The organism is Plantactinospora siamensis, assembly GCF_042434095.1.
GTDB lineage: Bacteria > Actinomycetota > Actinomycetes > Mycobacteriales > Micromonosporaceae > KBS50.
In genome coordinates this window covers 57672-114923 of the sequence record NZ_JBHLUE010000034.1, presented here as the reverse complement: position 1 = coordinate 114923, position 57252 = coordinate 57672, and the positions used below count along the sequence as shown (strand labels likewise).

Sequence of the window (57252 nt, the reverse complement as noted above, 5' to 3'; positions counted from 1 at the left end):
GAGCCGGACGCGGACGGATCGGCGGAGCCGGACGGGCTGGCGGAGTCGGACGGGCTGGCCGATCCGGACGGGCTGGCCGAGTCGGACGGGCTGGCCGATCCGGACGGGCTGGCGGATCCGGATGGGCTGGCCGAGTCGGACGGGCTGGCGGAAGCGGACGGCGACGGGCTGGCCGAGTCGGACGGGCAGGGAGTGCCGGTCGGGCGGGGGGAAGACGCGGATGGCGACGGCGAGCCCGCCGGCTCGGTTAACGTCGGCATCGCGGTGGCGCCGAACAGTTGCCGCATGAGCCTGGCGTCCGCCGTGGGGTTGACCGGATCCGTGGCCCGCGAGGTGGCGCTCGGGCTGGCGCATGGGCTGGCCGTACCGTCGCCGTCGGCTACCCGGGCCGCACCGCCGGCGTCGGCCCGGGGCGCCTGGCCGCGCCGCCGGGCAAGCTCGTCCCGGACGAAGCCCGGCAACGGCTGGCCCTCCGGTACGCAGGGATCGAGCATCCACTCGACCCCGTCGAGCATCCGATCGCAGGGCAGGTCGGCGGCGGCGAGCCGGACGTGCTCGGCCAGCACGCCGGGCGGCGTCACGGCCGGTCCGCGGGGCTGGCCGGCCGCGGTCAGCGGCTGTGCCACCACCGCCGTCAGCACCAGGACGCTTGCGGTCAGACCCGCGATCACGGGACCGTTCCGACGCCGTACCGGCGCCGGTGGCGCCTCGCCGGGGTCCCAACTGGCCGGTCGAACCATTGGCCACTCTCCTTTGGAGTTTCGGAGGCAGAACCCGGAACGCGGCTCATCGAGCCCGCCTTCTCCGTTCGGGTCTGCCCGGCCGGCGGGCGAGGCGCACCGTGCCCACGCCCGTGCGGAAGCGTAGGAACGACCGATAAGCCGTCGATGAATCCGCGATGAAGCGGCGGGCCGGGTCCCGGTCAGGTCGTTCGCAGGTCGAGGACGAGCTTGCCGGTGGTGGCGCCCGCCTCGATCCGGCGGTGGGCGTCGGCTATCCGGTCGAAGGGCACCCGCTCCACGCGTACCCGCAAATCTTTGCGGTCTCGCCGACCGTGGTCAGGTTGCGCCACACGATGCCCGAGGCGGCCCAGCCCCCGGGCGACACGGGCACCGGCCGCGGTGACCGGTCGCCGGCGGGGGTCCCGTCGGGGTCGGCGCCGCGGGCGTCGGCAGCGCCGTGGGCCCGACCCCGGCCGTCCCGGCCACCGAGCCGGGTGGGGCGCAGCCGGCCAGGGCCGCGGCCACGGCGAGCAGCGGGATCAACCGGCGGGTCGCGGGCACCGGGCGAGTCTTGCCCGCGTACGCGAAGCCGGGCCGTGCGGCTTTCGATCCGCGGGGGGTCTGGCGTTCGATCTGCGGGGGCGTACGTGTTCGAGCTGCGGCCTGCCGGCGCTGCTCGCGGACCGTACGCCTGGCCGATGATCTATAGGGTGTGTGGATGCCTCGTGCCGGACCGGTCCGCCGTCGTCGGGGCGGCTCGTCGCCGTCCGGCCCGGCCGGACGATGAGCGAGCCCAGCCGGCCGGGTGGGCCGGGAAGCCCGACGGCGGGGCTGCGGAGCCGGCTCGCCCGGCGGTGCGCGCGGATCGTCAACTCCGGCCCGTTCGATGTCGCCATCGTCGCGGTCATCGTGGTCAACGCCATCGTGCTGGGCATCGAGACGTACCCGCATCTGGGCACCGCGCGGCCGGTGCTGGGGTGGGTGGAGATGGTCTTCCGGGCGGTCTTCGTCACCGAGATCGTGATCCGGGTGCTGGCCCACGGCCGGCGGCCGCAGGACTTCTTCCGGCGCGGGTGGAACGTGTTCGACCTTGCCGTGATCGCGGCCATCTTCATCCCCGGGCTGCACGGCGATCCGGCGCTGCTGCGGGTGCTGCGGGTGGCCCGCGTCGTACGGCTGGTCCGGTTCTCGCCGGGGCTGCGTACCATCGTGACCGCGCTGCTACGCAGCCTGCCCGGCGTCGGCGGCTTCCTCGCGCTGGCCATGGTGACCCTGTACGTCTACGGCATGCTGGGCTGGCTGCTGTTCCGGGACGTCTACCCCGAGGCGTACGGCGACATCGGCAAGTCCCTGCTCACCCTGTTCGTGCTGCTGTCCCTGGAGAACCTGCCGGACCTGATCGCCCAGGGCGCCGACCATTCCCCGTGGGCGGTCGTCTACTACGTGAGCTACGTGCTGATCGCGGTGAACCTCCTGCTGAACATCCTGATCGCGGTGATCGTCAACTCGATGGAGGAAGCCCGCCGGCTGGAGCTGACCGAGCGGCTCGCGCCGGACTACGACGAGGACGGGGACGGGATCCCCGATCGGGTCGACCGGATCGCGATCAGCCAACGGCTCGATGACCTGCGTGCCGCGGTCGTCGGACTCGAACGGGAACTGCGGGTCGACCACGACGGCCCGGCCCGGAACCGACGCGAGGTCCCCTAGCGGTCCAGAGTAGACGGACCGCTGGCGACACGGCGCGACCCGAGGTTCACGGGAAGTAGTTCAAGAAATTGAGATTGAACGAAATCCTGCTGGGTAGCAAATACCCCGCACGGGCAATCAAGAGGAAGGAACGACCCATGCGTACAGCACGTCTAGGCGCAAGCCTGGCCGCACTGACCGCCGGGGCAGGACTCATCCTCGGAGGCGCCGGAGTGGCTCAGGCCGCGCCGGTAATCCACCAGGCCCCCTCCGTCGCTTCGGCAGCATCGTCCGTCGCCACCCCGGTGACGGGCACGTTCACGGACGCGAATGGGGGGACCGGCACCTTCGCCGGGACCTTCACGCCAACCCGGTTCGTCAACCAGAACGGCCAACTGGCCGCGGTGGGGAACCTTACCGGGACGCTGAAGGACTCGTCAGGTAACTCGCTCGGCACCGTTTCCCAGCAGACCACCGCTCCGGCGGCGGTCGCCAACGGGACCTGCGACATCCTGAATCTGGATCTTGGGCCCCTGGACCTCAACCTCCTCGGTCTCAAGGTTCACCTGAACGAAGTAGTGCTGAACATCACCGCCCAGGCGGGCCCGGGCAACCTGCTCGGCAACCTGCTGTGCGCCGTCGCCGGCCTGTTGGACGGCACCGGTGCGGGTGGCGGCCTGGACGCCCTGGTCGCCCTGCTCAACCAGATCCTCGCGATCCTGTAAGTATCTGGTTGATCTACCCCGAGCGGGGGTGGCCGGTTGGCCACCCCCGCTCGATCCTTTCCGCCGTGGGGACGCAATCGCCGGTGCGTGTGCTTCTGGCGGCGGCTCGGGCCCATCGGCTGAGCACGGGTTTCGCGGCAGGGCCGGTGCGGGTAGAGGGCACACCGCCTGTCGGCCATCCACTGAGGAGATTTCATGTCGGCCCAAGCGGTTCTCTATATCCTTGCGGTCATCCTGCTCGTGCTCGCCGCGTTGCCGTTTCCCACCCGGGGCTTCTCGCTCGCCCTGCTGGGCGCGGCGTGCGCCCTGCTGGCCTACTCCTGGCCGGTGATCACCGGCTAGCCGAACGAGGCGCCGGCCTCGCCGACGGTGTCACGACTGCCCGGGCGTGTGGAGCTCCACCAGCTGCGTCAGCGCCTGTGCGTCCGCGGTGCTGTGCGCGGCAAGCTCCGAGAAGAAGCGCGCGACGTGCCCGGTCGCGAGATGGGCACGGAATGCCTGGACGTCGTCGTAGATCTCGTAGAGGTGGAAGGTGCCGGGAGCGTCGATCCCGCGAAATGCCCGGAACTCGCGGCAGCCCGGCTCTCGGCGAACGGCGGCGGCGAGGGTCATGACGGCGGCGGCCAGTTGGGTTTCGTGGCCGGGCACGGCGTGCAGCACGGCGATCATGGGTCGCTCACCGGGCGGGAGGTCGTCGCTGACCGCGGGCATGAACTCGCGATGGCCGGTTGGTCCGCTCATGGGATCGGCACCTCGATGCCGGGCAGCACGATGCGGGTGGCGACCTCCGGCGCGACGCGGGCCAGGGCGTCGGTGAAGTGCCGAGGATCCTGGTCGCCCTTGGTGATCATGCGGTCGCCGAGGAAGCCGCTGTGGAAGGCGTAGTGGTGGGGCAGCGCCACGGTCGGTCTGAGCACTGCGGCGAGTTCTGCCGCCTCTTCGGCGTCCATGACGACCTGCATGCCGTTCGCGGGTCGGATGCAGAGCCCGTTGATCGGCAGGATCGCAAGGTCGAGGTGGTCGAATCGTTCGGCGACCTGGTCGAGCTCGGGGATTCGCAGGGTGTCGCCGCCGAAGAACACCCGCCGTCCGTGGGCCTCGATGACGAAGGTGACCTCGTGCACACCGTGCTTGCCGGGGGTCGCGGTCACCGTGAGGTCGCCGACGGTGGCCGACTCCCACGCCTCGATGGTGTGCAGGTCGGTGAACCCCTTGCCGGCGGCGAGGGCGGTGACCGTGCCGGGCCCGAACAGCGGCGTGCCGAGATCGAAGCCGCCGGCGACGAGCGCGTCAAGATCGCAATGGTCGTAATGCTCGTGGCTGATGACGACCGCGTCGACCCTGCCGAGGGTGTCGACGGTCTGCGCGACCGGTTCGCCGTGGTAGTAGGTCGCGGTCTGGGTGAACCAGGGATCGGTCAGTACGCGGACGTTGCCGATGGTGATCAGCTGGCTCGCGTGGGCGATGCGGGTGACGGTCAGCGGTGTGCCGGTCATGGCGCGTCCTTTCCGGTTGCGGTGGTGGCGAAGGGGATCGCTCAGCGGCCGAGGTCGAAGATCGCCCCGAGCAGTTCCTCGGGGGACTCCAGCTGAGGAAGGTGGCCGGCGCGGGGAAGCAGGGTGAAGGTGGACTCGGGAAGGGCGTCGGCGTAGGCCCGGCCGTACTCGGGGCCGACAATGCCGTCGCTTTCTCCCCAGATGACGTGGACCGGGAGATCGAGCGTGCCGAGCCGCGCCAGGAGCGTCGGGTCCGACATCGTGGGGCCGGCGTAGGCGGCCAGCGCGGCGAGGTCGGGGCTCGGACCGGATGCCGACCCCGCGGGCGGCCGCGGGGCCTTCGACGAGTCGTGGAACGACAACCGGAGAAGGTCGGCGGACGTCAGACCCGCAACGCTCGTCATCGGGTGGCCGTCGACCTCGATGCCGATGCCGTCGATGATGACCGCGCCGCTGACTCGAGGGCTTCGTGCCAGGCCGATCTCCGCGGCGACCCAGCCACCGTAGGAATTGCCGACGACGGTGACGTCCGACAGGTCCAGTTGCTCCAGCAACTCGACGTAGGCGGCGGCGAGATCGCGCGTGGACCCCAGCGTGCCGGGGCGGGGGGTGCCGCTGAAGCCGGGATGGGTGGGAAGTAGGACCCGGGAGTGGGTTCGTTCCGCAAGCAAATCGGCGAAGCCGGTCATCGAGCCGGGTCCGGCGCCGCCGTGCAGCAGCAGGAACGGGCGGGTGCGGTCGCGGTCGGCCAGGGTGATCTCCGCGCCGGCCACGGCGCGCGTGCTGATGCGGGTGGGGCGCAGGCTGTCTGCCAGAACGGTGGTCATCGGAACTCCTTCGAGGGGCTGATACAAGGAACCTTATATCAGGTCGCTTATACAAGCAACTTTGTCAGCGGATGGATCGCGGCTACGCTTGCCAGATGCCTTCGGTGCAGGACGTCGGGTTGGCCGTCAAGCGGCTGCAGTGGCGGCATCACCGCGAGGGCAACCGGCGGCTGTCGGCGCAGGCGGGGCTGTCGTTGGTGCAGTGGGACGTACTGCGGCACCTGCACCGCAACCCGGACGCCTCGTTGCACGCCCTCGCCGAAGCCACATTCCAGACCGACCAGTCGATGGGCGAGCTGGCCCGGCGGATGGTCGCGAACGGTCTGCTCGAGCGGGTCGACGGCGCGGGCAGAGCCGTCCGGCATCGCTTGACCGCCGCCGGTGTGGCGGCCTTCGAGGCCGGGTCGGGAATCTTCGACGAGGTGCTCGGCGAGACCGTCGGGACGCTCACCGACCAGGAGCGCGCCACCCTGTTCGCCCTGTTGGAGAAGGCCCGCGGAGGCTGACGGCAGCGACCGCGGCGGGGCGTACGCCCGACCCCGCCGGCTACCCGGTGGCGGCGCGGAGCGGGGCGAGTGCGGCGCTCCAGGCGACCACCTGGTCGAGCAGCGTGCTCAGGGCGCGGGCCTGGTGATCGGCGGGCGCGAACTCGGTGCGGTCGCGGAAGGGTGTCCAGGACGGCGGGTCGAGTCACTGGGCGTCCGCGTAGGCGGCGAACTGGTCCAGCAGGCTGTGCGGGGCGCGTTCGTCGAAGCAGAGCTCCAGGTTGCGGGCGGCCTCCACGGCGGCCTCGGCGCTGCGCGGGAACAGGTCCTTTTCGTACGCGGCGAGCGCGGCCTCGATGTCGCCGGCCGGGTCTCCCATCCGGACACCAGTGGGCAGCGACCGGTCGGGCCGTCCGAGATCGCCGGCGAGGGCACGGTCTTCACCGCCAGCGGACCGCAACCGATGCCGGTCCCACGGGCGCTCGGCAGGCATGAGGTTCGCGAGCAGGTCGAGTCCTTCCCGGCCGCAGCGCGGCGGGCGATAGCGGCGGGCTTTGACGGAGTCGAACTGCATGGCGCCAATGGTTACCTGATCCAGCAGTTCCTCAGCACCAACGCCAACCTGCGTACCGACCGTTACGGCGGCTCGATCCGCAACCGCATCCGCTTTCCGTCGAGGCGGCGACCGCGACCGTGCAGGCCGTCGGCGCCACCCGGACCGGCATCCGCCTGTCGCCGGACGCCGGGATCTGGGGCGTACGCGAGACCGACGCGCTGGAGCTGTATCCGGCGTTGCTGGCCGAACTGGCTCCGCTCGGACTGGCGTACATTCATGTGATCGCCTCAGCGCCCGACGAGGTGCTGGCAGCGATGCGCAGAGCCTGGCCGAGGGCGATGATCGTCAACCCGAACCATCCGGCGAACACCACCCGGTCCGACCGCGCGGCGGCCGAACGCTGGCTGGGGCGGGGCGCGGACCTGATCAGCCTAGGCCGCGCGTTTATCGCCAACCCGGACCTGGTGGAGCGGCTACGCCGGGATGTGGCACTCGCCGGCGAGGACCCGGCGTACCACTACGCCGGCGGCGACACGGGATATCTCACCTACCCTTCGTACGTACCGCTGGCTTGATCCGGCACGTTTGACAATGGGACATGGGGTAACCAAACACTTACCTGAAGGCACCGGCGCCGGCACCGCGCTTCGTGCGGTCCGAGAAGCGAGGACGACATGCCCTACGTCTCCACCAGCGACGGAACCGAGATCTTCTACAAGGACTGGGGGTCCGGCCAGCCCATCGTGTTCAGCCACGGCTGGCCGCTGACCGCCGACGACTGGGACAACCAGCTGCTCTTCTTCCTGGGAAAGGGCTACCGGGTGATCGCCCACGATCGCCGCGGGCACGGTCGGTCGACGCAGGTGCCGGACGGGCACGACCTCGACCACTACGCCGACGACCTGGCCGCGGTCGTCGCGCAGCTCGACCTGCGCGACGCCATCCACGTCGGCCACTCGACCGGCGGTGGCGAGGTGGTGCGCTACCTCGCCCGGCACGGTACGGAGCGGGTGGCCAAGGCCGCGATCATCTCCGCGATCCCGCCGCTGATGGTGCAGACCGACAGCAACCCCGAGGGGCTGCCCAAGAGCGTCTTCGATGATCTCCAGGCGCAGCTGGCCGCGAACCGGTCCGAGTTCTACCGGGCGCTGCCGTCGGGGCCCTTCTACGGCTACAACAAGCCGGACGCGAAGCCGTCGGAGGCGGTCATCCAGAACTGGTGGCGCCAGGGCATGATGGGCGGCGCCAAGGCGCACTACGACGGCATCGTGGCGTTCTCGCAGACCGACCAGACCGAGGACCTCAAGAAGATCACCGTACCGGTGCTGGTCATGCACAGCGAGGACGATCAGATCGTGCCCTACGTCGCCTCCGGCCCGAAGTCGGCCGAGCTGCTGCCCGACGGCACGCTGAAGACGTACCAGGGCTTCCCGCACGGGATGCCCACCACCCACGCCGACACCATCAACGCGGACCTGCTGGAGTTCCTCCGCTCCTGACCCGCGGCCGGCCGCCCCCTCACTCCCCGGAGGGTGGCGGCCGCCCGCCACGGTAGGGGCGGGTGGAGCGGTCTACCCTCAGCCCTGCATCACCTGGGTGTCATCGTGCCCACACCGCCATCGGCGGCCAACCAATTCCCGTCGCCCGTGGCAAGATCCCCGGCGTGCCGCATCCTGACGAGCCGACGCTGGTCGCGTACGTCGCGGAACATTCCTCCGCGACCGCACTAGCCGTGTACGACGCCACGGACCCTGCCGCGGCCTTCGCTGCGCTGCGGGCCGCAGCGGGGGAGATCTCGCAGATCCGCCACCCCGACGAGCCCCACTCTGGCCTGCCGAACTGGTGCGCGGTACTCGACGAGGACGGCGTGCCCGTTCTGCGTTTGGACATGAAGGACGAGATCCGTTACTCGGCCCTGGTTGTCCGGATCGTCCTGGACCGGCTGGCCGCGGGCGGCGTCGATGGTCGGCTCGCGCCCAAGCGACCGCCGGAGTCGCCGTTCCGCTACGACCCGAACGCCGACCGCTACAGCGGGATGGAACCGCTGACGCAGCTTGACGAGCGTGGCCTGCCGCCGGGTTTCCCCGCCGGCTTCCCGGTGCCGGAGCAGGCCACCCTGGTCCTCGCCCAGCGCGGCCGGGACGGGGTCGCCGAGCATGCGGCGTGGCGTCGGTCGACCGGCGCCTTCCCCGGCTACCTGGACCGGTTGCGCGCGTTCGGCTGCACCTTTGGACCGGTGCCTCGGCTGCTCACCGCCCGGGACCATGGCACGGTGCGGTACACGCTGTGGCGCGACGGCGCGGGAGGCAGCGTCACCCTGTACCAGTCCGCCGCCGCGCGGCGGCCCGGCTCGACGCTGTACTGGTACGTGAGCGTCGTCTGGCAGCAGCGGGCCGAGCCGCCGGCCACCGCCGTCGAGCCGGACGAGGCGCCCGACATGCGCCCGATCCCCACCGGCCCGGCCGCCGCCCGGGAGGTGGCCGAGTTCCTGGCGCCCGCACCGCTCGTGGCCGGTTACGAGACGGTGATGGCCCTGGCCACCGCCGCCCGCGCGATCGACGGACTGGTCAGCGCCCCGCCGGACCCGGCGGACCGGCGCCCCCGACCGGCCGTGATCGCGGGCCGGCTCACGCACCTGCTCGGCCGCCTCGACCGGGAGCAGCTGTCCACCGTGCGGCACGTCTGCCTGACGATGGTCACCAACATCCTGGCCACCGGCCGGCGTCCGCGCCCCCGAGGCTTGAGACTGGTCGCCGACGAGAACGGCCACCTGTACGCCGCGGACCTCCGCGACGGTGTGCGGGAGGCGGTGAGCTCCGAGGACCTTCCCGCCTTCGAGGCGGGAACGGCCGTCGCGCAGAGCGCGCCGATGATCATTGAGGGGCTTTCCGGCCTTCGTGACGCACCCGTGCCCCCGCCGGCCGACCGCTATGCCTGGCTGTTCGCCGGGCTGAGCCCGCAGCACCTGGCCGCAACCCGGGACGCCTGCTGGCGGATCCTGACTCCCACCTGACAACCCGCGCGACGGTAACCCCGCGCCGGTCATCGGCCGTACCTGTCGAGCCGCGCACGCCGATCTCGTCGGCGACCTCCAGCGCCCGCCGGTAGCAGACATCCTGGGTCGTCAGGTCCCCGAGGACGGCGGTGACGGCTGGTTTGCCGCCATTGCGCCGTTGCCACCAGTCCGCCGGTCGGCTACTTGTCAGTTCCATCGTTGTATTTAGATACTGAGCAGGTGTTTGCGCCGGGGGATGCGCCCGGCCGATCTCCGCGAGGGCATCCCCGGACGCTTCACGGGCGGGACTCACCCCGACATCCCGCCGAAGCGTGAGGAGGAACCTCGTGAGGATCATCCACGGAACGCTCCGCAGCCGCACTCCCCGCCTGGTGGTGGCCGTCGTCAGCGCGGTCACCCTCGGCCTGTACGCCCTGCCGGCCGGCGCCGCAGCCGCACCCCGGTACGGCGCCGACACCCTCGCCGCCGTCAGCGCCGCGGTGGACCGGTCCGGTGTCGACGGCATCTCCTGGTACACGGCGCCGGACAGCGGCCGCGTCGTGGTCGAGGTCGACAGCACCGTCTCCACGGCAGAGATCGCCACGCTCAAGCGCGCCGTCGGCGCCCACGCCGGGGCCCTGCGGATCACCCGCACCGCCGGTGTGATCAGCCCGCTGCTGTCCGCCGGTGACGCCATCTACGGCGGCAACTACCGCTGCTCGCTCGGGTTCAACGCGGTCAGCGGCAGCACGTACTACTTCCTCACCGCCGGGCACTGCGGCAGCCTGGCCAGCACCTGGTACACCAACTCGGGCCACACCACCCTGATCGGCCCGACCGTCGGCTACAGCTTCCCCGGCGACGACTACGCGCTGGTCCGCTACGACAACACCTCGCTCAGCCACCCCGGCGGCTACACGCTCGCCGACGCGTACGTGGGTGAGTCCGTCACCCGCGACGGCTCGACCACCGGCGTGCACTCCGGGAAGGTCACCGCGCTCAACGTCTCCGTGCGTTACAGCGGTCACCCCGGCGGCAGGGTGAGCGGCCTGATCCAGACGACCGTCTGCGCCGAGGGCGGTGACTCGGGCGGACCGCTCTACGACGGCAGCAAGGCCCTGGGCCTCACCTCCGGAGGCAGCGGCGACTGCTCCTCCGGCGGGACGACCTACTTCCAGCCCGTCCGCGAGGCCGCCAACGCGTACAACGTTTCTCTGCTCTAGGAACAGCGTCGACGTGCCCGGCCGCCGGCGACCGGGCACGTCGAGGCCGAACGATCGTCCTGCGGTTCCTGACCCGATTGCAGGCCGGTGGCATACCGGTGCGGCGACGTCATGCCGGCATGCCGCCCACAAAGGCCCTTCTCGGACACGTCCTCAGAGCTGGGTTTCACCGCCGTCCACGGCCAACTCGATGCCGGTGGTATACGTGGCGTCGAAGGCGAGGAATGCGGCCGCCTTGGCGAACTCTTCGGGTGTGCCGTAGCGCTTCATGGGATTGCTCGCGGTCCGCTCCGCCCTGAACTGGTCGGCGGCCTCTTTGGACAAGTTCATCGTTTCCAAAATCCCCGAGTCGATGGGACCCGGACTGATCGCGTTGACACGAATTCCCCGCGGAAGCAGCTCGCGGGAGAAGGTGCGGGCCATCGAGCGCAGCGCTGCCTTGCCGGCCGCATAGACGCTGGTGTCCGCGATGCCGATGACGTTCGCGATCGAGGTGGTGAGGACGATGCTGGCGTTCGCGCTCAGCAGCGGGGCGAGCTTCTGCACAGTGAAGAACGCGCCCTTGACGTTGATCGCGAACAGCTCGTCGTACACGTCCTCGGTAGTCGTCTCCAAGGGCGTGAGGGGTGAGATGCCGGCGTTGACGAACAAGGACTCGATCGAGCCGAGCTCGCCTTTTACCCGGCCGGCGAGCATGTCCAGGTCGGCCAGTGAGGCCACATCCGCCCGGACGGCCATGGCAGTCTCGCCGAGCCGCTCGCGTGCCGCATCGAGCTTGGCAGGAGAGCGGCCGGTGATCGCCACGTGGGCTCCGCCTTGCACCAGCAGCTCTGCCAGCGCGAGCCCCATGCCGCTGCTGCCGCCCGTGATCACCACATTCTTGTCGCTGTACTTACCCATAAACCGAGGTTGCTCCGTTCCATCATCAGAAACGTGTCGGACTTCCTGGAGGTCGCCGTTCTCGAAGCGAATCAGCCGAGGGTCTCGATCTTCATGTCGCCTGTGGTGACCGTGCGGATGTGATCGCTGGCGAGCAGGCCGTGCGGATTGCCCAGGTCGATGGCACTGACCTCGTCGAGGCGGGCCAGATGGGAAGGAGTGAGGTCGACCTGCAGGGCACCCAGGTTGTCCTCCAACTGCGCGACGGTGCGGGCGCCGATGATGGGTGCCGTCACGTCCGGGGCGTTCAGGGCCCAGGCCAGTGCTACCTGGGCGGGTGTGTGGCCCAACTCCGATGCCACCTCCTTCACCGCATCGGCAATGGCAAGGTTGCGGTCGGTGACCCATCCCAGGGCGACGTTGAGGCTTCTGCGGTTGCTGGCGGTTTCGCCGACAACGGAGCCCGCCGGGTTCTGGTCCTCCCGGCGGTACTTGCCGGTGAGCACCCCGCCGCCCAACGGGGAGAAGGGAACCACGCCGAGTCCCATCTCGCGTGCCATCGGGATCAGGTCACGCTCCGCAGTGCGCTCGATCAGGCTGTACTCGGTCTCCAGTGCGACCAGTGGCGACCAGCCGCGCAGGTCGGCGATCGCCTGCATGCGCGACACCTGCCAGGCCGGGGCGCTGGAGATCGCCACGTACAGCACCTTGCCCTGCCTCACCAGATCGTCCAGGCCCCGCAGGATCTCCTCCACCGGCGTCCTGAAGTCCCAGACGTTCACGTAAAGCAGATCGATGTAGTCGGTGTTCAGCTGCCGCAGGCTGGCTTCCGCCGACGCCAGCATGCTCTTGCGGTGGGCACCCCCGGAATTCGGGTCACCGGGCTGGCGCAGCGTCGAGTACTTCGTCGCCAGCACCATCTTGTCTCGGTTGGTGTGGGCGAATTCGCCGAGAAGTCGCTCGGAGCTGCCGTTGGTGTAGGTGCTGGCGGTGTCGAAGAAGTTGCCGCCGAGCTCGGTGTAGCGGTCGAAGAGCTTGCGCGCCTCGTCGCGCTCGGCGCCCCAGCCCCACTCGGTGCCGAAGGTCGCCGTGCCCAGCGCCAGCGGTGAGACCCGGAGACCGGAGCGGCCCAGCAGCCGATAGGTGTCGAGAGTGAGTGCCATCATGTTCTCCTCAGAGGTGCGGTTCGTGACGTTCGAGAGGTGCGGATTTGGCTGTCGGCTCGCTCGGGTTTCAGGCCCCGAGCCCGTAGCCGCCGGCCACGGTGATGTCCTGGCCGGTGATGTAGCCGGCGGCGTCCGAGGCGAGGAAGGCGACTGCTTCGGCGACGTCTTGGCTGGATCCGAAGCGCTCGAAGGGGATCTTCGAGCGCATGGCGTCCCGGCCGCTCTCGGGCACCCCCAGCTTGTTGAGCAGCGGGGTGTCGGTGGCCCCGGGGCTCACGGGATTGACGCGAATCCTGCGGGGTCCAGTTCGAGCGCGAGCGAGGGCAGCATGGCCAGCAGCGCGCCGCGTGTCGCCGCCCCACGGTGGCGCCAGGGGTCCCGCAGCCGCGGGCGTGCAGCAGCTCGGCCGTCGCTCGGCCGATCCCGGTCGTTCCCCCGGTGATGAGAGCTGCAGGCATGGCGAACCTTTCGTCGCTGAAGCGAGGGGTGAGACGATCCGTAATCGGGGATGTCCCCGGTTGTCTCACCGTACACTGAACCGGGGATATCCCCGAATCCACCCCGAGCCTCATCCGACACTCCCGATCGCGAAGGTCATGAAACCTCCACGCAGCACCCTGCGCGCTGATGCGCAGCGCAACCGCGAGCAGTTGATCGCCACGGCCGCCGAAGCCTTCGCGTCCGGACGCGCGATCTCGCTGGACGCGATCGCCAAACGCGCCGGAGTGGGGAACGCCACCCTGTACCGGCACTTTCCCACCCGCGAGGATCTGGTCGAAGAGGTCTACCGGGACCAGATCCGGCCCTTGCGCGAAGATGCGCGCACCCTTCTGGTTACCAAGCCGCCCGCGCAGGCCCTCCACGCGTGGATGCTCCGATTTGCCGACTGGGCCGCTGAACGACGCGGCATCTGCGAGGCCTTGGTCGCCATGAGTGCTTCCGGCCGATTCGGCACCGGACCGGTCTGCGACGAGGTCCAGCAGGTCCTGGCGATGGTGCTCGAGGCGGGCGCAAGAGCAGGAGAACTGCGCGGCGACATTGACCCGGTCGAGGTAGGCGGGATCCTCGCCGGTTTGCTCTCCGTGGCCGGCGCACCCGAGCAGCGCCACCAGCTGAACCGAATGCTGGGCGTCGTCGTCGACGGACTCAGGCCCCGTCAATCCCAATCCGTCCAGGAGGGGTCAGTTCTATTCCGCCGTTGACAGCACCGGCTCTGACTGTTTCCGAAGCCGGTGGTGGACTGCTCGCTGCGCTGGCCGGCCTGCCTGATCCGCGGGCCCGACGCGGTGTGCGGCACTGGCTGTCGCCGACGTGTTGACCCGCCTCGTAAGGGCCGTCCTGGGCGGGGTCACAGATTCAACGGCCCGAACTCGTCGACGCAGAGCACTTTGATAGCCGCGCGGCTTGGTCGCTCATTCTGGCCGCTGATCGTCGAATGCTGCGCGGAGCCGGGCCACGGTGCTGGTGGAACCTCCGGCGGGCCAGACGACGACCAGGGGCAGCAGGATGCCCTCGGCGAGGTGAAGCTCGACCGTGCGCCCTGGGCGGTGCCAACCTTCAGGCGCGATCGCAATCGCGCCGAGCTCAGGCAGGTCGCTCAGGGCTGTGGCCATGCCCATGGTCAGCGACAGCATGGGCTGCACTGCGGCGCCCACCAGGGCGAGGCGGCCGATGATCAGGTCGGTCAGGGGTGTGCCAGGCGGACTCCAGACGAGCAGCCGTTCGCCATCGAGCTCGGACGGGGGTACGGGGGTCGTCCGCGCCGCGAGGCGGTGTCCGACCGGCACGTACAAGCGGGCCGGGATCATCGCCAGCTGGGCGCTGTCCAGGGCCGGGGAATCCGGAGCGATCCGGACGACGGCCAGGTCGATCTCCCGGGACTGAAATTCCGTCAGGGCCTTTTCTGGGCGCAGTTCGTTGAGCGCCACGGTGAGGCCGGGGGCGCCGTCCCGCACGGCGTTGACCACCGCGTCACGTTCGCCGGGGCCCAGGGCGGGTGAGACGCCGATCCGGACCGTGCCCGCGCGGCCGCTGGCGATCTCCTGGACCCGGTCGACGGCGGTGGCCACGAGCAGCAGGATCTGCCGGGCATCGTGCACCAGAGATTCCCCCGCCGCCGTGAGCCGTACCGCGTGGGTGGACCGTTCCACCAGCTCGGCGCCAAGCTCGTGCTCGATCTGGCGGATCACCTTGGACACCGCCTGCTGGGTCATGAACAGCTTCGCCGCCGCCCGGGTGAAGTTCAGTTCGTCGGCCACCGCCACCAAGATGTGCAACTGCCTCAGCTCAGGCACCGCGGCCCGTGGTTGTGACTTCATCACCGATGGTCGTTTCCGTTCCTTTCCGGCGTCTCACAGACTTAGCGAAGAACGAAAGCAGCATTCCACAAACCGAGAAAGCAGAGCTCACATGGCTGTCTACAGCTTGACGGAAGTCAGGGTCCTCGACGGCGAAGGCGCCCGGAAGTACGCGGAGATCGCCCAATCGTCCGTCGCCGCGCACGGCGGGAAGTTCCTCGTCCTCGCCGCCGAAGCCGAGGTGGCCGAGGGCGACTGGCCGCAGGACCAACTCGCCGTCATCATCGAGTTCGCCGACAAGAAGCAGTTGCACACCTGGTACGACTCGGCCGAATACGCCCCGGCCCGCAAGATCGCCGCCACCGCGCTGGACCGCCGGCTGGTCTTCCTGGACGGGTTTCCCCCGGTCACGGCTGCCGACCCCGAAACGCTGGTGCGCCGCTTCTATGCGGCCATGACCACCGGCGACGTGAGCACCGCGGGCGACTACCTCGCGGACGACTGGCACGACATCCCGCTTCCTCCGGGCACGCCAGCCGGGATCGACGGATACCTCGGCACCGTGGCGTTCCTGCGATCGGCCTTTCCCGACCTGGACGTCAGCGTCGAGGAGGTCGTCGTCTCCGGCGACCGGGTCGCGGTGCGCGTCCTGGCCACCGGGACACACCGGGGCGAGATCCTCGGTATCGTTCCGACCGGCCGCACCGTGGCGTTCCGCGCGTTCGACTTCCACCAGGTCAAGGATGGCAAGCTCGCCAGCACGTGGCACCTGGAGGACTTCTTCGCCCTCCAGCTCCAGCTCGGAGCGCAGTGATGGCCGACGACCACGCCGGTCACGTCCTGGACGCCATCGCCGCGGCCTTGGGCCGGCTCCCCCGCTCGCCGATCATGCACTATCCGTCGGAGCGGGGACTGGCATACGAGGACGTCACCTTTCCGTCCGCGGACGGGGTCCCGCTCGAGGGGTGGTTCATCCCGGCACCCGGCTCGGACCGGCTCGTCATCGTCAACCACCCGATGTACTTCACCCGGTCCGGACTGCCCTCGCACCTGGAACCCTGGAAGTCGATCTGGGGTCCAAGCGGCAACGACATCGAGGTCGACTTCACCCCCGACCTGGCGATCCTGCACCGGGCCGGCTACAACGTCCTGACCTACGACCTGCGCAGTCACGGGCTGAGCGGCACCGGCAACGGTGGCATCGCCTCCTCCGGCATCTTCGAGGCCCGTGACGTGCTCGGCTCCCTGAACTACGTCGCAGGCCGGGCGGACACCCGGAACATGACGGTGGGATTGTTCAGCCGGTGCCTGGGCTTCAACGCGACGCTGTACGCGATGACGCTCGCTCCCGAGGCCTTCGCGAACGTCCGTTGCCTCGCCGGACCTCAACCGGTCACCGAGGAGATCATCCTGGGGCGGGTGCTCGCCGTGGCGGGCGTAACCGCGGACCCCGTCGAGCTCGATCGGCGCGTCCGACTGGCCACCGGCATCGGCTTCGCCGCCCGTGACACCCGGTCCTGGGCCAAGCAGTGCACCGTCCCGACGTACGTCTATCAGGTTCGCGACGACGTGCTCACCGTGCCCGAGGACGTGCAGACGATCTTCGACAACATCCCGGCCACCGACAAGCGTCTGAGCTGGATCGAGGACTCGACGGCCCGCTGGGACGGCTACCTCGAATTCCAACGCCGGCCCGGGCCGGTGCTGGACTGGTTCGCCGACCACCTCTCGACCTAGTGCGTCGTCCAAGAACGTTTGCCGAGTAGGTGACCCGCCAGGCGACGTTCGTTGTCGGTGAGAAGGTCAGGCGCACTCTCCACGGTGACGTTCCCCGTCGAGAGTGAGGTGGGCTGGCGGCGTCGGCATCCGCTGACGTTCCTCCCACGGCAGTCCCGCCGAGCGTCGGTGTCGGCTCCGCCTGAGCACTGACCACGTGGTATCGGCCACCTCACACCATCGCCATCGAGTTGACGAATCACCTCGGCCACACGACACTGGTGGATGTGACAACTCACGATGTGGCGGAGCGGACCGGTGACGTTCCGCGCTCCGCCCGTCATGACAGCCGAGCAGGGCTCGCGGGCGCCTCCGCGACTCGGCCAGCGGCAAGCAGAGCGACCTCTCCCGCAATGCGCACCCGGGCCGCAGCCAGACGAGCCTGACCGGCCGAACGAGCAGAAGAAAGAACAGGACCATGACATTCGAGCTGGGCATCCTCACTTTCGGCGAGGTAAGTCCCGACCTGTCCACTGGGCAGACGCCATCGCCGGCCGAGCGGATGAAGCAGACCCTGGAACAGGCCCGCCTCGCCGACGAGGTCGGGCTGGACGTCTTCGCGGCCGGCGAGCACCACCGCAGCGACTTCGTCTCATCCGAGCCACACATGGTGCTGGCGGCCGCGGCGGCGATGACGAAGAACATCAGGTTGACCAGCGGGGTCACGGTGTTGAGCTCGGAGGATCCGGTACGGGTGTTCGAGCATTTCGCGACCCTCGACCTGATCTCGGGCGGCCGTGCGGAGATCATCGCTGGCCGCGGCTCCTATACCGAGTCGTTCCCGCTGTTCGGCTATGACGTGGCCGACTACGCCGACCTGTTCAGGGAGAAGCTGGATCTGCTGCTGGCGATCCGAGCTGGTAATCCCGTCACCTGGCGCGGCACCGTACGCCCGCCGCTGGTCGACGCGGACATCGCGCCCCGTCCGGTCGGCGACCTGCCGATCTGGGTCGGTGTGGGCGGCACGCCCGCCTCCGCGGTGCGGACCGGTCAGCTCGGGCTGCCGATCGCACTGGCTCTCCTGCTGGGGCCGATCACCCAGTTCGAGCGTCCGGTCGACCTGTACCGGCGGGCCGCCGCGCAGGCAGGCCACGACGCCGACCAGCTGAGGGTCAGCGTCAACGCGCACGGTTTCGTCGGCGCGACCAGCCAGGGCGCCCGCGACACGATGTACCCGTACTTCCGTGTCGGGATGCGGGAGAACAACCACCAGCGCGGCGCCGGGTTCGACATTCCGCGCCCCGCCTTCGACGCACAGTCCACCGCCAGGGCCGGCCTGCTGGTCGGCAGCCCCCAGGAGGTCATCGACAAGCTGATGGCCTACCACGAGCTGTACGGCATCTCCCGGGCCATCATCCAGACCGGCTTCGGTGGCCTGCCCCAGAAGGAGCACCTGCAGACGATCGAGTTGCTCGGCACTCAGGTGGCACCCGTCGTACGTCGCGAGATCCTGGGACGTTCCCAGAGCGCGGCATGAGTGAGACGCTGCGGGTCGTGGTCGTCAACGGCAGCCCCACGATCGCCTCCAAGACCATGGGCCTGGCCGGCTTGGTCACCGCCACCCTGGCCACCATGATCCCGATCGAGATCCGCACCGTCGACGTTTACCGGCTGGGGCCTGGATTCACCGGTGCGACCACGCGCGACGAGGTCTCGGCGGAGGTCGAGGGCAAGATCCTTGCGGCGGAGACCGCGGACGTGCTGGTCGCCGCCACACCGGTGTTCCGCGCTTCCTATTCGGGCATGTTCAAGCACTTCTTCGACCTTGTCGAGCAGTACGCCTTGGCCAACAAGCCGGTCATCCTGGTGGCCACCGGTGGGAGTGACCGGCATGCGTTGGTGATCGAACACCAGTTGCGCCCGCTGTTCGGATTCTTTCAGGCATTGACCGTACCGGTCGGCTTCTACGCCAACGCCGGCGAGTTCGACGGCACCCTCGTGCTCAACGCCGAGGTGTACAGCCGCATCCAGGTCGGCCTGAACGATGTCATCGACATCTTCAGGGCGATCGCCGACCGGAAGTCCCCGGAAGATCGTCCAACCGGTGCGGCAGACCACGCGCCTGCAGTGCGAGCCGACCGAGAATGACCGTCCGTTCAGCCAGCCCAGCAGCCAGTGGCGGACAACCCCATCCGCATCCCGCCTGTCCCATCCCACCGACAGCTGCGCCGATGACGCAGCGGAGCCTCAACACGAGGATCGAGGGTGCGGCCGCCGCGACAATCTCCGTCCGAAGCGGTGGATGGGCTCCACCCCGTTCGACGAGGATTACCCGGCCGGCGCTCACCGCACCGAATTTGCGCAGACTGTCCGCGTGATCAGCAGGTTCGATGCCGCCGCACGCAGGTTCGAGATCAGGTCAGGCGGATGCCTGGTCTGCTCGTAGGCCGTCGAGGATCGTCGCGGCGGTGTCGGCGAACCGGTCGAGTTCGTCGGGCGTGAGACGGTCGACGAAGAGGCGTCGGACCTCACGGGTGTGACCGGGTACGGCTTCCTCGAGAGCGGCGAGACCCTTCTCGGTGATGACGGCGTGTATGCCACGGGAGCCGCACCGCTCGCGCAGGACGAGGCCCCTGCTGCTCATCCGGGTGAGTTGGTGGTTCAGGCGGCTCTTCTCCCACCCGGCGATTCGGCAAAGCTCGAAGAGCCGCAGTCGCCCGTCGGGCGCTTCGGACAGCACCGCGAGCACAGTGTAGTCGGCGTTCGACAGGCCACTGACGGCTTGGAGTTGCTGTTCGATGCGCGTCCGCAGCAGCTCCAGCATCTCGAAGGACACCCGCCATGCCCGGAGCTCCCGTGCCGTCAGACCCTGCTGCGTCATGGGGCCATAGTACTTGCAGTTGACAGATCACCTCGGCGCACCCATCGAGCACCCAAACATCCACAGGGGACGACACAAGCAAGGGGCTTGACCGCCATACTGGCAGGTCAGACGCCTGATGACCTTGTGTGCCTGAAGCGACTCGAACCCCTAACCTTCATCCGTACGGCGTCACAGGTCTCGCAGCCGAGAGGCGTCGACGCGGCCCGCTCATCGGGCGGAGGCGCCGGTCGCCAGGGCTGCGGTGCAGACGACCCCCGCGAGGAGCGTGCCGGCGAACATCCAGGAATCAGCGGGTACGGCGGCGGCGGGTCGAAGATACCGTTGAGGAATTTTGATGAGTTCGTAGGCGAGCCAGCGCGCCGGTGGCGATCCCGCCGGCCACGCCCGCGACGACGAGGGCGTGGGCCTCGGTCCACAGGAACCCGGCCCGTTGCCGGGCGTCGGCGCCGAGGACGGCGAGCGTCGTCATGGACCGGCGGCGCTGCATCGCTCCGACGACGAGAATGAGTCCGGCGCTCGAACGGCCAGCAGCAGTCCGAACGCGAGCGTCAGGCTGGCCAGTCCGGACAGGCTACCGGCGGCCAGCCCGGAGGCGGACGTGACGGCTACCCGGGGGTCGGTGATGTCGTTGACGAGCGCGCCGGCCGGGGCGGGGTCTGTCTCGCTAACGGTGTTTCCGGCGATCTTGGTTAGTAGGTTTCAGCGGCTGGGAAGCGGTCGCTGAAGGTGATGGCGAAGGCGTTCAACGCGGGTTTCCAGCGCATCGTCCATCGGGTTCTGCCTGCCGGTGGGGTCCAACGATCGGGTCACCAGGTACAGACACTTCAACGCGGCCAGCTTGTGGGGGAAGTGGCCGCGGGCCTTGACCGCAGCAGCAGAGGTGGCGCTGTGCGAACTCGCGTAGAGACTCCTCCAGCCGGTGCCAACCCGGGTCACCCCAGTTGACCGCCGGGCGCAACCAGGGTTCGTGTGCTCGGGCTGTGCTCCTGGACTGGCCGAACGGCCATCCGGGTGATGTGGGTGAACGCGGGCCACTCCCTGCCACCCCAGGTGAACCCCCAGGTCGCTAGACTGGGCCCTCGCGCCCTCGTAGCTCAGGGGATAGAGCATCGGTTTCCTAACCGGACGCTCCGGGGCTGTCCGCAGTCCGATGACCTGCGGCTCTGTGCGTCTTGCCTGCGTGTGCCGGCCGTTGTGCGATCCGGTTGCGATCGCTTGCCGAAGATCAGCTTGAGCGTTGTGAGTCCTGATTGTGCAGGTTTTGAGGCTGCCGCGAGTTGGGAGGCAAGTCATCCTTCCTCGTCGTCGAGCAGTTCGCGGCGCCACTCCGCGAATCGACTTCGGAGATCGTCCAGCGCTGGGCCGGTGACGCCGTACTGGGCGAAGTCGTCGGGGTCGAGCTGGGCGGCTTGTCCGAGGGCGCCGGCGAAGATGCGCGGGTCGAAGCCGCGGTCGGCGCGCTGGGCGAGGGCGAGGAGGGTGTCGCGGGTATAGCGGCCGGATCGGAGCGTGGCGTCGATGTCGATGAAGTCGCGGGCGAACGCTCGCCCGTAGAGGGCGCTCATCTTGTTGGTGACCGCGTCGTCGGGGTGCAGTACCGGTCCGATCGCCATGAGGATCGGTTCGTTGGCCCGCCAGTCCACACCAAGTTCGACCTTGGAGATCCGCAGCCCGTCGGTGACGGCCAGCCGGGCGAAGGTGTCGTACTGCCGCTCGGTGTCGACGGTGAGGCCGTCGTCTCGGTAGGCGTGCACAACGGCGGTGACCGCGGCGGTGAACTCGTCGCGGCGGTCCCAGGCGGTGAACAGGTCGACGTCCTCACTGGGCCGCTCGACGAGCCCGGCCGCCTGCACCGCGTAGCCGCCGGCCAGTGCGAAGCCGTATCGATCGGCCGCGCCGAGTCCGGTACGGGCGAGGCGTTCGTGGAAGGGGTCCACCGCTATGCCGCGTTGCTGCGGGTGGCGGCGAGTTCGGGGAAGGCCTCTTCCCAGCGTTGGCGGAGCTGGGGTGGCAGCCAGAGGGTGGGCCAGAGTCGCCGGAGGAGGTCGGCGTCGAGCCAGGTGTTCAGGTCCTCGGTCGTGCTGGCTTCGGTGAGTACCACCTTGTACATGCTGGCCAGGCGTGCGGGCCGGTTCAGGTCGTACTCGGCGTGTCCGGACCAGTCGAGGTGACGCGGAAGTGTCACCGTGCCGCCGGTCGGGCCGTGCAGTTCGGCAAGGGTTGCCGCCACGACGTAGGGCTTGCGGTCGCCATAGGGTCGGTAGTCCGCCGGCGGTTGGGGGGATGTGCGGCGCCGGCTGAGGTTGGTTGCTCGTCGGATTTCCGGTCGTAGTGCCTGGCGGATCGTCTCCCGGCTGTACCCGGTGACCCGCTGCAGATCGACCGGCCGCCAGCCGGCCGCGTGGAACGCCCGTAGCTGTTCGTCCCGCTCGGTCAACGCAGCCGCCCGCGTCGCCTCGTACCGGGAGACAACCGCGTGCAGCTCATCCTCGGAGAACCGGGCCATGTCCCTCAGCCTACTACGCTAGGCCCAGTACGCTTGGCGTCTGGGCGCCGGGTGAACCCTCGGGTGGCCAGACTGTGCGCTCGCGCCCTCGTAGCTCAGGGGATAGAGCATCGGTTTCCTAAGGCGGCCGTCCCCACCTAGGGAGATGGACACAGCTCGATACAGTGAAGGGCGGTCGGGGTGACTTCGGGGGACGGGGACAAAGATGGGCGTGAGCATCGCAGCCGCCGTCTTCCTCGTGCTTTGCCTCGCCAGCTTCGGGTGGGGCAGCCGGCCCTCTGCTGTCGGGATCCGGCACACCCTCTTCGTGCTCGCGTGGCTCTGCGCGGCCTTGACGGCCACTCTGGTGGTCTTCTCGGCGTTTCCGTCCACCACCGCCGACGGCACGGTTCTAGGCGTGACCCTGGGCGGCGCGGGTGCCTTCGTCCTGCTGTTGTGGACGGCGGCGATCCGCGCCGGAGGCGTCGCGGCCCACCGGGACGCGAACGAGGCGCAGGCGGTCCGGCGCGCGGAGGTGGCCGCGGCGGGCGCCGCCCGACCGGCGCCGGCCGTACTGACCCACCAGCACACCCACTGGTTCCAGCTCAGGGACGGCGCCGGCGAGCGCCCGTGGGTCGGCGTCGTCACCGGCGACCTGCGCGCGGTCCGCGGTGTCGATGCCTGGGTGAACGCGGAGAACACTGACATGATGATGGCGCGCGTCCACGACTTCTCCGTGTCCAGCATCATCCGGTACGAGGGCGCCCGCCGGGACGTCGCCGGCCGCGTCCTGAACGACCTGATCGCCGAGGAGTTGGCGGAGACGGTCCGGGACCGCCGGCCGGTGGCCGCAGGCTCGGCGATCGTCACCTCGTCCGGCGCGCTCGCCGAGAGCCACGAGGTGCGGTTCGTCGTCCATGTGGCGGCGGTGGAGGGGCAGCCAGGGGCCGGCTACCGCCCGATCCGCGATCTGGGCGTGGCCGTCGCCCGTACGCTGACCGCCGCCGCGGCACCCGGTTTCACCGAGCCGGCGCGTACGATCCTGTTCCCGTTGCTCGGGGCGGGGGCGGGCGGCGCGCCGGTCGAGGAGACAGCCGCTCAACTGATCACCGCCGTCGTCCACCATCTCGCGCACGGTGGGTCGCCTCGGCTGGAGCGGGTGCTCGTGCTCGCCTACACCGACGCGGAGCTGACGGCGTGCCTGCGGGCCCTCGCCGCGTCGCCCGGCCTGGTGAGGCGACGCGGCGGTCCGGCCCTGCCGGCCGGGGTCAGCGCTGGCGCATGAATTCCTCCGTACGCGACATCGCGCGGGCGAACGCCTCCTGGTCGAGGCCGCGGATGCTCAGGATCTCCGCCTCGGTGACCGCCGAGTCGTTACGGGAGCGGGCCCGCAGTGCCCGCACGCCCTGTTCGAAGGCGGCCACCTGGGCCTCCCGAGCCGCGAGCACCTCCACCGGCACGCGGGTTAGCACCTCCATCTCGCCCAGCACGCGCTCCGCGTCGGCGTTCGCGGTCGCGATCGCCTGCTCCGTCCTGCCGGTGCTGATGGCGGCCTGCCGGGCCCGCTCCGTGGCGACCACCTGAAGCAGCCGCGTGTCGCGGACGTGCTCGTACGCGCCGACCGGTGTCGTGATCTTCATCGTCATCGGCAGGACGTCGACGAAGACGAAGAAGCAGATCATGAACCACTCGACCGTGAGCACGTGCCCGCTGCCCCTCTTAAGCTGGTCAAGCGCGGCGACCCGGGCCAGGTAGTCGGTGCTGTGCCTCGCGTTGATGTCGGCGACGTCGTGTGCCGCCTGGTCCCTGATGTCGCGGACCCGATCGTCGTACGCCTTTCTCGTCTTCTGATCCTCGCCCTTGGCCAGGCTGATCCGGCCGTCGAGCGCCTTTATCTCGCCGTCGACCTGGTCGAACTTCCGCTGGATGTCACGGCAGCGCGGACCGCAGTTCTCCTCGCCGGAGCTGATGCCGCAGGGCAGTTGTTTCCGTACGTTGCTCTGCTCGTAGGTCTTCAGCTGGCTCAGGCAGTCCAGCCGCGTGACCCGCGCGATCCGCGCGTCCTCCAGCGGCTTCGCCGAAGCGACCGGCACCGGGACCGCCGCGACGTCGGCGTCGGCCTTCGCCCGGCGTTCCTCAACCTTCGACCGTCGGTTCTCGTCGATGGTCTGCACGAGGCTGTCATCGAACCACAACAGCACCAGCGGGTGAGCGACCGCGATGCCGACCAGTACCGCGAACACCAGCCGGGCGACGACCGGAACGGTGCGGCCGCCCGCCCCAGGCACCGTCGACTTGTGCAGGGTCGAGATGAGGTACCGATCGATGAGCAGCACGATGACGCCCCAGCAGATCCCTGCCAGAACGTACAGCGCGGCGTGCCGGGTCAGGGTGGAGACCGCGTACGCCATGGAGAACGTGCCCAGCACCGCTGGTACCAGGATGAGTGAGCCGAGCCCGGCAAACCGGATCTTCTCGGTGTTGGACAGTGAGGTGCAGTCCTTCAGGATAGTCGGATCGGCCCCGGAGAGCCAGATGAACGCACGGCGCAAGGATGCATTCCTTCCCACGATGCGGGGTTGAGAGGGGGCCGATCGCTGTTGCTTCCTTACTGGGCCGAGCCGACCTTTTTGTGCAGGGACTCGTTGAACCCGTTGAGGAGTGCGCTGGTGCTGTCGAAGTAGACCTTGATCTGGTGGTTCAGGGACCGGCGGGCCGGCTCGTAGAGCTCCGGTCGGTTCTGGAACCGTTCGATCATGTCGAACTGCGGCGCCATCTGGCTCATGAACCTCTCCAGCGCGGCGTTGATGGTCTCATTCAGGTCCTGGATGCGGTCGGCAGCGAACCGCGCCAACTGCGTCTGCAGGTGCATGCCCTGGGTCGCGATCAGCGCGTCCGCACGCTTCCGGGCGATCTCCAACTGGGTACGGGTGAACACCTCGATGAACTCCCGCTTTGCCGCGCCGAACTGACGCAGCGTCTGCACGGCGAGTTCCTGGGTTTCCTTCTGGTATCGGCTCGGGAAGAGCCGCTGGAGCACTCCGCCGCGGTTCATCGCCGCCAGCGCGGTCTCACGCGCCTCGGTGCTGGCGGCGCGCATGAACTCCTGCATGCCGTTGGAGACCTGTTCGAGCTCGTCGAGGCTGGTACCGGGCATCTGCGAGATCGGCTGAAGACTCACGGGGGACCTTCCTGGTGATGATGGGAGCGCCGCCGTCGGGGCGGAGCCCAGGTTTCTGGTAAACGGATGACCGTCAGGCCATCTCCGGCTTCGCCGCGAAGGCGCCGATGTCGATCGCGTGCAGCACGAACGCCGCGGCGTTGTCGGCCGCACCGGCCGGCTCGTAGTGGACGTCCCGGTCGACGCCCCAGTCGGAGATCGCCTTGACGACGATCCAGGGCACGTTGGCGTCGGCCGCCGCCGCGTAGAGACCCTGGGCCTCCATCTCGCCGCACAGGGCACGGCTGTGGTCGCGCTTGAGCTGGTCGCGCAGCGCCGCGGAGTCGACGAGGGTGCGCGACGACAGCATCAGCCCGAAATGGACCTTCGCGTCGGTGAAGTCGATCGAGGCGGCCTGGAGGCGAGCCACCAGCGACGAGGACGGGCTCACCCGGTCGCCCAGCAGCTCGGCCCGATCGTCGTACTGGATCCGGTGGTCGAGGTCGTAGACCGAGTTCGAGACGACGACGTCGGTCAGCCGGTGCGGCGGCGTCCAGTCGTCGCGCAACCCGTAGCAAATCCCTACCATGATCACGACATCGGGTCGCCAGCGGTCTATGGCCTCGGTGGCGGTCGCCTGGCCCCCGCCGGGCGCACCGGCGCTCTGTCGCGCGCACTGCACCATGGCCAGCGTCGTACGACCGATCTCGCCCAACTCGTAGATCGCCAGGTTGCCCACGAACGACCGTTCGGGCGGCCGTGCGGTGACCCGGCGGACCGCCCGCAGAACCGCGTCCCGCTCGGTGGGCGTGACGGTTATCAGCAGTACGCGTGTATTCATCAGGGGGTGCCTCAGCTCATCGAAGGTTGCCAGAGACCTTTGGTGCTGCGCGATCGCCAGCCGCGCGGAGACCCAGGCGATCGGGACGGTCATGATCCCGAGCACGCTGGTCAGCCAACCGAAGGCCGATGCCGTAGCCGTGGCAGGCTCGGCGCCGGGCGCGTTCGTCAGCAGTAGCCGCCAGGCGAGCCACTCCAGCGCGGTCGGATAGTCGACCGGCCGCCCCGGGCAGGCCCCCGCCCCACAGGCATGGCTCTCCCATGACGCGACGAGGAAGGCCAGCAGGGGTACGACGACGAGGATGAGGCCCACCCAGAGCGCGAAGAAGCCACCGTCGGCCTGGGAGGCGATCCGGTAGTCCCGGACCGGCCCGGGCGGCAGCCGCAGCGCCACCTGCGATCCCGGTCCGAAGGGCTGGGCCAGCACCGCGTCGATGGCGTTGCGCATGCGGTCCGTGGTCGCCCCTCGTCTGATGAACACCAGCACCTCCCGTACGCGTACCCGGTCCGTCTCAACGCCCCGCCGCGCGGCCTCGTGACGCGCTTCCCGCCAGACGAGATCGCTCATCCGGTCCGCGGCCAGCTCGATCAGGTGCCGACCTGGTTCCGGCGTGACGTGGTGGCATAGCGGGACCGACCAGTTCCAGCCCGGGTAGGAACCCGCCGCCAGCTGGTCGGGCCTGGGCGGGCGGCGGCCGAGGGTGCGGCGCAGCCACGCCGACTCATGGGCCAGTCGACCGAGCATGAGGACGCTGACGTACGGCACCACGGCGACCGCGAGCCAGGCGACGGCGGGTGGCGTGTGCCCGTCGTGCAGGCCCGGGACCAGCGCTGCCGCGACGACGAGCAGCCCGAGCACCGGCGGTACGACGAGCAGGAGCAAATCCCAGTGCCGGTCGACGAGTCGGAGGGTGCGCAGCCTGAGGCCGCCACGGGCGGCGGGTGCCGGGCTGGCCGGCGGGCGCTCCAGCAGGGCGAAACTGTCTGGCCCGCGCCAGGCCAGGCGGCCCTCGGCGGCGGCCACCCACAGTAGGACGGACAGCGGGCCACGGGACCGAACGAAGCCCAGGGCGCTGCGGTCCCGGACGACGCGAACGGCCTCCCGGCCGCGCTGCGCCGAGCGAACCACCCGGGCGGCGGCCCGGCACTGTGCGAAGTCGACCACGCGCCTCACCCCTCATCGTTCGTTCGCTGACCGGTCCGCCGGTTCCGGCACCCGTTCTGCCGCCGCGCCCGATCGAACTCCGGGCCCCCGCGCCGAATGGCGTGCATCTGAGGCACGATTGCTCAATACGCGGACACTCGGATATCCAGTATCATTTATGGAACCCCGCGGCCAGCGTTATCAACGGCGCGCATGACGAATGGACTCGCCTCCCCTCGATCCATCTAGGAAGGATCATGGCAAGCATGCCGAACCCGCGCGACGAGCACCGGACGAAAATTTCGACGCCGGTCGAGATTCTCCAGCTCAACGGGCAGACGTCCGGTGCCGCGTCCGGATACGGGCCGGACGCCCGGACGGATGGGGAGATAATCGTGCCGCCCGGTGCCCAAAGTGACTTCATGCGCACACTCGGCGACTTCTGCGCTCAGCTCTCCCGATTACGGAAAGAGGCGGGTATCAGCGTCGAAGTGCTCGCCAAAGATTCACGGGTTCCACTCGGTCGAAGTCAAATATACGACACCCTGCGCGGCCAGGTTTCCTCACCGCCGTCGTGGGAATTCGTCCAGGCTTTCGTATCCAAGTGCGCGACACACGCCGACCGCGCGAGCATTTCCCTCCCCACCGACCTCGAATACTGGCGGCGCGAGCACGGCCTGCTGGCGCATCTGCACGAAAAGAGCCGCGGCCGCTCGGCGGTCGTGTCCCCGACAGAGCCGGTCCGCCTCGGCCGTGACGGCGGCGGCCGCGTGCTGACAGTGCAGGAGACCAGCACCTATCGACTGCCGCCCGGCCCGGACGGACGCCAGTCGCGGATCGGAGTGATCACCTCGGACATCCGCCAGGTGAGATGCGCCGACATCTGGGTGAACTCGGAGAACACCGACATGGTCATGGCGCGCGTACAGGAGTGCTCGGTCTCCGCGATCATTCGGTACGAGGGCGCCGAGCGGGACGCGGGCGGCCGGGTCGTGGTGGACCACGTCGCCGACGAACTGGAGGCCAAGGTCGCCGCCCTGCGACCGCTCGGCCCGTGCGGGGTCGTCGTGACCGGTGCCGGCGAACTGGCACGCCGAAACGGCGTGCGCTTCGTGATCCACGTCGCCGCCGTGCACGGCGCCCCCGGAGCAGGCTTCCAGCCGGTCAAGGAGATCGGCCGCTGCGTCGCGAACGCCCTGACCGCAGCCGAGGACCTGGTCGACCCGCGGACCCCGGCGACCGTCCTGTTCCCACTGCTGAGCTGCGGCGAGGCCGGCGGTGAGATCCTTCCGACGGCCCAGGCACTGATTCACACCGCCGTCAACCACCTCCGCGCCGTGCCGGGGAGCCGGATCGGCACCGTGCTGTTCCTCGCCTACACCGACGTCGAGCTGTGGGCCTGCCTGCAGGCGCTCGGCCAGGTGTCGGCCCTCTCGCGGGAGGTTCCCGCCAGCCGCGCCGGCCAGGTCCGGCGTGGACCCGTTCCACCCGGCCCGGGTGGCGCGCGTCGGCCGTCCGGCGATCGCGGGTCCGGTCAGATCCGCTGGCAGCTGCGGCGCTCGTAGCCGCCGCGAACGGCTTTTGGCTGGCCGTGTCCGAAGAGCACCGTGTGTCTCCGAAGACGACGCTCTATCTGTACCCAGAGGCTGACTGCCTGCGGGTTTCGTATTCTGTTTCACGTTAGCGGGTCGCATACGCGCGTTGCTGCGCTCGCTTGCCGAAGATCAGTAGAAAGGCATAAGTCCTGCTCACACCATGCTCCGGTGGTCCGACGCGTCCTTGCTGAGATACGGCGAAGCCACCGCGCCGCGTCAGTCTACGGTGCCGCAAGTCCCCACCCGGAGCCGCGCCTGCGGCTGCGATCGCCGAAGGTGCCGTCATTGCCGTAGACCTCGTCGCCGGCAGCCCACCCGGCCGGGACCCCTGCATCGACCGCGTCGGCGATCATGTCGCGGGCCAACTGACGTTTGGTGGCAAACTCCACGTCGGCGGGCACGCCGGCCGCTGTGCACCGCGTCCGGTCGTTGGTCCGGCAAGCTAGTTACCTTGCGTGATGAGCGCCTCGCGGCATGAGAGGTAACGCGACCTTGGCGATGTTCAGCCCCATCCAGGGGTGGAGGTGGCCCGATCCGGCGCCATGGTCAAATGCCAACGTGGCTGACCTACGACCCCGCTTCGCCGACGACACGAAAACGCATCCCGGCCTACGGATGACAGCGGTTCCACGTTCATCCAGCCTGATCGTGGACGATGACACCAAACTGCTCCTGAGCGAGGGCCTCGGCCGGTTCGACATGGAGATCCGCTGGATGGCCCACCTCGACGAGACCAACGTGCTCCGGCTATGGCGATCCTGGACCGGACATCAGTTCTACCAAGCCGCCGTCGAGCAGCAGGCGGCCGGCCAATGGTTGATCCGCGATCTCGCCGTGGAGCAGGAACCAACTCGATACCGGGGATCCCTTTCGGAAGAGCCCGAACAGTTCGACAAGGTTCTCGTGTCCGTCGTCAACACCCTGCGCAGATTCCGGGCCGGCCATACCCCGTACGGCCCGACCCCGGACGCCGAACCGATGCCGCCGGCCTGGCCATGAGAGCACCCCGCGCTGCCGCGTTTCGCCCGTGCTGCTCTAGCACGCGTGCTCGAAGCGGCAAATCCGGACGGCAGCAGATTGCGGGGGACTTGGAGTGCCCCGATCGCACAGGCGGGGGTGCTGGTCAGCGGTGCACTACACCCTCGCCTGTGGGAATGTCCTGCCGCGTTCATGGAAGTTGTCGGCGATCGCCGTCAGTCGCTGGGTGTGAGTCGGCCAGTCGATGGCGTCAGGGACGTTGCTGTGGCGCCGCAGCAGGCCAACGGAGCCGTCGACCTGTTCGCGGAGGATATCGGCGTGGCCGGCGTGGCGCTGCAGGTCGACGGTCATGTGGACCATGATTTCGTGAAGCGTGACCTCCGCGCCGCCCCAGTGGGCCACACGCCCGATCGCATCCAGCGGCAGGCTGTCGATGGTCTCGTCGGCGAATGCCTGCACGCGGCGGTAGAGGTCGATGATTCCCGCAGCGGTCTCGGTCTCGGTGGCGTACCAGCCGGCCATCGGATCGGGGTCGCCAAGGGACACGAGCTCATCCGGGGTGGGCCACTCACGGCCAAAGGTGGGGCCGAAGTAGATCGCCTCGGTGTTCAACGCGTGCTTGACAAGGCCCAGCAGGTTGGTGCCAGTCGGCGTACGAGGCAACCGTTGGTCACGCTCGGAGAGGCCCTCCAGCTTCCAGATCAGCACATCCCGAGCCCCTTGAAGGTAGTTCTTCAGCACGTCCTTGGGCGCGGCCACCATACAGGCATCCTGCCACGCTTGTAACGAGCCGCTCGTAGGGCCTCGATGGAGTCCATGACCTCGTGAAGCTCGCAGGCGGGCGAGCGCCCGCACCTCGGCAAGGTCGCCACGTACAGCACGTCCGCTCGCTCGGCGGCATGAGCGGACGCACCGAAGGGCACCGGCGCGTGGGAACAATGACACCGTTCGCCCGGCCGGCGATGCCTTCGATACCCGGAGCCTGATATTTTAGTGTCTTCATGACTTATCTCGATCTGTGCCGTGACAGCTTGGACGGGCTGTCGGTAGGCGACGCGCTCGGTGCGCAATTCTTTGTCCCAGGCACCTCATACGCCGAGTTGGTGGCCGGCCGCCCTCCTCTCGCCCCCTGGCCATGGACCGACGACACCGAAATGGCCTGCTCCGTCGTCAGCGAGCTGCGGACCTGGGGCGACATCGACCCCGACCGACTGGCCGCTGCCTTCGCGCAGCGATACGAGCCGTACCGCGGATACGGGGGTGGCGCGGTCGTTTTACTGCACCAGATCCGGGACGGAGCCGACTGGCGACAAGCGGCACGCTCGGCCTTCGACGGTCAGGGTTCCATGGGCAACGGCGCGGCCATGCGCGTGGCACCCCTGGGCGCCTTCCACGCCGGTACCTCCCAGACCGCCGCGTTGGCGGCGATGCGCTCGGCCGAAGTCACCCACGCCCACCCCGAGGCAATACTCGCAGCGGTGGCAGTAGCCGTGGCTGCTGCCGAAGCAGGCCACGCCAGACGGCTCAAGCAGCGGCCCGCCCCGGAAACGCTGCTTGAGGCCGTGCTTCGCCATCTCGTCGACAGCCGGGTCAGCGAGGGCATCCGCCAGGCTATCGGCCTACTCGGGGCAAGCGTGGCCGAGGCAGCCTACGAGCTGGGCAACGGGTCCCGAGTCCTGGCCCAGGACACCGTCCCTTTCACGCTCTGGGCTTCGGCCACCTTCCTGAACGACTACCCAGCGGCAATCCTGGCGTGCGTCGAGGCCGGGGGCGACGTCGACACCACGGCCGCGATCGTTGGCGGTATCGTCGCGACCTTCACCGGCACAGGCCCCGGCGGCATACCCCCGTCCTGGCTCAACGCGCGTGAGCCACTACCGATCTGGGCCGGCGGCTGAGCCGGCACGACGCATGGACCCTCACTCGGCGACAAGGAACACCCAACCAAGTGCTGCCTACCCAGCGTGATAGCTCGACAGCGAACACTCACGGCGGCAGATGAGGGCGTGGGTGCTTTAGGTGAGTCCACGTGCCCCTTGCGTTATGGCCTCAGACCAGCGGACGCCGTTTGTAGTCGCGCCCCGCAGATCGGCTTCGCGGAAGATGGTTCCTTTGACTGACGCCCCGCTAAGATCCGCACCGCGGAGGTCCGCACTAGTAAAGTCTGCACCATCTAGTTTTGCATTCGCTAGCTTCGCCAGGCCGAGATTCGCATCTGCGGCAATTACACCCCTAAAATCGACGCCTTCTAAGATTGCTTCTTGCATTTTGGCCCCGCGAAGATCAGCTCCACGATTAGCCAAAGGCGGCGTACCCAGCGCGCGCGCTGCAGCGAGAACGTCTGGCGGAACTTTGCTGCTATCCGGGTGTTGCCGAACGAACGAAGACAGAACTTGGGTGACAGCGGGAATCCAAGATCCGTCCCCTCGGGCAATTGCAGTTAAGGAGTAAATTCCGCCAATCTTCACGGCCAACTTTTCTGATGCAATTTGCTCGACGGCTTTAATGTATCTATCGGCATAGGCTGCGGTGCGATTTAGGCGGTAGGTCCGCCCCGCAAAAACCGCACCCAGGATGACCGCAACCCCCGCCAACAGCGCAATCATCGATGACCTTACATCGTTTATCGCCTTCAGCTTGTCGGCAGAAGTCATTCCGGTAGCGGGCGCTCGAGTAAGGAGGCTGGGAACGATCCATACCAGCGCTATTAGAGCGAAGACAGCGAAGCATGTCCCGCATGTCCAAGCCAACACGCGTAAGGTTATTCTCATTCGAGTCCAATCTAGACGGTTCACCCATGATACGATCTCAGGTCCAACTTGGAGGTATCAGGGCATGTCTAAGATCATCTTTACCGAAGACGTGATCCAAGGACTCTTCGGTCACGAGGCGGCTGAAGATGAGGATCCGGAGCGGCTGCGACAGTACTATTTTAAGTCTTCAACCTACGACCAGGTCATCACGACCCTTCCACTCCGGATTGTTGTTGGACACAAGGGTATCGGCAAATCCGCTCTTTTCCGGGTCGCGATGGCCGAACTCCGTGAGGCTGGCGGACTGGCGGTTCAAATCAAGCCCGACGACGTTGCTGATATTGCGAGGGGGCAGCCTGACTTCTTGAGTTCAATCCGAGCATGGAAGGTCGGCCTGCGTGATGTGATTGCAAAACGTGCGGCGCAGACAATGAGCCTTAAGGTTATTGGCCTTGAGGGCCAGGTCAAGGAAGCAGAATCGGTAATTGTGCCGCTCCTGGAAAAGATCTCTGATCGTGAAGCGTCAGCCAAAGCAGAAATTCAAGCTACTCGGGAAAAATTCCAGCAATCGCATGCACTGCACGTTTTTGTCGATGACCTAGATCGGGGCTGGGAGGGCCGGCAAGCTGATATCCGTCGGATATCCGCACTTTTGAATGCAGTGCGCGACTTGGTAAACGAGGATCGCCACCTACGTTTCCGCATTAGCCTGCGCTCAGACGTCTATTTCCTTGTGCGCACATCTGACGAATCTACCGACAAGATCGAAGGTTCGGTAATTTGGCAGTCCTGGACCAATCATGAGGTTTTTGCACTCCTGGTCAAACGAATCGAAACTTTTTTCGGTCGCGACTGGGACTACGACAAACTAAAGGACAGTAGCCAGCGTGAGTTGGCAAAGTCGCTGCTGCCTGTGATGGAGGAACGCTTCAGGGGGCAAGGTCATTGGCACGACGCGCCGATGCACCGAGTGCTCATGTCGCTAATCCGGAAGCGGCCGCGCGATCTGGTCAAGCTGTGCAGCCTTGCTGCACGGAATGCGTACGTTAAAAAGTCAGACAAGATTTATACAGAGAATCTCAAGGCGATTTTTGAGGAGTACTCGCAAGGTCGCATCCTCGACACGATAAATGAGTTTCGATCAGAATTGCCCGACATTCGGCGCCTGCTCGAAAATATGAAGCCATCCACAAAGGAGCGAACCGACAAGTTAGGATGGACGTATACGACGGCCGATTTGATAACAAAGATAAAGTCTATCGAAGAGCAAGGGCAATTCCGATTCAAGCCCGGAAGATCAGCGTCGACCAAGGATCTTGCAGCTTTCCTATATAAGATCAACTTTCTCACCGCTCGGCTCGAAAGGCCGGATGGCAACATCGTTCGTCGCTACTTTGAGGAGCAGCGCTACTTGCAGAGCGAGTTCGCCGACTATGGGTTCGATTGGGAGATTCACCCAGCCTATCGATGGGCTTTGCAGCCTACGGATATAGATAAGGTCTTCGATTCGCTGGACAAGCCGTCATTCTGGTCATTCTCGGAGGAGTAGTATTTCAATGGGGACATGTGCGAACGCATGGCAGGAGGCGTCACTCAAGCCCATTCGATATCTCGAAAGGCCAGCTCTCTCGACGCCCTGGGGCGCACTCAACTCGGCGTGAGCGGACGCTCGGTGGGAACCGTCGCCAGTCCGGCGTCCACCGCGGGATCCAGGCGCTCCGGCATGAGTGGGTCCAAGGTCCTCCGGTGCTTACGCCGAAGGGTGGACATCAGCGAGGATTGCTGATCTTCGATGATGTGCGCGGCGTGTGCTCTCCAGCCGGCGCCAACCGGGATGAACCGGTGCCAACGTGGGTCACCCCCGGCGACCGGTGGTCGCAGACCGGGGTTGGTGTGCTCGAGCTGTGGTCCTGGCTGGGGAAACGAGGGTCCGGGTGACGTGGGTGAACGCGGGCCACTCCCTGCCACCCCAGGTGAACCCCCAGGTCGCTAGACTGGGCCCTCGCGCCCTCGTAGCTCAGGGGATAGAGCAACGGTTTCCTAACCGGCCGCTCCCCGGGTGTTCCCAGGCCGACGACCTGCGGCTTTCTGTTTATGCCTGCGTATCTGCCGGTCGCTTCGTGGCCTGGCTGCGATCGCTTGCCGAAGATCAGCTGAAACGTTGTGGGTCCTGAGTGTGCAGGTTTGACGCTGCCGCGAGTCGGGTCATCTTTCCCGTCGTCGAGCAGTTCGCGGCGCCACTCCGTGAATCGACTTCGGAGCCGTGCAGGGCGGGTGGCCGGTATGGATGAATGACCAGGCCGGGAGTGTGGCTAGTCGGGTGAGGGGGCCTTGATGGGCTGGTCCGCCAGTGACAGCGCGCTACGCGGCCGCGGCGAGCGCGGAGATGACAGAGGTGGGTATCTGTTGGCGGGCGGCGTCGCTTGCGGTGGAGGTGAGGAAGTTCAGTAGGTGGCAGGGGCGCTCCGGGGTGCCGAGCGGGACGGGTTCGACGCGTCGCCAGCCGCGAGCGGAGGCGGCTTTGATCGCGGTTAGGTAGGTGCCTTCGCTCATGCGGCCGAGCGTGCGGGCGCGCATAAGCAGCGCGGCTAGCGAGACCTGCCAGTAGCGCTTGAGTTCGAACAGTCTTGACCAGTCCACACTGTCGGGCAGTTGGTCGGCGATTTCGTCGGCGGGCATAAGAAACGCCGCAGCGAACGTGTGTGCCTGTTTCTCGACTTCTTTGACACCCCAGATCTGTTCACCGTGCAGAACGAGGTGGGCCAGTTCGTGGGCGGCGTCGAAACGTGATCTTGCACGGTCGTTCTTGTCCGTGCCGAGTACGACGACCGGATGGTCACTGAATGGTAGGGAGAAGGCGTCGACGTCGGTGCTGCCCAGTGGTAGACGGATGACGACGACGCCGTGGTGTTCGAGGAGGTCCACGACGTTGCCGATCGGTCCGGAGGGTAGTTTCCACTCCTCGCGGACCTGCGCGGCGATGCGCTCGAGCTCCTCACCGGCGACATTGAGGTTGCTGACTTGGATCTGTGGGACGGTTCCGGTGGGGAACTGCCCGGCGGCGGTGGCGTGCACCGCGAGGTCGTGGGCAACGTGGGCGACGGCGCGGGCCCTCCGGCGATCGGCGACCGCAGTGCGGCGCAGCGATCGGAAGAATCCCTCGTGTGTCGCCATGAGGGGCTGGTTGAAGAACGCGACGGGTACGTCGAGCATCTGACTCAGGGCGTTGAGCGTTTCAGTTCTGGGCCGGGCGGCGCCGCTTTCGAACTGGCTGACCGCAGCCGGGGAGACGGCTATCTGCCCAGCGAGGTGCGCCTGGCTGAGGCCGGCTAGCTCCCGAGCCATCCGCAGGCGTGCTCCCTGGAACCCCGGCGCGCTCACTCTGTCTCCTCAGTCTTTGATCTTGTGTCCGATTCTGGTCGTTTCGCGGCGTAAGAGCGGACTGCCGCGCCGAACATTACCCTGGCGACGCGGAACGTCGTGCGGAACGTAGCGTCGGAAAATTAAGTAAGATCGGAAAGGTTGAAGCCGGAGGGTTGCCGCACCGTGCGGTCAAGTGCCGCCGGCCACGAGGACACCGCCATGGACCGGCGGTCAGAACGGATGTGTACATGGCACCCCGAACAACTGCGGAGGCGTTCGGCGAGTTCGACGCCGCACTGAACCTCGACCAGCGGGAACGGGAGCAGGCTCAGCGCCGCCACCAGGAGGTCACGGACGTCTTGACGGAGGCGGGCCTCGCCTCGTCGACCTTCCTGCAGGGCAGCTTCGCCCGCAAGACGATGCTTAAGCCGCTCAAGGACGTCGACATGGTCGTCCTGCTGGCCGAGGATCACCGGCGACGGTGGTTCGGCGCCTGCAACGGTGGCCCGGCCGCCTCGATGGCGGCGATCCGCCAGGTGGTCGCCGCCCGTTGGCCCGCCGCCCGTTTCGACGAGGACAAGCAGCCCGCCCACGCGCTGCAGGTCAAGTTCGTAGACTGCGCCTTCACCTTCGACCTGGTGCCCGCCTTCGAGGACAACGACACCGTGGAGGGCGTGTTCATTGCCGACCGCGACCTCGACCGGTGGGAATGGTCGAACACCCGCACGCTTCGGCGACTGATCACTGAACGCAACTTGGCCACCGTCGGCGCCTTCGTCCACCAGGTCCGTATGGGCAAGTCGTTCAAGACCAACCAGCCCACGCTCGAAAAGTTGTGCGGCCTGGTCATCGAGTCCCTGTGGTACGCGGCGATCACGACGAAGATGTCCCACGCCACAGCCACGGTCACCGCGCTCGACCACGCCGCCGAGGCGGTCATGGGTAACGTGTACGACCCCACGGGCGTGGACAACCTCGCCAAGGACTGGACACCGGGCGAGAGGTCCAGGTTCAGCCAGACGTTCAGCCTCGCGGCCAAGCAGGGCCGCGAGGCGCAGCGGCTCGCCATCGACGGCGAACATCAGGCCGCGACCGACATCTGGCACACCCTGTTTGGCGAACCGTTCCCCGCACCGACCGCCCAGCCCGCCGCGCAGGCCCTGGCCGCGCTGAGCGCAGGCAGCATCACCTCCACCGGCAGGGCCGTGACCTCGCAGCGCGGCGCCCAGACCAACCGGCCAGCGAGGTCATGGCGTACCCGGTGACGGCGGTCCTGCAAGATCCCGCCGCGGCGGCCGACCACCTCCTGCGCCACGCCGACGTGTTCGGCGTGGCGCAGGCCGCCGGCCACACCACCGCGCTGGCCGCAGCCCGCCTCGAACTGACCCTGCTACCCCTACCCGCCTTCGCCGCCGACGGCTACCCGGTCGAGCAGATCCGACTGGTCATCCTGCCGCCCGGCGACCGATTCCATGCCTACCCCCGCAGCGGCAGCAGCCGCCCCTTCAAGCACCGCAACCCACAACTCCGGGATCTCTGCCTGCAATACAACCGTGACGACCCCGCGCTCCTGTGGCTCCCCGAAGATGGACTAGAGCCCCTGGTCACCCTCGTACACCGACACCTGATCTTCGAGGAGGCATGGCGGCGCAGCGGCGAATGGCCGTGCGAGGATGCCCCCCACGGCGACGACCGGCAGGCGCCACACCGAATCGTCACGACCGCGATGCGAAAGGAACTCGGCCGGTGGTCACGGACCTAGCGACGCTCACGCAGTCCGCCGATCCCGCCACCACTGAGCCACCCACCATCACCATCGCCCTAGCCGTCCTCGGCTCCAGCGTGGTCGCCGGCCTGATCAGCGTCATCCTCGGCAACACCCGGGCGAATGCCACGGCACGCCGAGAACGCTACGCCCAAGCTGTGCGCACCCTCGTCGCCTGGGCCGAATACCCCTACCGCATCCGCCGACGGACCAGCGACGACGCGGTCACCCTCACGGCCCTCGCCGACCGCGGCCATACCCTGCAGGAACAACTCGCGGAATCCCGCGCGTGGATCGCCGCCGAGAGCCGCGCCATGAGCGAGGTTTTCGACGCCTGCCTCGACGAGATCAATCCTCTGGTCGGACCCGCTTGCGCGATCGCCTGGCAGCAGCCCCCCATCGCCAAGAGCGCCGAGATGCTGCTCGGCGACTTTGGCCCGCGCGGGATCAACGCCATCGTCGCGCGCATGGAGTGCGCGATCATCTACCGCTTCGGACTGCGCCGTCTGATGTGGCGCGGGTGGGTATTGCACAGGCTCCGTCGCCGGGCCTGCTTGCCCGACACATCCCCGACTACAGTCGAATAGGTCGCGACGAGGCCGTCGCAGTAGGCATGGACTGCGGGTGCACAGGGTGTCGGCGATGGCTTGTGGCCGCCCACCCACCTCACGACCAGCGTGGCACCGCTCATCACACCGCCCAGGCTGATCGCGCACAACGAGCCCGCCCGCTTCTACCCGCCAAAAGAGTCGAGGGGCCACCCGACTACAGGCTCGTAGTTCGCAAACAGTCGGATCCGTGCAGTGGCAGCGCGGGTTCAACCTTGACCCCTCTGTTCGGGCGTGTTCTGAAACCACGGGTCAGTTTCAGGCGGAGCCGACAGTTCAGTTCGTTCTTCGGTCCGGGCTGCCAGATGCGGCCGTGTCCAGCTCCGTCGAGTACGCCGTGGCCCTTACTGTCGGGTGGTGCAGCGATGGGATTCGCTCAATGAGCGGCAGCTCGACCTGCTTCGCCGGATCCACGGCGGCGATGACCTCAGCGGCCCGGACGGCGTCGAGTACCGCCGGTCGGCGCGCGCGCTCCAGGACCGGAACCTGGTGACGGTGACACGCAAGGCAGGGGTGTGGAAGGCGTCCTCGACCGACGCCGGTCGCTTCTACCTCGAGCATGGCCACCATCCCGATCATCCCGATCACCGTGCTTCCCTCCCGCGATCCGAGCCGCCCGCACCCGGCGACAACACCGGCGGCGCTTCGTCGGCGGACCTGCTGCGATCGGCTCGCGACCTGCTCGACCGCCTACAGCAGGAGGGTGGCATGGTCCGTATCGAGAGTCCCGACAGCGGAACGCGGGCCCGGTACCGCCGGATCATTTACGCGCTCAAGCAGCAGGGACTTGTGCCATCAGGTCACCACCTGCGCCACACCGGCCGCGACGCCGGCGACATCGTCATCCGCCTGTACACCGATGCCGGTCCGGACGAGACCGACTGGAACCGGATCCGGCTCAACACCAGACGTGTCACCACCGACCCGCATCTGGCGTTTAGCGCTCTCGAAGCCGATCCGACCAACCTCGCCGTCAGCTCGGACCTACTGCCCCGGGCGTTGCTGCTGATCCGGCACCTCGCCGGCGAGGCGGCCCGGCGTGGGCACCGGCTCGGGGTCAACACCAAGGCGAAACACCCGCGGGTGTTCCTCCAGGCCGGGCAGGTCCGACGCACGGTCACCCTTACCGAGGAACGCGACCAGGTCCCGCACGAACCCACCGCCGAGGAGCTGAAGGTGCTGCGCCTGCGGCCGTGGATGAAACCTGCGGAGTTCGACGTCGTCGACTCCGGCAGGCTCCGCTTGGAGATCGCCCGGGCCGGACACGACAACCGGGACACCTGGACCGACACCCCACGCGTACGTCTGGAACAGCGCGTCGCGCAGATTATCCAAGGGTTCGAGGCTGGCGTCACCGCCGACGAACAGCAAAGGCGGGCAGCCGAAGCCGCGCGGGGAAAAGCCGCGGCCGAACACCGGCGGCGGCAGGAGGAAGCAGCGGCCGAGCGCAGACGGCAGGAGGAGGCCACCCTCGCGCAATGGCACGCCGCGATGGCCGACGCCCGCGTCCGGGCCACGGACAACATCCGCGCGGAAACCTTCCGCAACGCCTACCAGGCCTGGAACACCGCAGCTGACATCCGCGCGTTCTGCACCGCCCTCGAACAAGCGGCCGAGGGGCAGACCGGCGCCAGCGGGTACCTCGCCAACTGGGTCGCGTGGGGCAGGGCCGCCGCCGACCGGATCGACCCCATCCGCAATCCCCGCGTGCTGGCCGACATCGACTACAACCCCGAACCCGGACCCGACGACCTGCGCCCGTTCCTCGGTGACTGGAGCCCCCACGGACCACACAAAGAGCACCACCGCCCTGATCACGACCGGCAGGCCCACGCCGGTATCCGCCGACAGGCCGAATCGTGGCACCACGGGCTGCTCGACCGCGGCGCCTGAAGTGCGTCGACACCTCAACCGTCACCACAACTCCGGCCGGATGCGGACGAGCCTGCGCCGGGACCTGCCGCCATCGCGGCGCAACCGCTAGCCCGACCCGGTACCACGCAACAAGTGATGCTTACCCGAAGGACGGCTGGATGAGAATCGACCCCTCCCGCTTCACTGTCGGCGACGAATGGGCCTACCGGCAGTCGGACCACGCACCGTCCGAACGCGTCCGCATCCTGGCCGTCGAGCTGAAGAAGACCAGCGCCCGCCTCGAGATCAGATTCCTCGACGAGCCCGACGAACGGGTGGAGAAGGTACCCGGGTCGCGGCTGCGGGTGCCGTGGAACGAGGTCGAGTCCTTCGACGCGCTGATGGCAACTGGCAACGCATCGACGATCTGAGCCTCGACCGAACCGAGGAAGCCTGCGTCGAGGAGATCTTCGGCCTCTTGATCAGCGATGACGTAGCCGAAGTGCTCTGGTCCCCGGTGGCATGTGCCACCGACATCCGCGACAGGGCCCGGCTGAGCGCGATCATCGACGGCCCGATCGACGACATCCTGGCCGCGGCTGAATGGTTCGACCACGACGGCCGGACCATCCTGTCACCGGCCGGCACCCTTCAACTGGTTGAGGCCGCGTGCCGTGCCCATCCGAACCAGGTCCTCGACCTTGTGATCGAGCAGGAATCCCAGTCCCGCCACAAATGCAAGTTTGGCGATGAGCACCGTTTCGGCCGCGACAACCGGTCGACGACACCGGAATGGGAGTACGACTGGTACCGCCGCCACGACCGGCCCCGCCACGAACTACTACGCCAGTGGTGCGGCCACCGGGAAGTCACCCACCACGAACGGTTCCTCGCCGCGGAAGCCGAAACCCACCGCCTCGACATCCTGATAACCGACCTCCTCAAGGCCCTGGACACCCTCGGCGAACACGAACAGGCCGCCCGGTTCGCCGAGGAACACGAACGCGACCGCATCACACCCCACACGATCCGCCCCATCGTCGAACGCCCCCTACACCCCTCCGAGATACCCGTACGCGAGATCAAGGTCAGGAGCCGTTGGTGGTCCTGAAGGCGTTGCCCCAACTGATTCTGCTCGGATCAAGGACCTGAGGTCAGGCCCAAGGGTCCGGTCCGTCGCGATCGTCGCGACCGGCGACCGCTGGGGTGCCGAGAATCTGAGCACCGCCAGAGCGATACCTCATTCGCGCCCAGCTTCCGCTCAAATTTTGGCCGCTTAGCTATCGCAGGTGGCTTAGCAACTCGGCAAGCGGCGCGCCGTGAACGTCTTCAGGGTCACCGTTGATCAGCGGTGCGAGGCCACAGGATCGGAAGAAGGCCACTCGCTTCAGAACATCGTCATCGCTCTGATCAGGCGATAGGGCGACGAATGAACATTCTGCCAGGGCTGCCTGCTCGGCGAAGTAGCGCAGCAGAGCTGTGCCGATGCCTTTCCGCTGCGCGTCGGGGCGGACCCCAATCAGGTAGATCCACGCGTGCGGCAAGGGGTGGTCCGGCTGCTCGATGCGCTCGTCGTACGTCGAGTCGAAGCGGCCTTCGACCAGGCCAAGAACCTCGTGCCCGTCGACCGCTACCCAGCTCGGCAGGGACGGTTCAGGGCCTCCCTCGGCGGCGTACTGGTAGTCCCAGCCCTCCTGATCGTGGCCCATGCCGTAGAGGATGTCCGCCATCTGCTGGTAGTCAGCGGGCTGGGACGTGCGAAGCAGCATCAGACCAGGGTACGTACGGCACGCCACCGCTCGTCGGCGCCGTCACCCTAGCCGGTTCTGCTCGACCTGACGTCCTACTCGGCCCGGTCAACGACAGCCACGAAGACGAGGCATGCGGCGATCAGTTGATGATCAATCGGAAGGCTCGCTTGCGGCCTTATCTCGCGGGCCGCGAAAGTGTCAGGGGCGCGGTGTCTACTGGAGCCGCCCCGTTGCGGGGGCAACTGCTCGGACTTAGGTGTGAGGAACGGCTTCAGTGGACGTTCATGTTCAAGTACCAATCGTTGGCGGCCATCTCGGACGGGATCGGACCCCGGATGATGACTACCTGACGGTGATGATGTTGTCCGCTGGACTGGCCGGCATCGTTCAGCGGAGGAGACAGGCGGCGGGCGGGCCGGCGAAGGAGGCGGGGTTGTTGCCGGCCCCGTGGCGGGTGGGCTTCTCGCGTCTGTGGTGGCTCTTCGCCGACCAGGCTCTGCAGCCGCTCGACAGTGACCTCGCCCTGTTGGAGCTCTGCGCGCAGCCGCTGGCGACGTGGCCTGTGCAGCTTGACCTGTCGATCACTGACCTGCAGAACAGTCTGTTGGCCGACGGTGACCTGTCCGAGTTCGCGGAGCAGGGTTCTCGGCTCGCGCGGCACGACGTGGAGGCCGAGTGGACCGAGAACCAGGTACACCTGGAGCTGCGGGAAGCCGCAGCCGCGAATGGCTCCTCGGACGAGGAGATCGGGGAGGCGTACGCGGTGCTTCGGCGCTACCTCATCGACCACGCGGTCGTTGCCGACCGAGAGGTTCGCGGCCTTGAGCGGCGTTTCCCGGCGACGGACAACAGCGGACAGACGCACGTCCACCGGCTGATCAGCCTCGCCTACCACTCGAGGCCCGCCCGGGCGCCGCAGGAGTACATCCTGTGCCCATCGTGCCGCAACGTGCTGGCCGATGCCTCGGCGTGTTGCGCGACCGCGGGTTGTCCCGGGGGTTCACCGGAGACGTGGACGGCCGTGCCGACGGCAGTGGTCTACGAGCAACACCGGGCGACGCGCAAGTACATCCACGACCCGGGCCTAGTGGAGGCGCGGATCATCGACGCGCTGTCGGTCGACTCGCTGGCGCCGACGGTCAGGGTCACTCCGTACCCGGGAGTCGACGCGCTGGACGTGTTGATCGAGTTCCTGCGCCCAGGCGTCGGCGGGGTGCCGGAGGTTGCCGAGACCTGGGGCGTGGACGCGAAGGACCAGGTCAGCGCGCGGCTGTTGGGCCGGGGATTTACCTGGCCACAGGCACCGGCGTGTGACCGGCGGTACCTGGCGCTTCCCGCTCACCGGGCGGTGCAGCCGGGTTACATCAGCGACTTGGAGGCCGAACTCGACGGGCGGGTCGCAGGCGTGCACGTGATCGACGAGAACCAGCTGGTGGCTAGGGCCAAGGAGCGGGCGAAGGAGTTGGCCGCGTGAGAGAAACCTCGTCGTGGCGCGACAGCTTGATGAAGCAGATGCGCCGGGAGCAGTTCCCGGAGGCGGTGATGGCTCGGGACGCGTTCTGCCGGGTCGAGCTGGGGCTGCACTTCCTGACAAAGCACTTCCCGGGCGAGCCAGTGGGGGCGCTGCAGCCGCTGCTGTCCGGGTACGTCGACCTGCCGCCCGAGCTCGCGGCGGAGTGCCGGCGGGTGCGACACCGCATGGGTGACGTGGCCCGGCGCGGCTACTGGCGCAGGCTGCTCAACCACTACCTGCGGGTGCCGCAGGAATGGCGGCGCTTCGCCCGCACGGACGCCGCGGACGGGCAGGTCAACGACAAAACCGTGTTCACCGTTGCAGGCTCGGCGTTGTGCCAGGACCGCGTGGCAACGTACGACGCGGCGCTGGCTGACCCCCTGCAGTACAGGCTGACCCCGCCCCGGCCGCCGGCACCGGCTGGGCGGCGGTACGAGTTCCGCGTCGGAGACAGCGTCGAGGTGATTCACCTGCCGTCGACGCTGCCGCCGGCCCCGCCCGTCGCGCGGCTTCCCCTCATGGCCCGCCGCTCCCGGGAACCCTGGACGGTGTCGTTCGAGAAGGAGCTGCTGGAGACGGCGAGGGAGATCGACCGCAGGCTCGTCGGCAAGCCGCACATCACGAACCGGAACTGGCACAAGCGCCTGACGGAGAACATGCGCTTCAGCTCCGTCGACCGCAACGGCCCCGGCCTGGTCGACAGACCCGAGACCTTCGTCCTCGACGGCGTGTCCCACATCGTCGGGCTCATGAACTCGGGCAAGACCACCCTCACCGACGTGTTGGCGGTCAACCGGGTGCTGAAGCACGGCAACCGGGTCGGGATGGTCCTGGGCTCGGTCGGTGACGTCTACGCCAAGGTGTCGTTCCTCCGGTCGATCGGCATCGACGCCGTGCCCCTGATCGGGCGGAGCAACCGCGCCGAGCACGCCGCACGGTACTGGCGCTCCGCGATCGAGGAATCTCCCGTCCTCGTGCCCGACGACGACAACCCTGCCGACCCGGCTGCCGCCTACGCCAACGCCTCCTGCCTGCTGGAACCCTTCCGGCGCTCAGCCAACCCCGCCTGGAAGCCGCTGGAGCCGAACGAGTTCCCGTGCCAAGGCAAGCTCCGCGACGCCGAGGCAGATGAGCCGGCCGCCTACGACTGCCCGCTGCTGTCGATCTGCCCGGCGCAGAAGGCTCACCGCGAGATCGCCAACGCGCAGGTCTGGGTCACCACCGCGCAGTGCCTCATCGCCAGCCGCGCGGAGCCGGCTGGCGCGTCCATGCGCTGGTTCGAGGCCTTCCAGCCGCACACCGACCTGCTCGTCATCGACGAGGCGGACGCTGTCCAACAGGTGCTGGACTCCCGGTTCGTGCAGACCGAGCCCTTGGTGGCCGCGGGCAAGGGCTGGACGCACCGGATGGTCCAGTACACCAACGCCGCCCTAGACAACCAGAGCATGGCGCCGGCGGCCGACGACGAGGTCGACCGCTGGCACACGCAGCTGCAGATCCACCAGAACGCGGTCTTCGTCCTGAACCGGCTGGCCCTGTCGCCGCCCGGCCAGCGGCTGAAGGAGTTGCTCGGCGACGCGCCGTTCACGGCGCACTCGCTATTGCGCCGCGTCGCCCGGACCCTGTTCGGGCTGCCCTCGCGCGGCGAGGGGGACAAGCGCGTCGAGGACCTCGCCGACGCCTTCTACCGCTACGAGCTGCAGGAATTCGCGGAGACCCCCCTGAGCGAGCAGCCGCACAGCCTCGACGAGGTCGTCGCCCAGGTGACCCGCCAGCCACGGACAGACGCCGCAGTGGCGCTGGCCATCGACAACTGGCTCGACCGGTGGCTGGAGCCGAACATCAAGGCAGGGCATGTGCGCCGCGAATGGTTCGACCAGCGTCGCGGCCTGCTGCGCCTGGTCGTCGAGGCAGCCATCTGCGCCGGCCGCATCACCACGACGTTCTTCACCATGACGACGATGTACCCATCGGTGCGGGAGCACCTGCAACTGCCCGACGAGGAAACCTTCTGGGCCGACCAGCCGCCACGCGACTACCGGCCGATCGTCCCCGAGGCCCCGATGGGCAACATCCTCGCCCTGCGGTGGGCCGACAGCCGCAACGGCGGCGCGTCGCTCCAGCTGCTGTGGGTCCACGGAGTCGGCCGGTGGCTGCTACACCACGCGCACGACCTCCTCGCCTGCGAGGGCGTTCAGGGCCCCCACGTCGTTCTGACCTCTGCCACCAGCTGGGCACCCGGATCGTCGTTCTACCACATCCCCATCGAGCCCACCGCCGTGCTGCGCCCACCCCCCGAGGACGAGACCGCCCTGCGCCAATCCCACATGGCAGTCAAAGCCCAGAGGAACGGCGCCGACCCGATCTTCGTGTCCGGCAAGACCGGCAGCCGGCGCCACGACGCCCTGCGGATGCTGGTCACCGCGCTGTGCCAGCCCGTCGACGGCCGCCCGCGCAGCCTCGTCGACGAGCTGCGGGCGAAGCTGCCCGAAGACCGGCGCAAGGTTCTGTTCGTGGTCCTCTCCGGCGACGAGGCACGCACCGTCGGCGACCACATCAACGCCCGAGTACCCCAGCTCAGCGCGCGGATCGTCGTACCCGACGCCGCCGACCCCGGCGTCGGCGGCATCCAACGCCGTCTTGTCGGGCGCTTCGGCATGGGCGAGGAGGACATCCTCGTCGCCGCCGAGATGTCGATCCAGCGCGGCTACAACATCCTCAACGCCAACGACACCGCCGCCCTCGGCGCCGTCATCTACCTAACCCGCTCTCACCCGCCGCCCTTCGACCTGGCCTTCCCCCTGTCACTGGTGAGCCAACTGGCCATGGACCACCTCCAACGGCCGCCGGCCGCCGCCCCCGGCGAAGTCGGCAGACTCGTGAAGCAGCTCCGCTCCACTGCCCGCAAGGTCTGGTTCGACGCCATCGGCCGCCCCATCCAGTTCCGCGCCCTCGACCCGCAGGACCGGCGCGTCTTCGTCGCCAACAACCTCGTCCCCATGAGCCAGACCATCGGACGCAGCATCCGGGGCAACCAGCCAACCACCGTGCTGCTGTGCGACGCGGCCTTCGCCGAACGACTCGCCGACCCCGAGGAGAAAGCCGCGGACACGGCGCGTACCAGCATCGTCGTGGCCACCGACCAGTACCTTGGACAACTGTTGGCCACGCCCGCCGACGGCGCGAGCCAGCACCGCCTGCGAGAGCACGCCGTTAACACCGCCGTCTGGGGCCTGATGGGCCACTTGGTCCGCACCAACGAGCCCCTGGGATCGAGGAGGACCCCCCGGTGACCGACACCGAGACCAGCGAGAACACGGCCAAACCGCCCCGCAGGACCACCGGCGACCACCTGCGACTGCTCGCGTTCGACATCGAGCCAGGTGCCCGCTGGGACGTGGAGTGCGACGTCGCGGTGATGCCCGCCACCTGGTTCACCGAACTCGACAAGCAATGGCGCATCCGGCCGTTCGGCCGGCCTGGGCACTCGCTGCCCACCAGCAGCCTCAAGGAGCTCCTCTGCGGCATCGACCCGGCGATCATGTACGTCAACTGGAACCTGAGGTCGGACGACTTCATCGTCGCGTTCCCGGGCATCGACACGTACGTGGTCACCGACGCGATCGCCAGCTGGGCCACCACCGAGATCACCGACCAGGTCGACTGGTACCAGATGCTCAAGCCGGCCGACCTCGTCTTCGACCGCCGCTGCTTCAATCTCCTCGAATACACCGTCCGCGCCAACGGCACCGCCGCGGTGGCCCCGCACGTCTACCAGATGCTGCCCTCCTTCCTCGCCAAGGAGGTCGTCGACAACAAACTCGACCTGCTCGGCAAGGCCCGGCGCGACTTCATCCTCGGGCCACCCAGAAGCGACGGCCGGCGCAGCGCCGTCCTCTGGCCACCCCAGCGAACCGACGACGACCGCGCCGGCCCCGGACTCGTCACCGCCAAGATCGACTTTCACGTGGAGACGGCACCCAACGTCCCCGTACCACGCATCCACGCCGACGTCAGCATCAGCCGCTTCCCCCTCATGCCCGTGGCCTACGTGCCGTCGCGAGGCAAAGGCCCCACCTCAGCCACCATCTGGCTGCACGGACCCCAAGGCTTCCTCGGACGCGACGACGAACCCCACACCCTGCTGTCCGCGCTGGCACGCCAGATGCGGATCCCCGGCGGCGGCTGGCAGTGGCAGTGGAGCCCCGGCCTCGCCCGCGCCCTCGCGAAACTCACCCAACTGTCGTTCCCCGACCCACACAAGACCCTCGCCGACCCGGCCGCAGCCGCCGACCTGCTCGACGAACGAACCATCCGCGCCTACTTCCTGTACAGCGAAGGCACCAAAAGCCAAGCGGCGGACGCCGACGCCGCACCCAGCATGGACACCGACGGCAACGAAACCAGACGAGCCAAGACGCTCGTCCACGCCGCCAACACCGGCCTGGTCCCAGGAGACCACGTCGACGTTTACAACAGGCTGGGCAGCCTCCTCACCCGGCGCGGAATCCGGCCACTGCCCGACCTCGAGCGTGTCGGCTCCCGCGCCACCCGAAAGATCAAAGCCGCGTTCGACCCGAACACCACGTACACCATCGAACTGTGGACGCAGAGCGACATCACCCGCGAGGCCGTACTTGCGACCCTGGAGCACCACTTCGGCCTCGCACGCGAGTCCGACCCGGCCGACAACAGCGTGGTCCGCTTTCACGGCGACCTCAACATCACCGTCCGCCTGCGCAACGGCGCCGAGGTCGGCGTTGGCGTACAACCCGACCCGGACAAGAAGAAGACCGACGACACCCTGCTCCAGCTGCACGCCAACCGGCTTGCAAGGGAGGTCCTCGGCGGCGGCACCGACCGCCTGGGGGCCATCGTCGAACTGCAGGACGCCGCCTTCTTCCAACGCGCCCGGCTCATCGACCCGAAACCCGGCCTAAAGAAGGCCTTCGCCCGCACCAACCGGCGTTTGCAGTGCCTGAGGCCAGCCCAGCTGTTCACCGAGCCGAAGACCTGGCCCGAGAACGCCAAACGGAAGAAGCCCGAGCCCTACCCCGGCACCCGGTTCGGGGCCAGCACCATCCTGCGCGTGGCGTCCGCCATCAACGACTGCCTTCGCCAGCTCGGCCGTTTCGGCCCCTACCAGATCCCCGTCGGACTGCCCGACATCGAGCAGGTCGGGATCTGGCTACACCACGACGGCCCCACCTGCATCCCGATCGTCATCCGCCAACAACCCGACGGCACCGCAACCGCCTACCTCCCCGGCACGGACGGCAGCCCCTCCCACACGGTCCCCTACGCCGACCTACCCACTCTCCTTGCCGACGGCAAAGGACGCATCGGCCCCGGCAGACAACAGAAGCAGGTCCTGGCCGGCTTCCTCGTTAACGTCCTTGGCATCGGCGGCGCCGCAGACTCGGCAACCCACGACCGCATCATCATGGTCAGAGCCGCCGGATTCCGGAACTGGGGCTGGGACTGGATGCAGGACAAGCACCTGCGCCCCGACCATGTCATCCTGCCCGGCGTCGACATCGAAGACGACGCCGACCTCCCCGAGACCATCGGACCGGACAAGACACCCGGCCTGCGCATCGTCCGCGTCCGAGACCGCTCCAGCACCATGGAAGTCCCCCGCGGCTTTGCCAACGACCTCGACAAGCACCACCCCAGGGTCAGCGGGCTGTTCCGCGCCAGCGAGCGCGTCTACTACTCCGTCAACCCCAAGTCCGACCAAATGCAAACCCCGCACGGCCGCACCAAACTCGACCCCGACATCCACACCAACTTCTCGGTGCAGGCGTCGAACCCGGTGCCCCTGGAGATCTGCGTCGCCCACCAACAGCCCAACGACGATCCGGCAGCCCTCGCCACTCTGGTGTCACTGCTGCGTAGAGCACATGCCCACACCGACCAGGCCACAAAATATCCGGGCGTTCTGCACCTCTGCTCGCTAGCGGACGAGTACCTGTGAGGCGCCCAACCGATCGGCGGATTGCTGGAGCAACGGCTCCTCCCTTCGGCACCGGGGGGCGGCTCCCGAGTTGGTGCACCGCCAGATTCCGGCTGAGGCTGAGCTACTCGGGGAGTCCGGACGGCTGCGTACTGGGCTATGCCTCAAGAGTGCCTCGCGGGGCAGCCTGCGAGCCCGCGGCGACTACGACGAGCGGTCGGCCGACATGCCGGTCTGCTGCGCGAACCCGAGGCAAGAGCATCGTCAGCGGCGACGTTCATCGTAGGCGATGACCAAGTGCGCGGGGGGCATCGCACGCAGGCCCGGTAGAAACCGGTGGAGGGCAGCGCTGGCCTTGCCCGAGGTGCCGATCCAGCAGTCGCGGACCAGCCGGGAGAACGTCTCAGGGTCGATGCTGCGCTCCGGTGGGAAGCGCAGCATCTTGCCGCCGTCGCGCCCCAGATCCGGATCCGCGTACATCAGCTGGACCAGCTCTGCGGGAAGATAATGCCCGTCGATCAGCTGATGATCGGTATGCAGCTTGGTCATCGGATGGGCGAACTTGACGAATGCGCTGGTACCGGCCAGCCGAAAGTCAGCGACCTTCGCGGGAGGGACGCCGTCCGGCTGGGTGCAGGCCAGCATCGCCTCGAGTTGGCCGAGCAGGCGATCGTTGCCATTGATCCGGTGGATCAGTCCTTTACTGTCACGGTCCAGCACCTTGTACTGCACGATAACGAAGGCGTCCGGCTCGCTGCGCCAGTAGACCAGGTCCGCGCCGGTCTGCGTTTCAGCCAGCTTGAAGTTGATGTTTTTAACCAGCAGCCGACGCCCCTCGGACTGAAACTCCACCCAGCCGCCCTGCGACCGATGCTGCTCCCAGCCCTCGAAGGGAATGATGTCGTCCTGGATCAGGTCGTTCTCGTCCGGCCTCAGCTCTGCGACGAAAGCTGCCACCTCGGCTGACGGCTCGTCGGATAGCGGGACCGGCTCGAGGTCACGCCAGTCCGGGGAGAACAGGCGAGCCGCGGTCACGTTGGCGTCCCGGGCTTCCTGCAGGGCGGGCCGCCCTGCGACCGCGGCGCCACCGGCCGGTGCGGGTGGGAGCAGCACGGACCGGACTAGCTCGTCGAAGCCGGTGATCCGTTGCCGCAGCTGGCGAAGAGTCGCCTCGTCGGTGCTGGGCGGGATGGGCCTCGCCGACTCGTGCAGATTCCGCCGCCACCAGTGGGCCTCGTTGAACGGCAGCCCGCTGATGATGGCGTACACCGGGATTGGTGTGGCCAGCACGGTCCAATTCCGGATCTCCAGATTGCGTACGCCGGTCGTCCCGCTGCCGAGCCTGCCGAGCGCGTGCGCCCGGGCCAGTGCCACCACCGCCCATCCGGAGCCCTGCGACCCGGGCAGGTCGACGTTGCCGATCAGCAGGGCCAGCTCGATCGTTTGGTGCTTCCAGTATTCGGCGGCGACCTCGCGGTCTAGGGAGTCAATGCGCCGGCGAGGCTCAGCCGCTTTCCGGACCGGTGCACGGCGAGCGCGCCGTGTTCCTTCTCGTGCCGACTCGAACGACTTGACCGCCGCCATCGGCATCGGCTGGAAAGTGGCATCAGACAGGACACCGTAGCGGACGAGCTCGACTTGCTCGGCCGTCAGCTGGATCAACGTCGACAACGGGTCAACCGCCCTTCGCGAGTGTGCGCCGTCTTGGTAGGCACCATACGGTTGCGACGATGCGGATCACGTTCGCCTTGCGGCTGCTGCGGTAGATGCGTTACTCGACGCGGGTATGCGCAGTTTCCGTCAAGATTGAGCCGATGCGCGAACTCGACGTTGTGGTAACCGCAGGTGCTGACACCGACGGAAGCCGCAAGGCTGAGCTGGGAGGGCGGTGGGCGCTGCGCGGATCCCCGAGGGTTCATGGTGACCGATGTGGTCGTCAACCTGGTCGACACCGGTGTCGGGATGTCTACGAAGCCGTGGCACACGCGGTGCGCTCCCGGCCGCGGCTTCGGGTTCTGGCCGAGTTGCGGTTTGGGGTTTCCCCGGTAGCTCGGAGGCTTTCGATCATGCTCTGATGGAGTGGAGGAAGTCATCCGTGGCAGCACCGAAGAAGTACCCGATGAGCTGCGTGAACGTGCGGTGCGCTCGTATCGGGAGTCGGATCCCAAGTCACGAAGAGAGAGGCCTGTCCTAATCTTGACGGAATCCACAATGATCTAGGCCGAGCACTGCCTCGTCAGCGTGGGACGTAGGGGAACTGCCACCGACCGGCGCTGACCACTGCTGACCTGGCGACGCGGCGAAAGTGCTGTCATGAATCGGTCCCAGCCGCCGGCCGTTTGCCCGGGCCCGCCGCAACCACCAGGATGGGTGCGTGCGTTGGTGGCTCACCGGGATCGCGGCGTGCGGATTCCTTCTGCTCGTCTTCTTCCTGACTCGGCAGGGCCGCAGCCAAGCGGACGAGTGGATGAGCATCCTCGGCGGCCTGGCCGGGGTCGCCGGCACGTCGGTGCTGTTAGGACAGCTCGTCCTACAGGCGCGCGGTCGGCCGCAACGGCAGGCCCGGCGCGAGGTCCTGCGGCGGTGCGCGCTCCACCTATCCGAGGGAGACCTGCCCCGGGTCCGCGACGTGCGCCCGGCACAGCTCGGGGTCAAGGCGGCTATCGGTTCCACCGGACCGACAGCCCGGAACACCCTGCCTTACCTCGAACGCGAGGCGGACAAGGAGCTGGACTGGCTCGTGGCCGGCGGCGGCGTGGTGCTGGTGTACGGCCGCGCCGCGGTGGGGAAGACCCGCACCGCCTTCGAGGCGATTAACCGCCTGCGGCCGGAGCACGGACTGCTGGTGCCGGAGTCCGGCCGGGCGCTCCGGGAGCTAGTTGACTCTGGGGAGGAACTGCGGAACGTTGTCGTCTGGCTCGACGACCTCGAGCGTTACCTGACGCCGCAAGGGCTCGACCGCAGCGTGCTGGAGCGGGTGTCTCCGCCAGGTCGTTCCGATGTCGTCGTCCTCGCCACGATTCGGGGCGAGGAACTCGACCGGCTGCACCGGCGACCGGCCGGTCCGGGCAGCGTGCCGGCCGCCGAGGAGTTCTGGACCGGTGTCGGGGTGCTCGAACGTATCCCGGAGGACCGGCGCGTCCGCATCGACCAATATCTGAGCCTGGTGGAGCAGCGGAACGCTCGGCGCAGCGATGACGACCGGATCGTGGCGGCGGCCGGGGCGGACGCGGGCTTCGCCGAATACCTGGCCGCCGGCCCGCAGCTGATGCAGCGCTGGACCGCCGAAGGGAACCGGCTAGCGGACCTGGGCCAAGCGCTGATCAGCGCCGCGGTGGACTGCCGCCGCGCCGGATGGTCCCAGCTGATCCCCGAGGATCTGCTGACCGTGCTCTTCCGGCACTATCTGACGCCGGCCCTGCGGGAGCGCGGTGACCTGCCGCCGACCGCGGCCGGACTGGGCTGGGCGAGTGAACCGCTTCTCGGCGCGAGTTCCTGCCTCTGGCCCGGCGCCGGCGACGGATACCAGGTCGCCGACTATCTCGTCGACCGCACCGATCACGGGGAGGGCCGGCTGGCCAAGGCGGCGGTCCCGCGGATCGTCTGGGGCGCGCTGCTCGGGCGGGCTAGATCCGAGAACCGCTTCCTGATTGGCACCGCCGCGTACACCCGTGGCGAGCACGATGTGGCCGAGGCGGCGATGCGCCCGCTGGCCGACGCCGGGGATCCGCTCGCGATGTTCAACCTGGCGGTCCTGATCAGCCGCCGGACGGCCTGGGACGAGGCGAGGGACTGGTACCGGCGCGCCGCGGATGCCGGCCACATCGCCGCAATGGTGAACCTCGGGATGATGCTGCGGGAGTCCGGCGAGGACGTCGAGGCGGCGCAGTGGTACCGGCGGGCCGCCGATCACGGGCACGTGGCGGCGATGACAAACCTGGGTGTGCTCCGGAAGATTGGCGGAGACCACACCGGTGCCGCCTACTGGTACCGGCAGGCAGTGGCGGCCGGGGATACCGACGCGATGTACAACCTGGGCCTGCTGATGGAGGAACGGGAGGAGCTCGGGTACGCGCGTCTCTGGTACCAGCGGGCCGCCGAGCAGGGGCATCTGCTCGCCGCCGGGCAGCTGCACGATCTGGCCGAGCCCGAAACCGAGCCCGCAGCCGAGCCGGAGACCGGATCCGCCGAACCCGTGCCCGAGATGGTGACCTTCGACGACGACGACGACGGCTCGCCGGCGCCGGCCCCGGTCGACCCCGGGCCCGCTTGGCGGCAGTGCCGGAACCATCTGATCGTCGACGCCGGATTCCCCCACGCCACGGTGTCCGCCGTCGAGGCGCAGTCGGCGGAGCTGATCCGCCGGATGCCTCCGGCCGAGTCGGCGAGGCCGTTCCGGGGCCTCGTGGTCGGTCATGTAGGCGCGGGCATGTCGGCCTGGCTGATCGCCACCGTCGCGATGGCGCTGGACCGGGGCTACCGCCTGGTCATCGTGCTGACCGGGCCGCTGAATGGGCAGGAACGGCAGGCGCGGCACCGGATCGAGCGCGCCCTCGGCGTCACGGACGGGTCGGGCTCGCTCCGAATCCTTGTCCTTAAGAAGAACGGGGCGGTGCTGCGACGGCTGCTCGCCGAGATCGACAGCGCGAGAATATCCGGTTGGCCGGCCCTGGTCATCGACGACGCGAGTGACGAGGCGACCGTCTCGGCGATGCCCCGCCGGGACTGGGAGCACACGGCGCGGGTCGAGGGCTCACTCGCGATCCTGCTTCATCGGCTGCTGACGCAGCAACTGCCACAGGCAGCGTATGTCGCGTTCGGCAAGACGTTGTTCACGAACGCGCTGGTGGATCCGGCCCATCCGGCGGGACTATTCCCCCGAGATCTCGTGATGTGCCTTCCAACCCCGGACGGTTACGTCGGGCCGGATATCCTGCGGGACCTCGACCCGGAATCGCTGACGTGTGCCGACCCGACGGTGGTATCCGAGCGGCCGGCCCACGTCCGGCTCTTCGACGGAGACGAGCGGGACGAGTCGCTGCGGGCCGCGCTGGACCTCTGGGTCCTGACCGGAGCGGTCCGGCGGTATCGCGAACGATCGGGTTCCGGCCCGGCCGGGGATCACGTCCTGCTCGTTCACGGTCCACGCCGGATCGACGAGCGCTGGCTGCTCGCGGAGCGCATTGAGGTGCTCTGGCGCGAGGACGACGGCGACCGGGGCCGGAGGTTGCGGCACCGGTACGAGACCGACATTCTGCCGGTCAGCCGGTCGATCGCTCCCGAGCTGCCGATGCCACCGGACTTCGAGGGTCTGCAGGCCGATCTGGCCGCTGCTTTCCGGCTGATCGGTGAGCAGCCGGCGCAGGCCAACCTGCGTACTCACCACGAGCAAGCAGGCCGAGCGTCAGGATGGTCGGTTGTGGTGCTTTCCGGCGCGAGCCGGGGCACCGCGCCGAGCGGCACCGTGATCACGCACATGTGGTACACCTCGGCCTCGCTGGACCGGCTGTCCCAGGCGGGACAGTCGCTGGGGTTCCGCGCGGCCTACCGGGACCTGATCCGCTTCGTGACGACGCCGGCCTTGCACCATCCTTTACTGGCGGCTTTTCGAGCAGAGTCGGCCGCCCGGCACGGCCTCGCGACGTTCGGCCCACTCCCGCCCCGCCGGTTGCCGCAGGCACTGGTCGCCCTGCGCCCAGATATCCGGGTCCAGTGCAGGGACCGGGACTGGAACGCCTACCTGATCGAGCTGCGATCACCGGGACGCCCGATCGAGCCGGTGGCCTACCCGGTCGACGGCATGGTGATCCGCCGAAATCTCCGGGCCTGGGAGCCGGTGCTGCGGACCCCGCGGACTAAGCACCATTTCCGCACCGGGATCCGGACCGGAGAGTTCTCGGCCCTAGTGTCGGTCGTCGACCATCGGACGCTGATGTCCGTGCTGGGCGGGCTGACCTGGCTGGCGGAGGATGCCTTCCGGCCCCACCTGACCTGGTTGCGGAGCCTGACCGAACGTCAGCTCGCCCGATGGGTCATCGTGTTCCCCGAACGTGCGCGCGCAGATAGCGCCCGGACGATCCTGGGCAGCGGACCGTTTACGATCTCGGTCCGCCGGCGTACCGATCGTGGCCCCTTTCGGGTCATATCCACCCCGCTGCACCGGGAGGTCGCGCGCCGGATCACCGGCCTCTCCTCACGGGTTGCCGACGATGTCGCGGACCGGCTCAGCGGGCCGGCCACCGGCTGCCTCCTGGTTTACGCCGTCGCGGAGGCCGCTCCAGACGGGGCCACCGGTGGGCCCGCCGACGAGAAGGCCACCACCCTGGCCTTCCACATGGTCACCCCAATGAGCACGGCGCCGACCGACGGCGCGCTCAGCGCCTGGAGTGTCCGGTCACCCGACGACCCCTCGGCGGTGACGACCGACGGTGCCTGACCGGCATCCATGGCCCGGCACCGCAGCGCTTGGTCGAATCTCAAAACACGACCTCGGAGCTCGTTGTCCGCTCACCTCATAGGGCTCCGCAACGCGGCCCTATGAGGCACCTCAGCGGCTCTCCTGCGTATCGACGACCAAAGCGTAGGGGTTCGTCTTGTCCACTGTCACCCAGTGCATCAACTTGCCGCCGGCTGGCACCGTGGTAGTTGGGGTGACCAGGTGGAACCCGATCGTTACCCTTTCGTCTTCGATGGCTTGGCCCTCACTCCCGGAAAGGCTGCCCTTCTCGACGGTTGGGTAGAGGATGATTGCTCCGGTGGAGTCGCCCCTGAGCGCGTCGGCTTCGGGATCAGGGGTTGGTGTGTCTAAACCAGCAATCCTCATCGCTGCGTTCCGGTGTCGTTCCTCGCTGAACACTCGGAACGAGGCGCTGGACGAGGTGCGTTGGCGTTCGAAGATGCTGAAGGGTCCGTGTCCGGCGACGAGGCGTCGTGTGGTGGACCTCGTCTGCTGGGGCAGGAGCACGATCCACCGTGCGAGTTGGTCGTCGCTCAGGCGGCGCAGCCAGGCTAGTTCGGGTTGGAAGGTGTCATCGGCCAGCCACTTGAGGTTGCCGAGCACGGCCAGAAGCGCTGCGTGACTGACGATTGCCGCCCCCGCCTCGTAGGTGGTCTTGGCTCCCGGCACCACGAACCTGACGGACCGTTGGGCTGCGGCAGCGAGTAGCGGTTCCCACTGTTCGAGGTTGTGCTTAATCTTGGTTCCGACAGAGGGGAAGGCCACGGGTTCCATGGGCTGGCCCGGTGAGCTCTTCAGGACGAGCTTGGCGTTCCACATCTTGTTGCGGCCGGTGGGTCGCAGGTCCGGGCGGTGCTGGGCGATCAGGGGCGGGATCTGCCGGGGGGTCAGCTGGGGCCTGCCGTCGGCCGGGGCCGCGTACTGGCGTAGTTCGCGTCGGAGGAAGTCCTCGTCGCGGCAGGCGGCCTCGAACATGTCGTGCAGGTCAGGGGTGGTGTAGAGGCGGACCAGGTCTCGGTAGCCGGGTCGGAAGCCGAACCACCGGCCCATTTGCATGAGCGTGTCGACCTGTGTCGTGGCGCGCCGGTAGTAGGTCACGGTCAGCCCTTCCACGGTGAAGCCGCGGGCGAGCTTGTTTCCGCCGACCAGGATGCGCCAGATCTCGCGCTTGTCGAAGTCGAGGCTCTCCTGCTGCCTCTCAAGGTCGGTGTCGCTGTTCACGACGATGACCGGACTGCCGTTGCGGTCGGCGGGGCTGATGAGCCGGAGTGCCTCGCCGATGTCGTCGCGCAGGTCGTCGAAGTCGGCCGGCGTGAGCAGCGCGGGCGCCTGCGCGCGCGACACGGGCAGGACGTCGGTGAGGTACAGGT

General features: G+C 68.1%; 50 protein-coding genes and 3 pseudogenes (2 of these 53 running past the window's edge). 29 read left to right on the top strand and 24 right to left on the bottom strand.

Annotated features, from left to right (window positions below; all coding sequences use genetic code 11):
• A protein-coding gene (locus ACFFHU_RS29670; RefSeq protein WP_377343771.1) for a hypothetical protein crosses the window boundary here: on the bottom strand, positions 1-671 show its 5' end (the start). Its footprint begins 1327 nt before the window's first position; the window shows 671 of its 1998 coding nt (coding positions 1-671); it begins with the start codon at positions 669-671; the stop codon falls past the left edge of the window.
• A 251-nt stretch (positions 672-922) separates the two neighbouring features.
• Positions 923-1072, bottom strand: a complete 150-nt coding sequence (locus tag ACFFHU_RS29665) for a zinc-binding dehydrogenase (RefSeq protein WP_377343769.1) — start codon at positions 1070-1072, stop codon at positions 923-925.
• A 433-nt stretch (positions 1073-1505) separates the two neighbouring features.
• Between ACFFHU_RS29665 and ACFFHU_RS29660 the strand changes: the two genes are divergently transcribed.
• From ACFFHU_RS29660 to ACFFHU_RS29650, 3 genes are all read left to right on the top strand, one after another.
• Positions 1506-2432 carry an ion transporter gene (locus ACFFHU_RS29660; RefSeq protein ID WP_377343768.1) on the top strand — a complete coding sequence of 309 codons (927 nt, stop codon included), beginning with the start codon at positions 1506-1508 and terminating at the stop codon, positions 2430-2432.
• 74 nt (positions 2433-2506) lie between these two features.
• Positions 2507-3136, top strand: coding sequence for a hypothetical protein (locus tag ACFFHU_RS29655; RefSeq protein WP_377343767.1), 630 nt, complete (start codon positions 2507-2509; stop codon positions 3134-3136).
• A 195-nt stretch (positions 3137-3331) separates the two neighbouring features.
• On the top strand, positions 3332-3478 hold the full coding sequence (locus ACFFHU_RS29650) for a hypothetical protein (protein WP_377343766.1): 147 nt from the start codon (positions 3332-3334) through the stop codon (positions 3476-3478).
• 30 nt (positions 3479-3508) lie between these two features.
• On the opposite strand, the gene ACFFHU_RS29645 is transcribed toward ACFFHU_RS29650, so the two are convergent.
• From ACFFHU_RS29645 to ACFFHU_RS29635, 3 genes are read right to left on the bottom strand one after another with little or no spacing between them, the layout of a single operon-like run.
• On the bottom strand, positions 3509-3877 hold the full coding sequence (locus tag ACFFHU_RS29645; protein ID WP_377343765.1) for a putative quinol monooxygenase: 369 nt from the start codon (positions 3875-3877) through the stop codon (positions 3509-3511).
• Positions 3874-4632 (bottom strand): MBL fold metallo-hydrolase, encoded by a 759-nt coding sequence (locus tag ACFFHU_RS29640; RefSeq protein WP_377343764.1) that lies wholly within the window; start codon positions 4630-4632, stop codon positions 3874-3876. Before ACFFHU_RS29640 ends, ACFFHU_RS29645 begins: the two co-directional genes overlap by 4 nt.
• 41 nt (positions 4633-4673) lie before the next feature.
• Complete coding sequence (locus ACFFHU_RS29635) at positions 4674-5459, bottom strand: alpha/beta fold hydrolase (RefSeq protein ID WP_377343763.1); 786 nt, start codon at positions 5457-5459, stop codon at positions 4674-4676.
• A gap of 95 nt (positions 5460-5554) precedes the next feature.
• On the opposite strand from ACFFHU_RS29635, the gene ACFFHU_RS29630 reads away from it, so the two are divergent.
• From ACFFHU_RS29630 to ACFFHU_RS29605, 6 genes and pseudogenes are all read left to right on the top strand, one after another.
• Complete coding sequence (locus ACFFHU_RS29630) at positions 5555-5965, top strand: MarR family winged helix-turn-helix transcriptional regulator (protein ID WP_377343762.1); 411 nt, start codon at positions 5555-5557, stop codon at positions 5963-5965.
• A 124-nt stretch (positions 5966-6089) separates the two neighbouring features.
• Positions 6090-6557: pseudogene (locus tag ACFFHU_RS29625) on the top strand (oxidoreductase); the annotation flags it as partial.
• Between the two features lie 80 nt (positions 6558-6637).
• Positions 6638-7075 carry an oxidoreductase gene (locus ACFFHU_RS29620; protein ID WP_377343761.1) on the top strand — a complete coding sequence of 146 codons (438 nt, stop codon included), beginning with the start codon at positions 6638-6640 and terminating at the stop codon, positions 7073-7075.
• 99 nt (positions 7076-7174) lie between these two features.
• A complete protein-coding gene (locus ACFFHU_RS29615) occupies positions 7175-7999 on the top strand; it encodes an alpha/beta fold hydrolase (protein ID WP_377343760.1) in 825 nt (274 codons plus the stop codon).
• Between the two features lie 164 nt (positions 8000-8163).
• Positions 8164-9513 carry a hypothetical protein gene (locus ACFFHU_RS29610; protein WP_377343759.1) on the top strand — a complete coding sequence of 450 codons (1350 nt, stop codon included), beginning with the start codon at positions 8164-8166 and terminating at the stop codon, positions 9511-9513.
• Positions 9514-9842: 329 nt separating this feature from the next.
• Entirely contained in the window at positions 9843-10718 is an 876-nt protein-coding gene (locus tag ACFFHU_RS29605) for a S1 family peptidase (RefSeq protein WP_377343758.1), read from the top strand.
• Positions 10719-10871: 153 nt separating this feature from the next.
• On the opposite strand, the gene ACFFHU_RS29600 is transcribed toward ACFFHU_RS29605, so the two are convergent.
• The 3 genes from ACFFHU_RS29600 to ACFFHU_RS29590 all read right to left on the bottom strand — a co-directional run bounded on the left by ACFFHU_RS29600 (position 10872) and on the right by ACFFHU_RS29590 (position 13040).
• Entirely contained in the window at positions 10872-11618 is a 747-nt protein-coding gene (locus tag ACFFHU_RS29600) for an SDR family oxidoreductase (protein WP_377343757.1), read from the bottom strand.
• Positions 11619-11689: 71 nt separating this feature from the next.
• Positions 11690-12760, bottom strand: a complete 1071-nt coding sequence (locus ACFFHU_RS29595; protein ID WP_377343756.1) for an aldo/keto reductase — start codon at positions 12758-12760, stop codon at positions 11690-11692.
• A gap of 70 nt (positions 12761-12830) precedes the next feature.
• The gene (locus tag ACFFHU_RS29590) at positions 12831-13040 is read right to left on the bottom strand and encodes an SDR family oxidoreductase (protein ID WP_377343755.1); all 210 of its coding nucleotides are present in this window, start codon (positions 13038-13040) and stop codon (positions 12831-12833) included.
• A gap of 319 nt (positions 13041-13359) precedes the next feature.
• On the opposite strand from ACFFHU_RS29590, the gene ACFFHU_RS29585 reads away from it, so the two are divergent.
• Positions 13360-13965, top strand: coding sequence for a TetR/AcrR family transcriptional regulator (locus tag ACFFHU_RS29585; protein WP_377343753.1), 606 nt, complete (start codon positions 13360-13362; stop codon positions 13963-13965).
• A gap of 210 nt (positions 13966-14175) precedes the next feature.
• Here ACFFHU_RS29585 and ACFFHU_RS29580 read toward each other — a convergent pair whose 3' ends face one another.
• A complete protein-coding gene (locus ACFFHU_RS29580) occupies positions 14176-15081 on the bottom strand; it encodes a LysR family transcriptional regulator (RefSeq protein ID WP_377344067.1) in 906 nt (301 codons plus the stop codon).
• Positions 15082-15172: 91 nt separating this feature from the next.
• Between ACFFHU_RS29580 and ACFFHU_RS29575 the strand changes: the two genes are divergently transcribed.
• From ACFFHU_RS29575 to ACFFHU_RS29560, 4 genes are all read left to right on the top strand, one after another.
• Positions 15173-15874, top strand: coding sequence for an ester cyclase (locus ACFFHU_RS29575; RefSeq protein WP_377343752.1), 702 nt, complete (start codon positions 15173-15175; stop codon positions 15872-15874).
• On the top strand, positions 15874-16797 hold the full coding sequence (locus tag ACFFHU_RS29570; RefSeq protein ID WP_377343751.1) for an alpha/beta hydrolase: 924 nt from the start codon (positions 15874-15876) through the stop codon (positions 16795-16797). Before ACFFHU_RS29575 ends, ACFFHU_RS29570 begins: the two co-directional genes overlap by 1 nt.
• 457 nt (positions 16798-17254) lie before the next feature.
• Positions 17255-18313 (top strand): LLM class flavin-dependent oxidoreductase, encoded by a 1059-nt coding sequence (locus tag ACFFHU_RS29565; protein WP_377343749.1) that lies wholly within the window; start codon positions 17255-17257, stop codon positions 18311-18313.
• Entirely contained in the window at positions 18310-18924 is a 615-nt protein-coding gene (locus ACFFHU_RS29560; RefSeq protein ID WP_377343748.1) for an NAD(P)H-dependent oxidoreductase, read from the top strand. Before ACFFHU_RS29565 ends, ACFFHU_RS29560 begins: the two co-directional genes overlap by 4 nt.
• A 271-nt stretch (positions 18925-19195) precedes the next feature.
• On the opposite strand, the gene ACFFHU_RS29555 is transcribed toward ACFFHU_RS29560, so the two are convergent.
• The 5 genes and pseudogenes from ACFFHU_RS29555 to ACFFHU_RS29535 form a co-directional block, all read right to left on the bottom strand.
• Entirely contained in the window at positions 19196-19657 is a 462-nt protein-coding gene (locus tag ACFFHU_RS29555; RefSeq protein ID WP_377343747.1) for a MarR family winged helix-turn-helix transcriptional regulator, read from the bottom strand.
• Positions 19658-19946: 289 nt separating this feature from the next.
• Positions 19947-20129 (bottom strand): hypothetical protein, encoded by a 183-nt coding sequence (locus tag ACFFHU_RS29550; protein WP_377343746.1) that lies wholly within the window; start codon positions 20127-20129, stop codon positions 19947-19949.
• A 220-nt stretch (positions 20130-20349) separates the two neighbouring features.
• Positions 20350-20536, bottom strand: a pseudogene (locus tag ACFFHU_RS29545) (IS256 family transposase); the annotation flags it as partial.
• Positions 20537-20949: 413 nt separating this feature from the next.
• A complete protein-coding gene (locus tag ACFFHU_RS29540) occupies positions 20950-21597 on the bottom strand; it encodes a nucleotidyl transferase AbiEii/AbiGii toxin family protein (RefSeq protein WP_377343745.1) in 648 nt (215 codons plus the stop codon).
• Between the two features lie 2 nt (positions 21598-21599).
• Positions 21600-22166, bottom strand: coding sequence for a hypothetical protein (locus ACFFHU_RS29535; RefSeq protein ID WP_377343744.1), 567 nt, complete (start codon positions 22164-22166; stop codon positions 21600-21602).
• Positions 22167-22377: 211 nt separating this feature from the next.
• On the opposite strand from ACFFHU_RS29535, the gene ACFFHU_RS29530 reads away from it, so the two are divergent.
• On the top strand, positions 22378-23430 hold the full coding sequence (locus tag ACFFHU_RS29530) for a macro domain-containing protein (RefSeq protein WP_377343743.1): 1053 nt from the start codon (positions 22378-22380) through the stop codon (positions 23428-23430).
• On the opposite strand, the gene ACFFHU_RS29525 is transcribed toward ACFFHU_RS29530, so the two are convergent.
• The 3 genes from ACFFHU_RS29525 to ACFFHU_RS29515 form a co-directional block, all read right to left on the bottom strand.
• Complete coding sequence (locus ACFFHU_RS29525; protein WP_377343742.1) at positions 23414-24697, bottom strand: DUF4407 domain-containing protein; 1284 nt, start codon at positions 24695-24697, stop codon at positions 23414-23416. The two genes, ACFFHU_RS29530 and ACFFHU_RS29525, sit on opposite strands and share 17 nt — an antisense overlap.
• Positions 24698-24753: 56 nt before the next feature.
• Positions 24754-25326, bottom strand: a complete 573-nt coding sequence (locus ACFFHU_RS29520) for a hypothetical protein (RefSeq protein WP_377343741.1) — start codon at positions 25324-25326, stop codon at positions 24754-24756.
• Between the two features lie 73 nt (positions 25327-25399).
• Complete coding sequence (locus tag ACFFHU_RS29515) at positions 25400-27310, bottom strand: 5'-methylthioadenosine/S-adenosylhomocysteine nucleosidase family protein (protein ID WP_377343740.1); 1911 nt, start codon at positions 27308-27310, stop codon at positions 25400-25402.
• Between the two features lie 236 nt (positions 27311-27546).
• On the opposite strand from ACFFHU_RS29515, the gene ACFFHU_RS29510 reads away from it, so the two are divergent.
• On the top strand, positions 27547-28854 hold the full coding sequence (locus tag ACFFHU_RS29510; RefSeq protein WP_377343739.1) for a macro domain-containing protein: 1308 nt from the start codon (positions 27547-27549) through the stop codon (positions 28852-28854).
• A 251-nt stretch (positions 28855-29105) separates the two neighbouring features.
• Here the strand turns inward: ACFFHU_RS29510 and ACFFHU_RS29505 are convergent.
• Positions 29106-29306 (bottom strand): annotated as a pseudogene (locus ACFFHU_RS29505) (transposase); the annotation flags it as partial.
• A 226-nt stretch (positions 29307-29532) separates the two neighbouring features.
• Here ACFFHU_RS29505 and ACFFHU_RS29500 point away from each other — a divergent pair.
• Positions 29533-29883, top strand: a complete 351-nt coding sequence (locus ACFFHU_RS29500) for a hypothetical protein (RefSeq protein WP_377343738.1) — start codon at positions 29533-29535, stop codon at positions 29881-29883.
• A gap of 135 nt (positions 29884-30018) precedes the next feature.
• Here the strand turns inward: ACFFHU_RS29500 and ACFFHU_RS29495 are convergent, their stop codons facing one another.
• On the bottom strand, positions 30019-30624 hold the full coding sequence (locus ACFFHU_RS29495) for a DinB family protein (RefSeq protein WP_377343737.1): 606 nt from the start codon (positions 30622-30624) through the stop codon (positions 30019-30021).
• Between the two features lie 239 nt (positions 30625-30863).
• On the opposite strand from ACFFHU_RS29495, the gene ACFFHU_RS29490 reads away from it, so the two are divergent.
• Positions 30864-31760: an ADP-ribosylglycohydrolase family protein gene (locus tag ACFFHU_RS29490; protein WP_377343736.1), complete on the top strand. Its 897-nt coding sequence runs from the start codon at positions 30864-30866 to the stop codon at positions 31758-31760.
• Between the two features lie 117 nt (positions 31761-31877).
• On the opposite strand, the gene ACFFHU_RS29485 is transcribed toward ACFFHU_RS29490, so the two are convergent.
• Positions 31878-32516, bottom strand: coding sequence for a pentapeptide repeat-containing protein (locus ACFFHU_RS29485; protein WP_377343735.1), 639 nt, complete (start codon positions 32514-32516; stop codon positions 31878-31880).
• A 181-nt stretch (positions 32517-32697) separates the two neighbouring features.
• Here ACFFHU_RS29485 and ACFFHU_RS29480 point away from each other — a divergent pair, with 181 nt between their 5' ends.
• On the top strand, positions 32698-34164 hold the full coding sequence (locus ACFFHU_RS29480; protein WP_377343734.1) for a P-loop ATPase, Sll1717 family: 1467 nt from the start codon (positions 32698-32700) through the stop codon (positions 34162-34164).
• A gap of 812 nt (positions 34165-34976) precedes the next feature.
• On the opposite strand, the gene ACFFHU_RS29475 is transcribed toward ACFFHU_RS29480, so the two are convergent.
• Positions 34977-35996: a helix-turn-helix domain-containing protein gene (locus ACFFHU_RS29475; RefSeq protein WP_377343733.1), complete on the bottom strand. Its 1020-nt coding sequence runs from the start codon at positions 35994-35996 to the stop codon at positions 34977-34979.
• Positions 35997-36226: 230 nt separating this feature from the next.
• Here ACFFHU_RS29475 and ACFFHU_RS29470 point away from each other — a divergent pair, with 230 nt between their 5' ends.
• From ACFFHU_RS29470 to ACFFHU_RS29445, 6 genes are all read left to right on the top strand, one after another.
• Positions 36227-37243 carry an SMODS domain-containing nucleotidyltransferase gene (locus ACFFHU_RS29470; RefSeq protein ID WP_377343732.1) on the top strand — a complete coding sequence of 339 codons (1017 nt, stop codon included), beginning with the start codon at positions 36227-36229 and terminating at the stop codon, positions 37241-37243.
• Positions 37240-37740 (top strand): hypothetical protein, encoded by a 501-nt coding sequence (locus ACFFHU_RS29465; protein WP_377343731.1) that lies wholly within the window; start codon positions 37240-37242, stop codon positions 37738-37740. Before ACFFHU_RS29470 ends, ACFFHU_RS29465 begins: the two co-directional genes overlap by 4 nt.
• Entirely contained in the window at positions 37725-38330 is a 606-nt protein-coding gene (locus ACFFHU_RS29460; protein ID WP_377343730.1) for a hypothetical protein, read from the top strand. The genes ACFFHU_RS29465 and ACFFHU_RS29460 overlap by 16 nt, the downstream gene beginning before the upstream one ends.
• 378 nt (positions 38331-38708) lie before the next feature.
• Positions 38709-40244 carry a hypothetical protein gene (locus ACFFHU_RS29455; protein WP_377343729.1) on the top strand — a complete coding sequence of 512 codons (1536 nt, stop codon included), beginning with the start codon at positions 38709-38711 and terminating at the stop codon, positions 40242-40244.
• A 140-nt stretch (positions 40245-40384) separates the two neighbouring features.
• Complete coding sequence (locus tag ACFFHU_RS29450) at positions 40385-40636, top strand: hypothetical protein (protein WP_377343728.1); 252 nt, start codon at positions 40385-40387, stop codon at positions 40634-40636.
• Positions 40576-41316, top strand: coding sequence for a hypothetical protein (locus tag ACFFHU_RS29445; protein WP_377343727.1), 741 nt, complete (start codon positions 40576-40578; stop codon positions 41314-41316). The genes ACFFHU_RS29450 and ACFFHU_RS29445 overlap by 61 nt, the downstream gene beginning before the upstream one ends.
• Before the next feature lie 169 nt (positions 41317-41485).
• Here ACFFHU_RS29445 and ACFFHU_RS29440 read toward each other — a convergent pair whose 3' ends face one another.
• Positions 41486-41974, bottom strand: coding sequence for a GNAT family N-acetyltransferase (locus tag ACFFHU_RS29440; protein ID WP_377343726.1), 489 nt, complete (start codon positions 41972-41974; stop codon positions 41486-41488).
• 256 nt (positions 41975-42230) lie between these two features.
• On the opposite strand from ACFFHU_RS29440, the gene ACFFHU_RS29435 reads away from it, so the two are divergent.
• From ACFFHU_RS29435 to ACFFHU_RS29425, 3 genes are read left to right on the top strand one after another with little or no spacing between them, the layout of a single operon-like run.
• The gene (locus ACFFHU_RS29435) at positions 42231-43430 is read left to right on the top strand and encodes a restriction endonuclease-related protein (RefSeq protein ID WP_377343725.1); all 1200 of its coding nucleotides are present in this window, start codon (positions 42231-42233) and stop codon (positions 43428-43430) included.
• Entirely contained in the window at positions 43427-46762 is a 3336-nt protein-coding gene (locus ACFFHU_RS29430) for a pPIWI_RE_Z domain-containing protein (protein WP_377343724.1), read from the top strand. The genes ACFFHU_RS29435 and ACFFHU_RS29430 overlap by 4 nt, the downstream gene beginning before the upstream one ends.
• Positions 46759-49446, top strand: a complete 2688-nt coding sequence (locus ACFFHU_RS29425) for an RNaseH domain-containing protein (protein ID WP_377343723.1) — start codon at positions 46759-46761, stop codon at positions 49444-49446. Before ACFFHU_RS29430 ends, ACFFHU_RS29425 begins: the two co-directional genes overlap by 4 nt.
• A 243-nt stretch (positions 49447-49689) precedes the next feature.
• Here the strand turns inward: ACFFHU_RS29425 and ACFFHU_RS29420 are convergent, their stop codons facing one another.
• Complete coding sequence (locus tag ACFFHU_RS29420) at positions 49690-51096, bottom strand: hypothetical protein (RefSeq protein WP_377343722.1); 1407 nt, start codon at positions 51094-51096, stop codon at positions 49690-49692.
• Positions 51097-51799: 703 nt separating this feature from the next.
• Between ACFFHU_RS29420 and ACFFHU_RS29415 the strand changes: the two genes are divergently transcribed.
• On the top strand, positions 51800-55861 hold the full coding sequence (locus ACFFHU_RS29415; RefSeq protein ID WP_377343721.1) for a Z1 domain-containing protein: 4062 nt from the start codon (positions 51800-51802) through the stop codon (positions 55859-55861).
• Positions 55862-55972: 111 nt separating this feature from the next.
• On the opposite strand, the gene ACFFHU_RS29410 is transcribed toward ACFFHU_RS29415, so the two are convergent.
• Positions 55973-57252 carry the final stretch of a Z1 domain-containing protein gene (locus tag ACFFHU_RS29410; protein ID WP_377343720.1) on the bottom strand. The gene runs 1633 nt beyond the window's last position, so only the last 1280 of its 2913 coding nucleotides appear in the window; the start codon falls outside the window, past its right edge — the gene reads right to left on this strand; it ends in the stop codon at positions 55973-55975.

Coding starts and splice junctions, on each gene's coding strand:
- ACFFHU_RS29565 (WP_377343749.1), top strand. CDS start 17,255: ATGACATTCGAGCTGGGCATCCTCACTTTCGGCGAGGTAAGTCCCGAC.
- ACFFHU_RS29550 (WP_377343746.1), bottom strand. CDS start 20,129: ATGACGACGCTCGCCGTCCTCGGCGCCGACGCCCGGCAACGGGCCGGG.
- ACFFHU_RS29560 (WP_377343748.1), top strand. CDS start 18,310: ATGAGTGAGACGCTGCGGGTCGTGGTCGTCAACGGCAGCCCCACGATC.
- ACFFHU_RS29485 (WP_377343735.1), bottom strand. CDS start 32,516: ATGACTTCTGCCGACAAGCTGAAGGCGATAAACGATGTAAGGTCATCG.
- ACFFHU_RS29490 (WP_377343736.1), top strand. CDS start 30,864: ATGACTTATCTCGATCTGTGCCGTGACAGCTTGGACGGGCTGTCGGTA.
- ACFFHU_RS29575 (WP_377343752.1), top strand. CDS start 15,173: ATGGCTGTCTACAGCTTGACGGAAGTCAGGGTCCTCGACGGCGAAGGC.
- ACFFHU_RS29470 (WP_377343732.1), top strand. CDS start 36,227: ATGGCACCCCGAACAACTGCGGAGGCGTTCGGCGAGTTCGACGCCGCA.
- ACFFHU_RS29600 (WP_377343757.1), bottom strand. CDS start 11,618: ATGGGTAAGTACAGCGACAAGAATGTGGTGATCACGGGCGGCAGCAGC.
- ACFFHU_RS29480 (WP_377343734.1), top strand. CDS start 32,698: ATGTCTAAGATCATCTTTACCGAAGACGTGATCCAAGGACTCTTCGGT.
- ACFFHU_RS29615 (WP_377343760.1), top strand. CDS start 7,175: ATGCCCTACGTCTCCACCAGCGACGGAACCGAGATCTTCTACAAGGAC.
- ACFFHU_RS29555 (WP_377343747.1), bottom strand. CDS start 19,657: ATGACGCAGCAGGGTCTGACGGCACGGGAGCTCCGGGCATGGCGGGTG.
- ACFFHU_RS29495 (WP_377343737.1), bottom strand. CDS start 30,624: ATGGTGGCCGCGCCCAAGGACGTGCTGAAGAACTACCTTCAAGGGGCT.
- ACFFHU_RS29580 (WP_377344067.1), bottom strand. CDS start 15,081: ATGAAGTCACAACCACGGGCCGCGGTGCCTGAGCTGAGGCAGTTGCAC.
- ACFFHU_RS29535 (WP_377343744.1), bottom strand. CDS start 22,166: ATGGCCCGGTTCTCCGAGGATGAGCTGCACGCGGTTGTCTCCCGGTAC.
- ACFFHU_RS29595 (WP_377343756.1), bottom strand. CDS start 12,760: ATGGCACTCACTCTCGACACCTATCGGCTGCTGGGCCGCTCCGGTCTC.
- ACFFHU_RS29570 (WP_377343751.1), top strand. CDS start 15,874: ATGGCCGACGACCACGCCGGTCACGTCCTGGACGCCATCGCCGCGGCC.
- ACFFHU_RS29645 (WP_377343765.1), bottom strand. CDS start 3,877: ATGAGCGGACCAACCGGCCATCGCGAGTTCATGCCCGCGGTCAGCGAC.
- ACFFHU_RS29450 (WP_377343728.1), top strand. CDS start 40,385: ATGAGAATCGACCCCTCCCGCTTCACTGTCGGCGACGAATGGGCCTAC.
- ACFFHU_RS29660 (WP_377343768.1), top strand. CDS start 1,506: ATGAGCGAGCCCAGCCGGCCGGGTGGGCCGGGAAGCCCGACGGCGGGG.
- ACFFHU_RS29650 (WP_377343766.1), top strand. CDS start 3,332: ATGTCGGCCCAAGCGGTTCTCTATATCCTTGCGGTCATCCTGCTCGTG.
- ACFFHU_RS29440 (WP_377343726.1), bottom strand. CDS start 41,974: ATGCTGCTTCGCACGTCCCAGCCCGCTGACTACCAGCAGATGGCGGAC.
- ACFFHU_RS29635 (WP_377343763.1), bottom strand. CDS start 5,459: ATGACCACCGTTCTGGCAGACAGCCTGCGCCCCACCCGCATCAGCACG.
- ACFFHU_RS29585 (WP_377343753.1), top strand. CDS start 13,360: ATGAAACCTCCACGCAGCACCCTGCGCGCTGATGCGCAGCGCAACCGC.
- ACFFHU_RS29640 (WP_377343764.1), bottom strand. CDS start 4,632: ATGACCGGCACACCGCTGACCGTCACCCGCATCGCCCACGCGAGCCAG.
- ACFFHU_RS29630 (WP_377343762.1), top strand. CDS start 5,555: ATGCCTTCGGTGCAGGACGTCGGGTTGGCCGTCAAGCGGCTGCAGTGG.
- ACFFHU_RS29510 (WP_377343739.1), top strand. CDS start 27,547: ATGGCAAGCATGCCGAACCCGCGCGACGAGCACCGGACGAAAATTTCG.